41 protein-coding genes and 1 tRNA gene (2 of these 42 running past the window's edge) are annotated in these 57,671 nt (G+C 58.6%); 32 read left to right on the top strand and 10 right to left on the bottom strand.

Going from position 1 to position 57,671, the window contains the following annotated elements:
- Both ACQY5R_RS02225 and ACQY5R_RS02220 read right to left on the bottom strand, forming a co-directional pair.
- Positions 1–427, bottom strand: partial view of a 3'-5' exonuclease gene (locus tag ACQY5R_RS02225; protein ID WP_428603944.1) — the 5' portion only. Its footprint begins 305 nt before the window's first position; the window shows 427 of its 732 coding nt (coding positions 1–427); the start codon lies at positions 425–427; its stop codon lies beyond the left edge, outside the window.
- Between the two features lie 8 nt (positions 428–435).
- Positions 436–2,322, bottom strand: coding sequence for a putative nucleotidyltransferase substrate binding domain-containing protein (locus ACQY5R_RS02220; RefSeq protein WP_428603943.1), 1,887 nt, complete (start codon positions 2,320–2,322; stop codon positions 436–438).
- Between the two features lie 487 nt (positions 2,323–2,809).
- Between ACQY5R_RS02220 and folK the strand changes: the two genes are divergently transcribed.
- The 12 genes from folK (at position 2,810) to ACQY5R_RS02160 (ending at position 20,089) form a co-directional block, all read left to right on the top strand.
- The gene (gene folK / locus ACQY5R_RS02215; protein ID WP_428603942.1) at positions 2,810–3,373 is read left to right on the top strand and encodes a 2-amino-4-hydroxy-6-hydroxymethyldihydropteridine diphosphokinase; all 564 of its coding nucleotides are present in this window, start codon (positions 2,810–2,812) and stop codon (positions 3,371–3,373) included.
- A 34-nt stretch (positions 3,374–3,407) separates the two neighbouring features.
- The gene (locus tag ACQY5R_RS02210) at positions 3,408–5,081 is read left to right on the top strand and encodes an NAD(P)H-dependent oxidoreductase subunit E (protein ID WP_428603940.1); all 1,674 of its coding nucleotides are present in this window, start codon (positions 3,408–3,410) and stop codon (positions 5,079–5,081) included.
- 1 nt (position 5,082) lies between these two features.
- Positions 5,083–7,827: a formate dehydrogenase subunit alpha gene (gene fdhF / locus ACQY5R_RS02205; RefSeq protein ID WP_428603938.1), complete on the top strand. Its 2,745-nt coding sequence runs from the start codon at positions 5,083–5,085 to the stop codon at positions 7,825–7,827.
- A 242-nt stretch (positions 7,828–8,069) separates the two neighbouring features.
- Positions 8,070–9,761, top strand: a complete 1,692-nt coding sequence (locus ACQY5R_RS02200) for a formate--tetrahydrofolate ligase (protein ID WP_428603936.1) — start codon at positions 8,070–8,072, stop codon at positions 9,759–9,761.
- Positions 9,762–10,022: 261 nt separating this feature from the next.
- Entirely contained in the window at positions 10,023–10,508 is a 486-nt protein-coding gene (locus ACQY5R_RS02195) for a GFA family protein (protein ID WP_428603934.1), read from the top strand.
- Position 10,509: 1 nt separating this feature from the next.
- Entirely contained in the window at positions 10,510–11,931 is a 1,422-nt protein-coding gene (gene pabB / locus ACQY5R_RS02190) for an aminodeoxychorismate synthase component I (RefSeq protein ID WP_428603932.1), read from the top strand.
- 193 nt (positions 11,932–12,124) lie between these two features.
- A complete protein-coding gene (gene glyA / locus ACQY5R_RS02185; RefSeq protein WP_428603930.1) occupies positions 12,125–13,387 on the top strand; it encodes a serine hydroxymethyltransferase in 1,263 nt (420 codons plus the stop codon).
- A gap of 15 nt (positions 13,388–13,402) precedes the next feature.
- Positions 13,403–14,785, top strand: a complete 1,383-nt coding sequence (locus ACQY5R_RS02180) for an L-serine ammonia-lyase (RefSeq protein WP_428603928.1) — start codon at positions 13,403–13,405, stop codon at positions 14,783–14,785.
- 42 nt (positions 14,786–14,827) lie between these two features.
- Entirely contained in the window at positions 14,828–16,081 is a 1,254-nt protein-coding gene (locus ACQY5R_RS02175; RefSeq protein ID WP_428603926.1) for a sarcosine oxidase subunit beta family protein, read from the top strand.
- Positions 16,082–16,097: 16 nt separating this feature from the next.
- Complete coding sequence (locus ACQY5R_RS02170) at positions 16,098–16,391, top strand: sarcosine oxidase subunit delta family protein (protein ID WP_428603924.1); 294 nt, start codon at positions 16,098–16,100, stop codon at positions 16,389–16,391.
- 10 nt (positions 16,392–16,401) lie between these two features.
- The gene (locus ACQY5R_RS02165) at positions 16,402–19,428 is read left to right on the top strand and encodes a sarcosine oxidase subunit alpha (RefSeq protein ID WP_428603922.1); all 3,027 of its coding nucleotides are present in this window, start codon (positions 16,402–16,404) and stop codon (positions 19,426–19,428) included.
- Positions 19,421–20,089, top strand: a complete 669-nt coding sequence (locus ACQY5R_RS02160) for a sarcosine oxidase subunit gamma (protein ID WP_428603920.1) — start codon at positions 19,421–19,423, stop codon at positions 20,087–20,089. The genes ACQY5R_RS02165 and ACQY5R_RS02160 overlap by 8 nt, the downstream gene beginning before the upstream one ends.
- A gap of 59 nt (positions 20,090–20,148) precedes the next feature.
- On the opposite strand, the gene folD is transcribed toward ACQY5R_RS02160, so the two are convergent.
- Positions 20,149–21,042, bottom strand: a complete 894-nt coding sequence (gene folD / locus ACQY5R_RS02155) for a bifunctional methylenetetrahydrofolate dehydrogenase/methenyltetrahydrofolate cyclohydrolase FolD (RefSeq protein WP_428603918.1) — start codon at positions 21,040–21,042, stop codon at positions 20,149–20,151.
- A 281-nt stretch (positions 21,043–21,323) separates the two neighbouring features.
- Between folD and ACQY5R_RS02150 the strand changes: the two genes are divergently transcribed.
- The 6 genes from ACQY5R_RS02150 to ACQY5R_RS02125 are packed head-to-tail and all read left to right on the top strand — an operon-like array spanning position 21,324 to position 27,312.
- Positions 21,324–22,058 (top strand): corrinoid protein, encoded by a 735-nt coding sequence (locus ACQY5R_RS02150; RefSeq protein WP_428603916.1) that lies wholly within the window; start codon positions 21,324–21,326, stop codon positions 22,056–22,058.
- Positions 22,059–22,077: 19 nt separating this feature from the next.
- Positions 22,078–22,755, top strand: a complete 678-nt coding sequence (locus ACQY5R_RS02145; RefSeq protein ID WP_428603914.1) for a DUF1638 domain-containing protein — start codon at positions 22,078–22,080, stop codon at positions 22,753–22,755.
- 58 nt (positions 22,756–22,813) lie between these two features.
- The gene (locus tag ACQY5R_RS02140) at positions 22,814–23,326 is read left to right on the top strand and encodes a methylenetetrahydrofolate reductase C-terminal domain-containing protein (RefSeq protein WP_428603912.1); all 513 of its coding nucleotides are present in this window, start codon (positions 22,814–22,816) and stop codon (positions 23,324–23,326) included.
- Positions 23,323–24,339, top strand: a complete 1,017-nt coding sequence (locus ACQY5R_RS02135) for a methylenetetrahydrofolate reductase (protein WP_428603911.1) — start codon at positions 23,323–23,325, stop codon at positions 24,337–24,339. Before ACQY5R_RS02140 ends, ACQY5R_RS02135 begins: the two co-directional genes overlap by 4 nt.
- A gap of 2 nt (positions 24,340–24,341) precedes the next feature.
- On the top strand, positions 24,342–25,244 hold the full coding sequence (locus ACQY5R_RS02130; RefSeq protein WP_428603909.1) for a dihydropteroate synthase: 903 nt from the start codon (positions 24,342–24,344) through the stop codon (positions 25,242–25,244).
- A complete protein-coding gene (locus ACQY5R_RS02125) occupies positions 25,237–27,312 on the top strand; it encodes an ASKHA domain-containing protein (RefSeq protein ID WP_428603907.1) in 2,076 nt (691 codons plus the stop codon). Before ACQY5R_RS02130 ends, ACQY5R_RS02125 begins: the two co-directional genes overlap by 8 nt.
- 43 nt (positions 27,313–27,355) lie before the next feature.
- Here the strand turns inward: ACQY5R_RS02125 and ACQY5R_RS02120 are convergent, their stop codons facing one another.
- The 4 genes from ACQY5R_RS02120 to ACQY5R_RS02105 form a co-directional block, all read right to left on the bottom strand.
- Positions 27,356–28,342, bottom strand: a complete 987-nt coding sequence (locus ACQY5R_RS02120; RefSeq protein ID WP_428603905.1) for a GlxA family transcriptional regulator — start codon at positions 28,340–28,342, stop codon at positions 27,356–27,358.
- A 335-nt stretch (positions 28,343–28,677) separates the two neighbouring features.
- Positions 28,678–30,246, bottom strand: a complete 1,569-nt coding sequence (locus ACQY5R_RS02115) for a trimethylamine methyltransferase family protein (protein ID WP_428603903.1) — start codon at positions 30,244–30,246, stop codon at positions 28,678–28,680.
- A 186-nt stretch (positions 30,247–30,432) separates the two neighbouring features.
- Positions 30,433–31,350, bottom strand: coding sequence for a bifunctional 5,10-methylenetetrahydrofolate dehydrogenase/5,10-methenyltetrahydrofolate cyclohydrolase (locus ACQY5R_RS02110; protein WP_428603901.1), 918 nt, complete (start codon positions 31,348–31,350; stop codon positions 30,433–30,435).
- Between the two features lie 606 nt (positions 31,351–31,956).
- The gene (locus ACQY5R_RS02105) at positions 31,957–32,508 is read right to left on the bottom strand and encodes a 5-formyltetrahydrofolate cyclo-ligase (RefSeq protein ID WP_428603899.1); all 552 of its coding nucleotides are present in this window, start codon (positions 32,506–32,508) and stop codon (positions 31,957–31,959) included.
- A 309-nt stretch (positions 32,509–32,817) separates the two neighbouring features.
- Between ACQY5R_RS02105 and ACQY5R_RS02100 the strand changes: the two genes are divergently transcribed.
- The 6 genes from ACQY5R_RS02100 to tadA all read left to right on the top strand — a co-directional run bounded on the left by ACQY5R_RS02100 (position 32,818) and on the right by tadA (position 43,061).
- A complete protein-coding gene (locus ACQY5R_RS02100) occupies positions 32,818–35,331 on the top strand; it encodes a GcvT family protein (RefSeq protein WP_428603897.1) in 2,514 nt (837 codons plus the stop codon).
- Positions 35,332–35,432: 101 nt separating this feature from the next.
- Positions 35,433–36,182 carry an electron transfer flavoprotein subunit beta/FixA family protein gene (locus ACQY5R_RS02095; RefSeq protein ID WP_428603895.1) on the top strand — a complete coding sequence of 250 codons (750 nt, stop codon included), beginning with the start codon at positions 35,433–35,435 and terminating at the stop codon, positions 36,180–36,182.
- Between the two features lie 23 nt (positions 36,183–36,205).
- Positions 36,206–37,150 (top strand): electron transfer flavoprotein subunit alpha/FixB family protein, encoded by a 945-nt coding sequence (locus ACQY5R_RS02090; protein WP_428603893.1) that lies wholly within the window; start codon positions 36,206–36,208, stop codon positions 37,148–37,150.
- A gap of 910 nt (positions 37,151–38,060) precedes the next feature.
- Positions 38,061–40,817: a putative bifunctional diguanylate cyclase/phosphodiesterase gene (locus ACQY5R_RS02085; protein ID WP_428603891.1), complete on the top strand. Its 2,757-nt coding sequence runs from the start codon at positions 38,061–38,063 to the stop codon at positions 40,815–40,817.
- A 40-nt stretch (positions 40,818–40,857) separates the two neighbouring features.
- Positions 40,858–42,144: an ABC transporter substrate-binding protein gene (locus ACQY5R_RS02080; RefSeq protein ID WP_428603888.1), complete on the top strand. Its 1,287-nt coding sequence runs from the start codon at positions 40,858–40,860 to the stop codon at positions 42,142–42,144.
- 434 nt (positions 42,145–42,578) lie between these two features.
- Complete coding sequence (gene tadA, locus ACQY5R_RS02075) at positions 42,579–43,061, top strand: tRNA adenosine(34) deaminase TadA (protein WP_428603886.1); 483 nt, start codon at positions 42,579–42,581, stop codon at positions 43,059–43,061.
- Positions 43,062–43,069: 8 nt separating this feature from the next.
- Here tadA and mltF read toward each other — a convergent pair whose 3' ends face one another.
- Positions 43,070–44,458, bottom strand: a complete 1,389-nt coding sequence (gene mltF, locus ACQY5R_RS02070; protein WP_428603884.1) for a membrane-bound lytic murein transglycosylase MltF — start codon at positions 44,456–44,458, stop codon at positions 43,070–43,072.
- Positions 44,459–44,926: 468 nt separating this feature from the next.
- On the opposite strand from mltF, the gene ACQY5R_RS02065 reads away from it, so the two are divergent.
- The 4 genes from ACQY5R_RS02065 to ACQY5R_RS02050 all read left to right on the top strand — a co-directional run bounded on the left by ACQY5R_RS02065 (position 44,927) and on the right by ACQY5R_RS02050 (position 50,848).
- A tRNA-Ser gene (locus ACQY5R_RS02065) sits at positions 44,927–45,016 on the top strand.
- A 106-nt stretch (positions 45,017–45,122) separates the two neighbouring features.
- On the top strand, positions 45,123–46,565 hold the full coding sequence (locus ACQY5R_RS02060; protein ID WP_428603882.1) for a Wadjet anti-phage system protein JetA family protein: 1,443 nt from the start codon (positions 45,123–45,125) through the stop codon (positions 46,563–46,565).
- Positions 46,555–47,220: a DUF4194 domain-containing protein gene (locus ACQY5R_RS02055; protein WP_428603880.1), complete on the top strand. Its 666-nt coding sequence runs from the start codon at positions 46,555–46,557 to the stop codon at positions 47,218–47,220. The genes ACQY5R_RS02060 and ACQY5R_RS02055 overlap by 11 nt, the downstream gene beginning before the upstream one ends.
- Positions 47,210–50,848 (top strand): ATP-binding protein, encoded by a 3,639-nt coding sequence (locus ACQY5R_RS02050; protein ID WP_428603878.1) that lies wholly within the window; start codon positions 47,210–47,212, stop codon positions 50,846–50,848. Before ACQY5R_RS02055 ends, ACQY5R_RS02050 begins: the two co-directional genes overlap by 11 nt.
- A gap of 172 nt (positions 50,849–51,020) precedes the next feature.
- On the opposite strand, the gene ACQY5R_RS02045 is transcribed toward ACQY5R_RS02050, so the two are convergent.
- Positions 51,021–51,329, bottom strand: a complete 309-nt coding sequence (locus ACQY5R_RS02045) for a c-type cytochrome (RefSeq protein ID WP_428603876.1) — start codon at positions 51,327–51,329, stop codon at positions 51,021–51,023.
- Positions 51,330–51,488: 159 nt separating this feature from the next.
- Between ACQY5R_RS02045 and tsaA the strand changes: the two genes are divergently transcribed.
- A complete protein-coding gene (tsaA, locus tag ACQY5R_RS02040; RefSeq protein ID WP_428603874.1) occupies positions 51,489–52,199 on the top strand; it encodes a tRNA (N6-threonylcarbamoyladenosine(37)-N6)-methyltransferase TrmO in 711 nt (236 codons plus the stop codon).
- Here the strand turns inward: tsaA and ACQY5R_RS02035 are convergent.
- On the bottom strand, positions 52,196–53,041 hold the full coding sequence (locus ACQY5R_RS02035; RefSeq protein ID WP_428603872.1) for a DUF692 domain-containing protein: 846 nt from the start codon (positions 53,039–53,041) through the stop codon (positions 52,196–52,198). The genes tsaA and ACQY5R_RS02035 overlap by 4 nt on opposite strands.
- 166 nt (positions 53,042–53,207) lie before the next feature.
- Between ACQY5R_RS02035 and trxC the strand changes: the two genes are divergently transcribed.
- From trxC to carB, 3 genes are all read left to right on the top strand, one after another.
- Positions 53,208–53,633 carry a thioredoxin TrxC gene (gene trxC / locus ACQY5R_RS02030; protein ID WP_428603870.1) on the top strand — a complete coding sequence of 142 codons (426 nt, stop codon included), beginning with the start codon at positions 53,208–53,210 and terminating at the stop codon, positions 53,631–53,633.
- A gap of 111 nt (positions 53,634–53,744) precedes the next feature.
- A complete protein-coding gene (gene carA / locus ACQY5R_RS02025; protein ID WP_428603868.1) occupies positions 53,745–54,938 on the top strand; it encodes a glutamine-hydrolyzing carbamoyl-phosphate synthase small subunit in 1,194 nt (397 codons plus the stop codon).
- Between the two features lie 55 nt (positions 54,939–54,993).
- Positions 54,994–57,671, top strand: the 5' portion of a protein-coding gene (carB, locus tag ACQY5R_RS02020; protein WP_428603866.1) for a carbamoyl-phosphate synthase large subunit. 529 nt of this gene lie beyond the right edge of the window; 2,678 of the gene's 3,207 nt are visible here — the first part of the coding sequence; it begins with the start codon at positions 54,994–54,996; the stop codon falls past the right edge of the window.

Genomic DNA, 57,671 nt, shown 5'->3' with positions numbered 1-57,671 from the left:
GGCGGTAGTGCACAACCAGAATACGTCCCGTAATGGCCGTCAGCAGCGCTTCCAGTATCACTTCAAGGTCGGGAGCGGTGTTGATGTCTGTATGGGTGATCCCGTGGATCACCACCGACCCCTCGGTCAATGACTGCATGGGTTTTACCAGCCAGTGCGCCGATTCACGACAAAAGATCCGGTGCAGCGAAAAGGGCACCAAACCGATACTGACAATGTCGTCCACGGCGGCATTCATACCGGTGGTTTCAAAGTCCATCGCCACCAGCGGCGTATTGATCATCGCCGTATCGCCACTCACCACGCCTCCGGCATAGTACCGGTGCAGCCGGTGGTCCTGACATTGAATCGCCAGTTGATCAAAATACTCCGGCCAATCCTGCCGCAGCGTTTTCTTGAGTGCTGGGTTGTTTGGGGTGTCGGACATGGATCAGGCTACTTCATCGGGATATTGGAGTTGTAGCGGTACTTGAGAAAACTCTGTGCACTGCTGACCACCTGAAACGCCTCTTTCAGGTTTCGCCGATCAAAACTGGTCAAGTGTTTCGGGTGCACGTTATTGTCCACCGTCTCTCCCGACTCGATCTGCTTGGCCTGGTGTCGTATCCGGACGATGGAGATATACTCCAGCGCGTCACTCAAATCGGTCGCCTTACCGGCCGGCAGCAACCCGGTTTCGGTCACATCATCCAGACGTTCAAAAGAGTTGACTGACATCGAGCCGACGGCTAGCGCGTGTACGCGAATGACATCAGACAGCGGTGCGGTACCGCGCCGTTTCAGGTTCATGGAGTCTTTATGCTGACCATCCTTTTCCAACACGAACTCCTTGAAAAAACCCAGTGGAGGTGTCCGGTTGAGTGCGTTGCGGGCCATGCTGGCGAGGAACTTCCTGTTATTCTTTGACATGTGTGTGATAAAACGACGCAGTTCAGTGGCCCAACCGGTTCTCCCCCAAACCCCGTCCAGATCGAAAAAGATATTGCTGTTAAGCAGCGCCTGAGGGCTGGCTTCATCGATCCAATCCGAAAAATGCCGCTTCCAGCCGCTTAGGGTTTTGCGCCATTCCGGGTTGGTAGCCATTACCTCGCCGTCACAGTAGGTATAGCCGCACTCCGCCAGGCCATCACTGACGTATTTCGCCACCTGCGCAAAATAGTCGCCATGCTCCTTTTCACGATAGCTGTCATCCAGCACCATGGCGTTGTCCTGATCGGTGTAGATCAGCTGTTCATCACGCGCCATCGAGCCTAGAGCCAGAAAGCAGTAGTCCACCGGCGGCGGACCGAACCGCTCTTCAGCCAGTTCCAGCAGACGCTGCTTGAAACTGCGACCGATCACCGCCATGGCGCTGCCGATCATGTGCGAGTTCGCATCCTCTTTTACCATGCGCACAAACACCGCCGGTAGCTGCTTTGCATGGGCCTTAAGCTCTTCGACGCTGGACAATTTAAAGATACTGCGCACCAGCAGGATGCTGCTCTGGGATTCGTGCCGCATCAGATCAGACAGTGCCAGGACGCCCACCGGCTTCTGTCGCTGCACAATCGGCAGGTGGTGAATATTGTTTCTCAGCATCAACAACATGGCTTCAAATACGTAGGCGTTGTCATCCAGGGTGATGATCTGTTTTGACATGATCTGATCCACGCTGGAAGCCGGATCGACACCGCATGCCAGCACGCGCCCCCGCAGGTCCCGGTCGGTAATGATGCCGACCAGTCCCGGATCCTCGGCCTCGCGTTGGGTCTGGTTCAGCACCAGAACGGAAGAGACATGATTAGCGGTCATCACTTCGGCCGCTTCACGAATCGAAGCCTGGTTGGAAATGGTGACCAGTTCCCTGGGCATCAGCCCCTTTACCTTCACCGTAGTCAGGTCATTGTTATCGTGCTGTGCGGAGATCGCCTTGCGCAGCAGGGAGCTGCTATCGTTTTCGGACTCGAAGTAATCGGCAAAGGTTTCATAGCGATCGCAGTAGTCGCGAAACTGCTCGAACGGGATGCAATAGACCAGCGTGTCCTCAATCGCCTTCACCGGAAAACGAACCCGCTGATTCATCAGTAGACCCATCTGTCCAAATACATCCCCATCTGAAAGCCGGCTGTAGAGTTCCCCGGTACGTCGATAGGTTTCAACTGCGCCGCGCCTGATTACATAGAGATCCTGCAATGGCTCAGCAAAATTGAGTATGTCGTTGCCGGAACGGTAATAGGCCACTTCCACCTGCTGTGCCAGTTCTTGAAGCGCTTCTTGAGAGAGTTCATCGAAGGGGGGGTGTTTTTCAAGAAATCCGGCGATTTCTAGCTGTTCGGCATGCACGATAGTTATTCCAGTCTGAGAGCCGTTGATGGATGTTGTTATAGATTAGTCGCTAATTTGCCCGCATGACAGGCGGCACATCCATTGCCGCCGTGACCGTTCGGGATACGGTTGTCGACGATTGTCACCAGAGCGGCGGGCGAATTCAATCATCTGCCGCGATGCATAGGGCGATATGTCGCGTGGGGAACAAAAGAGGGCGGATAGGGTATCGGAAACCGGTCGACAGGTCACGCTACAGTATGCCGGTTTTCCTGCCGTCGCATCGAATCGGTATGCGGCTACCCGTGACAATCTTGGCGGTGTGACGGATGATTGCACCCTCAGGTCGCCGCCGCCAAGCAACTGGTCGCATTCAAGCTGTCTCCGGCTGTAGATACCCCGTTACCATCAAAACCGTCCAGGCGTCGGGTGTTGATCCCTGCTCGACGTGCTGGCTAGGTCACAGGCCCTCCTGTGGGTTCACTACACACAAGCGGAAGATAACATGCCCCGGGTCTACATCGGTGTTGGTAGTAACCATCAGCGCGCATACAACATCCAGTCCGCGGCGCGCGAGCTGGGTACCTGTTTCGGTGCGCTGACCCTCTCCTCGGTGTATGAGAGTCGAGCTGTGGGTAGTGCGCAGGGTCATTTCTATAATATGGTTATCGGTCTGAATACGACGTTACCGCTAATCGCCTTGCGGCAGCGCCTGCATCAAATCGAGCGGGCCTACGGACGTGTGCGTGGCGGGGCAGCGGGGGGGTGTTTTCCCCTCGATCTTGATCTGTTGTTGTATGGTGACTATGTTGGGCCGGTGAATGATCGGTTTGTTCCGCGGCCAGATATCGAGCAGTACGCCTTTGTACTCTGCCCGCTGGCGGAAATTGCCGGCGAGGTGCGTCACCCCCAGCGGGGAGAGCGTTATCGTACGTTATGGCAGCGCTTCGACAAGCGGCGACAGCCGTTACGGCGGGTGCCATTGGTACTGGAAGGTGTGGCATTGCAGCCGCAAGGGTCCCGTCCCCGCCGGGCAGGATTGACGCAGGTGGTGGGTGCCGCCGGTTAACCATTCAAACATGGGAGCACGACAGGTTTTAGATATGGGTAAGCAGCAACAGGGTAGACGTCACGGCGGTCGCCGAGGGCGCAGCGTTAAACCGGAGGCGAACGAACAGGTAGCCGAGCTGCTACGGGGAGAACGTCCGGCAAGGGATCGGTTGATCGAGTATCTGCACCGGATTCAGGACCGCTATGGGGCGCTGTCGGCGGATCACTTGGTGGCCCTGGCCGACCTGATGCAACTCTCGCCGGTGGAGGTGTACGAGGTGGCTACCTTCTACCACCATTTCGATGTGCTGAAGGAAGGCGAGACGCCGCCACCCCCCTTGACCGTGCGTGTGTGTGATTCGGTAAGTTGTGAGCTGGCGGGTGCGCGCGGGCTCATCGATGCCCTCAAAGAAGGGCTGGATTCTGCCCGGATGCGTATTCAAAAGGTCCCCTGTGTCGGGCGTTGCCAGGAGGCCCCGGTGGCAGTGGTGGGCACTCGACCGATAGCCCAGGCGACCCCTGAACGGGTTCTTGAGGCGGTTTCGCAGGGTGATGTTTCGGACACCGCGCCATCCCAGGCTATCGACTACAGTCGCTATGTACGGGAGCAGGGATATTCCCTGTTGAAGGCCTGTGTGGCGGGTGAGCGGGATCGCGAGTCGGTGATGCAGGTGATGGCGGATTCCGGCCTGCGCGGACTGGGCGGCGCCGGCTTTCCCGCCGGACGCAAGTGGCGCATCGTAAGTGGTTTCCCCGGCAAGCGCCTGCTGGCAGTGAATATCGACGAGGGTGAACCGGGCACTTTCAAGGATAGGCATTATCTGGAGCGTGACCCGCACCGCTTTCTGGAAGGCATGCTGATTGCCGCCTGGGCGGTGGGTTGTGAAGAGATCTACATCTATCTGCGTGATGAGTATGCCGGTTGCCGCCAACTGCTGGAGCGGGAGCTACAGCGCTTGCGGACGGAGCCACCCATAGCCCTGCCTGCGATTCATCTGCGCCGCGGTGCCGGCGCCTACATCTGCGGTGAAGAGTCGGCCATGATCGAATCCCTGGAGGGCAAGCGGGGTATGCCGCGGCAGCGTCCCCCCTACCTGGCCGAGGTGGGGCTGTTTGGGCGGCCCACGCTGGAGCACAACTTCGAAACCCTCTACTGGGTGCGTGACATCCTGGAGCGGGGCGCAGACTGGTTTGCCGGTCACGGTGTCAACGGTCGCAAGGGTCTGCGCTCGTTCTCGGTCAGCGGGCGGGTTAACCGGCCCGGGGTGCATCTGGCGCCGGCCGGCATCACCCTGCGACAACTGGTGGATGAATACTGCGGCGGTATGCTGCCGGGGCATAGGTTGAAGGCCTATTTCCCGGGTGGCGCGTCGGGCGGCATTCTACCGGCTGCCCTGGCCGATTTGCCGCTCGATTTCGATACGCTGCAGGCGCATGGCTGTTTCATCGGGTCGGCGGCGATCATCGTGCTCTCAGACCAGGACAGCGTGCGCAATGCGGCGCTGAACGCGATGCGCTTTTTTGCGCATGAGTCCTGCGGGCAATGTACCCCGTGCCGGGTCGGTACGCGTAAAGCTGTCGACCTGATGGAGGCGAAGCAGTGGGATCAGGGTCTGCTACATGAGTTGGCGCAGGTGATGGAAGATGCCTCGATCTGCGGTCTGGGTCAGGCTGCCCCCAATCCCCTGCGCAGTGTGTTGCGCTATTTTCCAGAGGAGATCGCCTGACATGAGTGCCTCCGACAAAGATAACGCTAACACGGTTTGTTTTACCCTCAACGGCGAGGCGCTGGAGGCGTATGCCGGTGAGTCGATCCTGCAGGCAGCGGAGCGGTATGGCGAGCGCATCCCCAGGCTCTGCTACAAATCCGGTCTGCGCGCCGAGGGCAACTGCCGTGCCTGCATGGTGGAGATCGAGGGCGAACGGGTGTTGGCCGCCTCCTGCTCGCGTACCCCGACCGAGGGGATGGTGGTGCACTCGCGCAATCCACGGGCGCGAACCGCCCAGAAGATGGTCTTGGAACTGCTGCAGTCGGATGTGGCAGAGCGCAAATATACCCTGAATTCGGAGCTTGACGAGTGGGCCGATCAGTTGCAGGTGGGTGAGCCCCGATTCGCTTCGCGGCGACAGCCGGAGCGGGATAACTCCCATCCGGCGATCGAGGTCAATATGGATGCCTGTATCCAGTGCACCCGCTGCCTGCGCGCCTGTCGTGAACTGCAGGTCAATGATGTGATCGGCTACGCCTTCCGCGGCGCTGAGTCAAAAATCGTGTTTGATCTGGATGATCCGATGGGTGTGAGTAGCTGTGTCGCCTGTGGCGAGTGCGTACAGGCCTGTCCTACCGGTGCACTGATGCCCTCCGGTGGCGTGGGACTTATCGCCCCGGATAAGGCGGTCGATTCCGTCTGCCCCTATTGTGGTGTGGGTTGCCTGATGACCTATCAGGTGAAGGATAACCGGATCCTGCAGGTGCAGGGGCGCGATGGTGACACCAATCGCGGTCGCCTGTGCGTGAAGGGACGTTTCGGCTTTGATTATGTCAGTCACCCGCATCGCCTGATGCGACCGCTGATCCGTAAACCGGGCGTACCCAAGTCGGTAGATGGAATTGGCGATCCCGCCGACTACCAGTCGGTATTTCGCGAGGCGAGCTGGGAGGAGGCGCTGGATGCCGCCGCCGAAGGTCTGCGGCGGATCCTGCAACAACAGGATGGCCGTGCCTTGGCCGGCTTCGGTTCGGCCAAGGGTAGTAACGAGGAGGCCTACCTGTTCCAGAAACTGGTGCGCACCGGCTTCGGCAGCAATAACGTGGATCACTGTACCCGGCTGTGCCACGCCTCGAGCGTCGCCGCCTTGCTGGAAGGCATCGGTTCGGGCGCGGTCTCCAATCCGTTTGCCGACGTCGCCGAGGCCGAGGTGATCATCGTCATCGGTTCCAACCCGGCCGCCAACCACCCGGTAGCCGCCAGTTTTATCAAGAACGCGGCTCAGTCGGGCAAGACCCTGATCATGATGGATCCGCGGGTCACGCCGGTGGCGCGTCACGCCGAGTATGTGTTGCAGTTTAATCCGGATACCGATGTCGCCCTGCTGAATGCGATGCTCCACACCATAATCGATGAGGACTTGGTGGATCGGGAGTTTGTCGAGGCGCGCACCGAGGGCTTCGAACAACTACAGGCGCAGGTGCACGAATTCACGCCTGAACGCATGGCGCCGATCTGCGGGATCGATGCGCAAACCATTCGCGAGGTGGCGCGCCGATACGCCACGGCCCGTAGTGCCATGATCCTGTGGGGCATGGGTGTCTCACAGCACGTGCACGGTACCGATAATGCGCGCTGCCTGATTGCACTTGCCCTGATTACCGGTCAGATCGGGCGACCCGGAACCGGTCTACATCCCCTGCGTGGGCAAAACAATGTCCAGGGCGCGTCGGATGTGGGACTGATTCCGATGGTGTTTCCTGACTATCAGCGGGTAGACAATGATCAGGCGCGGGCGCGTTTTGAGGCGTTGTGGCAGACCGCCTTGGATGACCGGCCGGGACTCACCGTGGTGGAGATCATGCACGCCGTTCTGGCGGGTGAGATCCGCGGCATGTACGTCATGGGAGAGAATCCGGCGATGTCCGATCCCAATCTGAATCATACGCGTAAGGCACTGGCCGCACTCGATCACCTGGTGGTGCAGGATCTGTTCGTGACCGAGACCGCCTGGTTTGCCGACGTGGTATTGCCGGCTTCGGCGTTCCCGGAAAAAAGCGGTACCTTCACCAACACCGATCGCCGCGTGCAGTTGGGACGTCAGGCACTGGAGCTGCCGGGCGAGGCGCGCCAGGATCTGTGGATCATCCAGGAGATTGCACGTCGTTTGGGACTGAATTGGAATTATCATGATGCTCAGCAAGTGTTTGAGGAGATGCGCCAGGCGATGCCGAGTATCGCCGGCATCACATGGGAGAGACTGCAGCAGGAGGACTCCGTTACCTTTCCTTGTCGACAAGAGGGCGACCCGGGTGAGCCGGTGATCTTCACCGATGATTTTCCAACCGTCAGCGGCAAGGGGCGACTGGTGCCTGTTCAGCTGATCAGCGCCGATGAGGTGCCGGATGATGAGTATCCCAAGGTATTGATCACCGGTCGCCAACTGGAGCACTGGCACACCGGCTCCATGACTCGGCGTTCCCAGGTTTTGGATGCCATCGAGCCGATCCCGGTGGTCACTATGCACCCGAACGAGTTGGCGCAAATCGATATCCGGGAGGGTGATCAGGTTCGGGTTAGTTCCCGGCGAGGCGAGTTGTTCGCCGCGGTGCGTGCCGATGCCGGATTGCGTTCGGGACAGGTGTTTATCGCCTTCTGCTATCATGAAGCAGCGGCCAACCTACTGACCAATGATGTGCTTGACCCCACCGGAAAAATTCCCGAGTTCAAATACTGTGCGGTGCGTGTAGAAGCGGTTGTTTGAACTTCGGCCTTTCCTGCACCCGACCTGTCGATGACAGGTCGGTTTTTTTTGCCCTGCTGCGGCGTGCTTTGTTTTCCTGTTTAAAACGACCTGTCCGGAGTGTCCGTCTCGGGTCACTTCGAATCCTGTTTTATGTCGTAAATAGACAGGCCAAAGTCGCCCCGCAGACGTTTTTATTCATCGCTTTGTTCCAACATTCCCTCACCAGCCAATGGTTATATTTTTGATGAGGACTTTCGACCATGCCTGCATCCCAGCACATTAATCCTAAGGAAGATATCGAAATCGCACGCGAATTTTCGATGCGGCCGATCAAAGAGATCGCTGCAAAACTCGATATCGAAGAGCAGGATCTGTTACCCCATGGCCACCACAAGGCGAAGGTCTCGTTGGACTACATCGAAAGCCTGAAGAGTCGCCCCAACGGTAAGTTGATACTGGTCGCCGGTATCAGCCCGACCCGTGCGGGCGAGGGTAAGACCACCACCACCGTCGGTCTGGGTGACGCCTTGACCCGTATCGGCAAGAAGGCTTCAATCTGTCTGCGTGAGCCGTCGCTTGGCCCCTGTTTTGGTATCAAAGGTGGCGCTGCCGGTGGTGGTTATGCGCAAGTGGTGCCGATGGAAGATATCAACCTGCATTTCACGGGTGACTTTCACGCCATCAGTGCCGCGCATAATCTGCTGTCTGCGATGCTCGACAACCACATCTACTGGGGTAACGAGTTGGGCATCGATGCGCGTCGTATCACCTGGCGACGGGTCGTGGATATGAACGATCGGGCGTTGCGTGAAATCACCAACAGCCTGGGTGATGTCATTAACGGCTTTCCGCGTACCGATGGTTTCGACATCACTGTGGCTTCCGAGGTGATGGCTATCTTCTGTCTGGCGCGTGACCTGGATGATCTGCAGGAGCGCCTGGGTAATATTATCGTCGGTTACACCCGGGAGCAGAAGCCGGTATTTGCGCGTGACCTGAATGCCCAGGGCGCTATGACTGCATTGTTGAAAGACGCTATTCAACCGAATTTGGTGCAGACCCTGGAAGGGACGCCGGCGTTTGTACACGGCGGGCCATTTGCCAATATTGCGCACGGTTGCAATTCGGTCCTGGCCACCACCACCGCTCTTAAGCTCTCCGATTATGTCGTGACGGAGGCTGGGTTTGGTGCCGATCTGGGTGCTGAGAAATTCTTCAATATCAAGATGCGTAAAGCGGGCTTGACGCCGGACGCCACCGTGGTGGTGGGTACCATTCGTGCGCTCAAGATGCACGGTGGTTGTTCGCTGGATGAATTGAAGTATGAACATCTGGATGCGTTGGATCAGGGCTTTGAAAATATTGCCCGTCATGTCAACAATGTGAAGAAGTTCGGTGTGCCGGTGGTGGTCGCCATCAATCGCTTTAGCGCCGATACGGAGGCAGAGATCGAATTGCTGCAGAAGAAGTGTGCCGAGATCGGTGTGCAGGCAATCATGTGCGATCACTGGGCGATGGGCGGCGAGGGTACTGAGGCGTTGGCGCGTGAAGTGGTGGCGATGATCGATCGTCAACCTACCGAATTCAGGCACCTGTACGATGATGCCATGCCGTTGTGGGACAAGGTGAAGACCGTGGCCACCGAGTTATACGGTGCGGAGGACATCATCGCCGATCAGAAAGTGCGTGATCAATTTGCCAAACTGCAGGAAGATTTTGGTGAACTGCCGGTGTGCATAGCCAAAACGCCCATGTCGTTCAGTACCGACCCGGATCTGCGTGGTGCCCCGACCGGTCATGTGGTGCCAATACGCGAAGTGAGGCTGTCTGCCGGTGCCGGTTTCGTGGTGGTGATCTGCGGCAATATCATGACCATGCCGGGATTGCCCCGGGTGCCGACGGCCGAGAAAATATTTGTTAACAAAGCCGGTCATATCGAAGGTCTTTTTTAATCGGAAAGTCCGAACCCATTGAAGCGGTGTCGCTTCCAGAAGTAGACGGCTGTTGTCGTCTACGGTCCTCCCTGGCCGGCTTTATGCCGGCCTTTTTTTTGCGGGAAAAGTCCATATTGCGAAGGCCTGGGACAAGCTGAAGTGCTGTGCTATGAAAAGCCGTCGCCTGAAGGTAACTGCGGGTCGTGAAAAGGCATGAGTGGTTGTCAGCTTTCGCTAAGCTGGAAATCAGAAACGACTGATCTGCACAGGAACAGGCTGATGACGAGTCAAGAAGAACAGCAAGTGAAAACGCCGATTCTGAAGGGCGGTTGTCTGTGTGGTTGTGTGGAGTATGAGGTTCATGGGCCGTTGCGGGATGTGGTGAACTGCTACTGCGATCAGTGTCGTAAGAGCAGCGGTAATTTTGTCTCCGCCACAGCGGCGCTCGATTCTCAGTTGAGTATACTGCGTGGCGACGGCCTGGCCTGGTACGGCAACAAGCTGGCGAAACGCGGTTTTTGTCGCGAGTGTGGTTCCAGTCTGTTCTGGTTGCCACACCCCGGGGACGGTCTGATCCGTATTATGGCCGGCTCCCTGCAGCGGGATACCGGGCTGCGGGTGGCGGCGCACATCTTTGTAGGCCAGCGCAGTGATTTCCAGGAGCTGTCCGGCAATGCGCCGCGGTTCGTCGATGGGAATCATCCGGTGGGTATGCCGGCTGAGGAACTCTCTGAGGGGCGGGTCGCCCATTGTGGAGGCGACTGAGATGAGCACACAACGTATGACACCGGGACATCGGCTCACCGAAATCCCCTATCATCCTGATAGCAGCCAACTGTTCGAGGTGGTGGCGGACCTGCCGTGGGCGATGTTTCTGGATAGCGGTCGCCCCGGCAGTCAACGGGGCCGTTACGATATCCTGGTTGCCGACCCCCGCGTTACCCTGATCACCCGGGGAGAGGAGACGGCGATCTGTGGCGAGGGCTTTGCCAGACGTTCACGCCGCCCGGCCCTGGAGTTGCTGCGGGAGTTGTTGGGTGAGACCTACGGCGACCATTCACCCCTGCCTTTCCGCGGTGGTGCGGTAGGCCTGTTCGGCTATGAATTATGCTGTGATCCAGTTAATCCGCACGCCGTTGACAGCACTGCCGGGCGCTTCCCGGACATGGCGGTCGGTATCTACGACTGGGCGCTGGTGAGTGATCATCAGACCCGTCGCTGCTGGCTTGCCAGCAGCCATTTGACACCGGCGTTGGCGCGTCAGTGGTCGCGGTTGGTGGCGCGTTTTACCCAACTTCCAGCGGTACGCGAGCGGGCGCCTTATCGGGCGCACGGGCCGGTTGAGAGCAACCTGGGACTGGCGGCCTATGCGGCGGCCTTTCGTCGCATCAAGCACTACCTGCGTGAAGGCGACTGCTACCAGGTGAACCTGACCCGTGAGTTTAACGTACCGGTTTCGGGTGATCCCTGGCTGGCTTACCAGCACCTTCGGGAAATCAGTCCGGCGCCGTTTTCCGCTTATCTCAAATTGCCCTGGGGTGAAGTACTGAGCGTCTCACCGGAGCGCTTTCTGCAGATCGCGCAAGGCGCGGTAGAAACCTCGCCGATCAAGGGGACCCGCCCCCGCAACGAACACCCACAGACCGATCGCCGGCTGGCCCGGGAGTTGGCCGAGAGTGAAAAAGACCGGGCGGAAAACCTGATGATCGTGGACCTGTTGCGTAATGATCTGGGCCGCTACTGCCAGCCCGGCAGCGTGCGTGTACCGCGTCTGTTCGAGGTGCAGAGCTTTTCCAATGTGCATCATCTGGTGACCACTATTCGTGCCGACCTGCCGCCGGCTGGCGACCCGCTGGCTCTGTTTGGCGGCGCCTTTCCCGGTGGCTCCATCACCGGTGCGCCCAAACGCCGTGCGATGCAAGTGATCCGTGAGTTGGAACCGCATCGGCGTGGCGTCTATTGCGGTAGCATCGGTTATCTGGGTTATGACGGTACCTTGGATACCAATATTGCCATTCGTACCCTACTGCAGCAGGACGGGGTGGCGCGCTTTTGGGCCGGCGGTGGTGTGGTGGCGGATTCACAGCTTGAGGCTGAGTACCAGGAGACCCTGGACAAAGCGGCCGGCATGTTGCGCCTGATGCAGGAGTCTGGTGCGTCGTTGCTGGGTACGCGCGACGCCGGGTGAGGGAGCTGCCCCGCCGTGTAGGACATGGTGGTGCGCCTCGGGGGTGTCGCAAATCCATACTATCAAGCCGCTGGCAGGCAACTGGCGATATCGGCAAGTTACTACTATGGGCTCTCTGAAAGCCCCCCGCGGTGTGGGGGTGATGACACCACCAGTACGGCGATGACCGTCTGGGAATGGAGGATGAGACCCGATGTTGAACAAGAGTGACCAGATTGCGCAGTTTGATCAGGTGCTGTGGAATGCGATCCAAAGCGAAGCCCAGCGTCAGGAGGGACATATCGAACTTATCGCCTCGGAAAACTACACCAGCACCCGGGTGATGGAGGCGCAGGGATCGTTGCTGACCAATAAGTACGCTGAGGGTTATCCGCAGAAACGTTACTACGGCGGCTGTGAACATGTGGATGTGGTGGAGCAGTTGGCTATTGATCGCGCCAAAGAGCTGTTCGGTGCCGACTACGCCAACGTGCAGCCGCACTCCGGTTCGCAGGCCAATGCCGCGGTCTACATGGCACTGCTGCAACCGGGAGATACGGTGCTGGGTATGAGTCTGGCCCACGGCGGACACTTGACCCACGGCGCCCACGTCAGCTTCTCCGGCAAGATCTACAATGCCGTGCAGTACGGTCTCGATCCGGAGAGCGGAGAGATCGACTACGATCAGGTACAGGCTCTGGCCGAAGAGCATCGACCAAAGATGATCGTTGCCGGTTTCTCCGCTTACTCCCAGGTGGTGGACTGGGCGCGCTTCCGGGAGATTGCCGATCAGGTGGGTGCTTATCTGTTTGTGGATATGGCGCATGTGGCCGGTCTGGTGGCGGCCGGGCTCTATCCCAATCCGCTGCCCTATGCCGATGTGGTGACCACCACCACCCACAAGACCCTGCGCGGTCCTCGAGGCGGCCTGATTCTGGCCCGGGCCAATCCGGAGCTGGAGAAGCGACTCAATGCCGCGGTCTTCCCCGGTGGCCAGGGTGGCCCCCTGATGCATGTGATTGCGGCCAAGGCGGTGGCCTTTAAAGAGGCGCTGGAACCGGCGTTCAAAACCTATCAGGCGCAAGTGTTAAAGAACGCCCAGGCGATGGCTAAGGTGTTGATCGAGCGCGGTTATGAGGTGGTCTCGGGCGGGACCCGCAACCACCTGTTCCTGCTCAGCCTGATCAAGCAGGGGCTGACCGGCAAGGAGGCGGACGCCGCCCTGGGACAGGCCTCAATTACGGTGAACAAGAACTCGGTACCGAACGACCCCCAGTCACCGTTCGTTACCTCCGGCCTGCGCATCGGTTCCCCGGTGGTTACCACCCGCGGTTTCGGCGAGGCGGAGTGCCGCGAGCTGAGTCACTGGATAGCGGATATCCTGGATGCCCTGCAGCAGGGTGATGCGGAACCGGTGATTGCCCAGGTACGGGAAAAAGTGGAGGCGCTCTGCGCCCGTTATCCGGTGTACCGTTAAGCGAGGATTGTGGTCATGGCGATCAGCCTGTTCGATATGTTGAAGATCGGAATCGGTCCCTCCAGTTCGCATACGGTAGGGCCGATGAAAGCGGCACAACGCTTTGCGAGTGCGCTCAACAGCGACGGGCTGCTGCCGCGGGTGGCACGGGTACAGTGCCGGCTTTACGGCTCCCTGGGTGCCACCGGCCGTGGTCACGGCTCCGGGCCGGCGGTGATGCTCGGTCTGGAAGGTTATCTGCCCGAGGCGGTGGATCCGGCAATGGTGCCGCGGCGGGCGCAGGCGATCTGTGAGCAGTCTCAGTTATGGCTACTTGAAAGCCAGGCGATCCAGTTCGACGAGGCGCGGGATCTCTGTTTTCTGGCGCACGAGGTGTTGCCTTACCACGCTAACGGACTCCGTTTCAGCGCCTGGGACCGGAGCGGCGAACTGCTGCGTGAGCGCACCTACTATTCGGTGGGGGGCGGTTTTGTGGTGGATGAGCAGGCCGCCGGGGCGGACCGCATTGTGGAAGACAACACCCCACTACCGTTTCCCTTCCACACTGCACGCGAGTTGCTGGAGATCTGCGTGGAGACCGGGCTCTCGATTGCCCAGGTAATGATGGCCAACGAACAGGCGTGGCGCAGCGAGGATGAAGTGCGTGCCGGTATTCTGGAAATCTGGAAGGTGATGCAGGAGTGCGTACAAAATGGCATCCGCAATGAAGGCATCCTGCCCGGTGGCCTGAACGTGAAGCGGCGTGCCCCGACTCTGTATCAGGAGCTCAAGAACCGCAATCGCATGGACATGATCACACCGTCGATGGGGGCCATGGATTGGGTCAATCTGTACGCCCTGGCGGTGAATGAAGAGAACGCGGCAGGCGGGCGTATGGTGACCGCGCCCACCAATGGCGCCGCCGGCATCATACCCGCAGTGCTGCACTACTATGTCAACTTCTGTCCCAACTCCGATCAGGAGGGGGTGATCAACTTCCTGCTGACCGCTTCGGCAATAGGCATCCTGTTTAAGGAGAACGCCTCCATCTCCGGTGCCGAGGTCGGCTGCCAGGGAGAGGTGGGTTCGGCTTGTGCCATGGCGGCGGCAGGGCTGGCGGAGGCGGCCGGAGGCACGCCGCAACAGGTGGAGAATGCGGCCGAGATCGGCATGGAGCATAACCTGGGGCTGACCTGTGATCCGGTGGGCGGCCTGGTGCAGGTGCCCTGCATTGAACGTAACGCGATGGCCTCGCTAAAGGCGATTAATGCCGCTACCCTGGCGGTACGCGGCAATGGGGAGCATTTCGTGTCACTGGATCGGGTGATCGCCACCATGAGCGCGACCGGCAGGGACATGCTGGACAAGTATAAAGAAACTTCCCGGGGCGGACTGGCTGTCAACGTTATCGAGTGTTGACCAGTCGGTTGTTGCTAACCGGGTGAGACTGAGGACGAGACTATGCAGAAATATTCCGGTTTCGGGCTGCTGAAACATGCGCTCAGCTATCACGAAAACTGGCAACGGGTGTGGCGCAATCCCACGCCCAAGACCCATTACGACGTGATCATTGTCGGCGGTGGCGGGCACGGGCTGGCCACTGCCTACTACTTGGCCAAGGAGCACGGGATCACCAATGTGGCGGTGATCGAGAAAGGCTACCTGGGTGGCGGTAACACGGCGCGAAACACCACCATTGTGCGCTCCAACTACCTGTGGGACGAGGCCGCCCATCTGTATGAGCACGCGATGAAACTGTGGGAGGGGTTGTCCCAGGACCTGAACTACAACGTCATGTTTTCCCAGCGCGGAGTGCTCAATCTGGGACACACGCTGCAAGATATGCGGGATATCCAGCGGCGGGTCAACGCCAATCGTTTGAACGGTATTGACGGTGAGGTGCTGGATGCCAAGCAGGTGCAGGAGATCGTGCCGATCATGGATTGCTCGGCCAATCGACGCTATCCGGTGATGGGCGCCTCCTGGCAACCCCGGGGTGGCGTGGCACGACACGATGCGGTGGCCTGGGGTTTCGCCCGGGCGGCCGACCGGCTCGGTGTGGACCTGATCCAGCAGTGTGAAGTGGTGGATATACAGGTTGAGGATGGCGCCGCGACCGCGGTGGTCACCAAGCAACACGGTACCATCAAGGGGAACCGAATCGGCTGTGTGGTAGCGGGGAACTCCGGCGTGCTGGCGAAGATGGCCGGCTTCCGTTTACCGCTGGAATCCCATCCGTTGCAGGCCCTGGTTTCGGAGCCGATCAAGCCGGTGCTGGACACGGTGGTGATGTCCAATCATGTACACGGCTACATCTCCCAGGCGGACAAGGGCGACCTGGTGATCGGTGCCGGCATCGACGGCTACAACGGCTACGGTCAGCGCGGCTCTTACCCGACCATCGAGCACACCGTGCAGGCGATTGTGGAGCTGTTCCCGATCTTCAGTCGGGTGCGCATGAATCGTCAGTGGGGCGGCATTGTCGACACCTGCCCGGATGCCTGTCCGATCATCTCCGATACGCCGGTGGAGAACCTGTTCTTCAACTGCGGCTGGGGCACCGGCGGCTTCAAGGCGACACCGGGTTCGGGACATGTGTTCGCCGCTACCCTGGCCAAGGGTGAGGCGCATGAACTGGCCAAGCCCTTCTCTATGTACCGCTTCTACGACGGTGCGTTGATTGACGAGCACGGCGCCGCTGGCGTGGCCCACTGAGCGAAGGAGTACCGACATGTTCCATATCTACTGCCCCTACTGCGAAGAGTATCGCGAAGAGGAGGAGTTCCACGCCAAGGGTCAGGCGCACATCGCCCGGCCGCTGGATCCGGACAACTGCAGCGACCGGGAGTGGGGTGAGTTCCTCTACTTCCGGGACAATCCGCGTGGGCTTCATCATGAGTTGTGGGTACACGCCACCGGTTGTCGCAAGTTCTTCAATATCACCCGCGACACCCAGACCTACGAAATCAAGGAGACCTACAAAATAGGGGTTCAGCCCTCGGTCTCCGCCAACCCGGATCAATGAGGCGCTGACAATGACACAAAAAAATCGTCTCCAGTCTGGCGGACGCATCGATCGCACCCGTCCTCTGCCGTTTGAGTACAACGGAAAAAAATATACCGGATTTGCCGGCGACACCCTGGCCTCGGCCCTGCTGGCCAATGGCGTCGACCTGGTCGGGCGCAGTTTCAAGTACAGCCGGCCGCGCGGCATCATCGCCGCCGGTGCCGATGAGCCGAACGCCATTATGCAATTGGGTGCCAGTGAGGCGACCCAGGTCCCTAATGTGCGAGCCACCCAGCAAGAGCTTTACGAGGGGCTGGTGGCGAACTCCACCAACGGTTGGCCAAGCACCGAATTCGACCTGATGAGTTACCTTGGCAAGGTCGGCGGGCGCATGATGCCGCCCGGGTTCTACTACAAGACCTTCATGTACCCGCAGTCGATGTGGGACACCTACGAGAAGTACATCCGCAAGGCGGCCGGGTTGGGACGCTCGCCACTGGAGAATGATCCGGACCGCTACGATCACCTCAATCAACATGCCGATGTGATGGTGGTGGGTGGCGGACCCAGCGGTCTCAGCGCGGCGTTGGCCGCCGCACAGAGTGGGGCGCGCGTGATCCTGGCCGACGAGCAGGCTGAGTTCGGTGGCATGCTGCTGCACAGTGACGAGCAGATCGATGGCGTACCGGCCGATCAGTGGGTGGCGGACAGGGTGCGTGAACTGGCGGGGATGGAGAATGTGTTGCTATTGCCCCGTTCCACGGTCAACGGCTACCACGATCACAATTTTCTGACGATTCATCAACGCCTCACCGACCACCTGCTGGATCGTGCACCCGAGGGGCAGGTGCGTCAACGCCTGCACCGGGTGCGCGCGAAATGGGTGGTACTCGCCAGCGGGGCCATCGAACGACCGCTGGTCTACGGCAATAATGATCGGCCGGGCTGTATGCTGGCCTCGGCGGTATCCACCTACATCAAACGCTATGCCGTGGTGCCGGGTCAAAGGCTGGTGCTGATGACCACCAACGACTACGGTTACCGTGCCGCGTTTGATTGGCAGGATGCGGGACACAGGGTTGAGGCGATTGTGGATACCCGCACCGATCCGGACGGTGAGGCCGTGAGCATGGCGCGGGATCGCGGCTTGAACCTGATCACCGGCGCCGCGGTAATCGAGGTACTGGGTGGTAACCGGGTATCAGGCGTGGTGATCGCGGATATCGATGAGAGCGGTGAGCGGGTGACCGGTAGACCGTATAGCCTGGCGTGCGACACCGTGGCCAGCGCAGGCGGCTGGAGTCCGGCGGTGCACCTCTCCTGCCATACCGGCAGTCGTCCGGAGTGGCGTGACGACATTGCCGCCTTCGTGCCGGGCAAAACGGTACAGCAACAGCTGGTGGCCGGCGCGGTAAACGGCAGCTACTCGCTGGCGGCCTGCCTTGAAGAAGGCGCTCGCCAGGGAGTCCAGGCGGCGATTAATGCGGGTTTCGAGCTGGATCTGGAGCAGCTCTCCATTCCCTCGACCAAGCGCGTCGAGGAGTGGCCGGCCATGCCGCTGTTTCACGTGCCCCACACCAAGCCGACCAGTCGTGCACCCAAGCAGTTTGTGGATTACCAGACCGATGTCACCGCGGCGGCGGTGGAGCTGGCTACGCGGGAAGGCTTCGAGTCGATCGAGCATGTGAAACGTTATACCGCGATGGGGTTTGGTACCGATCAGGGCAAGCTGGGCAATATCAACGGCATGGCGATCGCCGCCAAGTCGCTGAACAAGAGCATCCCTGAGACCGGTACCACCATCTTCCGGCCCAACTATACCCCGATCACCTTCGGCGCCATTGCTGGGCGTCACTGTAACGAACTGTTTGATCCGAAACGCTTCACCGCCATGCAGCGTTGGCACGAACAGCACGGCGCCAAATTTGAGGATGTGGGGCAGTGGAAGCGCGCCTGGTATTTCCCCAAGCCGGGCGAAAGCATGCAGCAGGCTCTGGATCGTGAGTGTCGGGCTACCCGTGAAAGCGTGGGCATACTGGATGCCTCGACCCTGGGCAAGATCGATGTCCAGGGCAAGGATGCACGCGAGTTCCTGGGCCGGGTGTACAGTAATGCCTGGGCCAAGCTGGGGGTCGGTAAGTGTCGCTACGGCCTGATGTGCGGTGAGGACGGCATGGTGTTTGATGACGGCGTCACCTCCTGTCTGGCGGAGGATCACTTCCTGATGACCACTACCACCGGCGGGGCGGCCCGCGTGTTGGAGTGGCTGGAGCTGTATCACCAGACCGAGTGGCCGGAGCTGGAGGTCTATTTCAACACCGTGACCGACCACTGGGCCACCATGTCGATCGCCGGTCCGCGCAGTCGTGAACTGCTGGCCGAGCTGACCGACGATATCGATCTGCAGCCGGGTGCGTTCAACTTCATGGAGTGGCGCAGCGGTACCGTGGCCGGCGTGCCGGCGCGGGTGTTCCGCATCTCCTTCACCGGTGAACTCTCCTTTGAGATCAATGTACAGGCCAATTACGGCCTGTATGTGTGGGAGAAGCTGTTTAAACACGGCGAAAAGTACAACCTGACCCCCTACGGTACGGAGACGATGCATATTTTGCGTGCCGAGAAGGGGTTCATCATCGCCGGTCAGGACACCGACGGTTCGGTGACCCCGCTCGATCTCGGGATGGGCTGGTGTGTGGCCAATCAAAAACCGTTCAGCTATATCGGCAAGCGTGGTATGGCGCGTGAAGATTGCGTAAAGACGCAGCGCAAGCAGCTGGTCGGTCTGAAGAGTCGTGATCCCCAGGTGGTGATACCCGAGGGTTCACAGGCGGTGGATGATCCCCATCAGCCGGTGCCGATGCGCATGTTGGGGCATGTCACCTCCAGCTACTACAGCGCCAACCTGGAGCGCAGTATCGCCATGGGTTTTGTTCGTGGGGGGCACGATCGGATGGGCGATACGGTCTACTATCCACAGGCTGACGGTAGCGTCATCGAAGCCGAGATCTGCAGCCCGATCTTCCTGGATCCGAAAGGGGAGCGCCAGAATGTCTGATGTAAAAACACCGCAAGTGGAAGCCAAGAAAAAACTGGACGTGGTCGTGATGGATCAGTTACCTGGACCGGAGCCGCGTGCCGAGAGTCCGTTGCAGCATGCCAACCTGAATAGCCTGGCCGATACCGCAGCCCAATCCGCCGGGGTGCAGTTGAGGGAGCTGAAGCTGCTGGGCCACCTGGTGTTGCGCGGGAGCCGGGAGAATGCCTCGTTTGTGAAAGGCGTTGAGCGGGTGGTTGGCGTGGCACTGCCGGAGACGCTGCAGAGTGTGGAGCAGGATACCCGCTCCCTGTTCTGGATTTCACCCGATGAGTGGTTACTGCTGCTGCCGGGTGAGGAGGCGTTCGGGGTGGAGCAGCAGTTGCGCGACGCGATTGACGGACACTATGCGGTGGTCAATGTCTCCGGCGGCCAGACCCTGATTGAGTTGTCCGGGGAGCAGGCCGTGTCGGTGTTGAAAAAGAGCACCGGCTACGATGTGGATGCGCGCACCTTTCCAGTGGGAAAGGTGGTTACTACCACCTTCGCCAAGACCCAGGCGATTATCCGGCGCAGTGCCGAAACCCGCTGGGAGCTGGTGGTACGGCGTAGCTTTGCCGACTACCTCTGGCACTGGCTGCAGGATGCCAGTGCGGAGTATGGGTTGAGCGTGCAACGCTGATCCAACCGTTCATTGCCCCCTGCGGTATGAACCCCATGCCGCAGGGGGGCGGCTGTCGTTCAATGCGCCAGTACTGCCCATTCAGGGGCGGACATACCCTGCTGACGCAAGGCGGCCAGCAGGGTGTTGAGCAGCAGGCAGGCGATCGTCATCGGCCCAACGCCGCCAGGCACCGGGGTGATGGCGCCGGCTACTTCCACAGCCTCGCGGAAGGCCACATCTCCCACCAGCGCTGTTTTACCGTCTTCTCCGTGCTGTCGATTGATGCCGACGTCGATCAGGGTGGCGCCGGGTTTGATCCAGCTGCCCCGAACCAGCTCCGGTTGTCCGGCGGCCACTACCAGGATATCTGCTTGTCGACATAACTCGGCCAGATTCTGGCTGCGGGAATGGGCGGTAGTGACGGTGCAGTGTTGACTCAACAGCAGATGGCTCATCGGACGCCCAACCAGATGTGAACGCCCGATCACCAATGCCTGTTTTCCGGACAGGTCGCCGAGTTCATTGCGTAGCAGCACCAAGCAGCCCAGCGGAGTACAGGGGACGATGTTCGGATTGCCATCGGCCAGCCGGGCTGTATTCACCGGATGAAGACCATCCACATCCTTGTCCGGGGCGATACGGCTCAGTACCGCAACCGCGTCGATGTGGTCTGGCAGCGGGAGCTGCACCAGGATGCCGTGTACCCGGGCATCACCGTTCAGTTGCTCGATCAGCCGCAGCAACTGCTGTTGAGTGGTCGATTGTGGCAGCTTGTGCTCGAACGCCTGCATGCCGCACTCCTCAGTCTGTCGGGCCTTGCTGTGCACATAGCTCGCGCTGGCCGGGTCTTCCCCCACCAGCACCATAGCCAGTCCTGGGGAGATGCCGGGGGAGTGCAGTGCGGCAACCTGTTGGGTGATCTGCGTGCGCAGGGTCTGGGCCGCTGTTTTTCCGTCAATGATATGTGCCATCTGTCGCCTCATTTGGGTTTGCCGCCGCCTGGTTACGGATGCCTCGCCTTTGCGCTGATAATGCGCCGTTCCGAGGCCCTAGATTAGGGCTACCGGCCGCCCTGTTTTGTCTCCCCGGCGACGGGCATTTTACCCATCGCGACGGTGGCTTTTTTTTGTGTCGCTTTTCGGCAATCACGTGTCGCAACCGGTGGCTGCAGCGGGCACGGCCTATCAATAATCTTGGAAACTGTAAGCCGTAACAGCTTGCGGCGGGTTTTATTAATCACGGAGATCTGCACATGTCCAATAACGAAGAGCTGTACGACGAGGAAGATCTGGACCTCTCGACGCTGCCCGATGATGAACTCGTGGAGCAGATGTATGACGATCTGTACAACGGTATGCACGCGGAGATCGCCGAAGGGACGCAGATACTCCTGGATCGAGGCTGGTCGGCGGAGAAGGTGCTGTCTGATGCGCTGGTGGCCGGTATGGGGATCGTGGGTGTGGATTTCCGTGACGGTATCCTGTTTGTTCCCGAGGTGCTCTCCGCCGCCAATGCGATGAAGAGCGGTATGGAGATCCTGCGCCCGATTCTGGCGGATACCGGGGCGGAGTCGGTCGGCAAGATGGTAATCGGCACCGTAAAGGGCGATATCCACGATATCGGCAAGAACCTGGTGGCGATGATGATGGAAGGTGCCGGCTTCGAGGTGATCGATATCGGTATCAACATCCCGGTTGAGACCTACCTGGAGGCCCTGGAAACTCACAAGCCGGACATCCTCGGCATGTCTGCCCTGTTGACCACCACCATGCCCTACATGAAGGTGGTGATCGACACCATGAAGGAGAAGGGTATCCGTGACGACTACATCGTGCTGGTCGGTGGCGCGCCGCTGAACGAGGAGTTTGGTGAGGCGGTCGGCGCCGACGGCTACTGTCGTGATGCGGCGGTTGCCGTGGACATGGCCAAGGAACTGGTGGCCCAGCGTCGTAGCGCTGCGGCAATAGGCCGGGCGGCGATCGCCTGACAACGCCGGATCGGATGTCATGCCGTCGGGCGACCCATCCTCCGTACTGGCCGTTACCGATCGCGTGGAGCGGCAGGCGGCGGATGCTGTCCCGGGTGCGGTAATCATCACCTGTTCGGCGTTGCTGCGGGAGATCCAGGCGCTGATCAAGGCCAACGGCTGGACCCATCTGGAAGTGGCCTCGATCAGCGCGGAACTGCATAACCGCCCGGAACGGATTCCGGATGCGGTGGAGAAGCTGATTGATGCAGCGAGGGCACAAGGACAGCTGGTGTTTGTGGCCTACGGTGACTGCGGTACCGGCGGTCGGCTGGATACCCTGCTCGAGCGGGAGGGCGTGGAGCGTATCCCGGGCGCCCACTGTTATCAGTTCTATAGTGGCAGTGAGCAGTTCAGGCAGTTTGAAGAGGCGGAGCTCGGCACCTTCTACCTGACCGATTTTCTGGTGCGGCACTTTGATCGCCTGGTGATACGCGGTCTGGGACTGGACCGGAAGCCGGAGTTAGAACCGTTGCTGTTCGGACACTATCGGAAGTTGCTGTATTTGGCGCAGAGTGAGGATGAGGAGCTGCAGCAGCGAGCGCAGGCCGCTGCGCAACGGCTCGGATTGAGCTACGCGTATCACTATACGGGCAGCGGTGAACTGGGTCGTTCGTTACAACGATTTAACCGGCAGTTGAGGGTCGGGCTAAGCTGATTGCCCCGCTTCGGCACAACTATCCACTGGGCATAGCCAACACAGGCTGGAGGTATCCGTGTATTCCGTTCGACTCTGGACCACGCGCCACGCGCGACTGTTCGAGATTATCTACAACGTCTTTGAACCGATGATCACCCAACTGCATCCGTTGTGGAGGAATCTGGGTTACGAGCGGGTGGAGAAACCGGTTGGCAAGATTGAGGCGCTGTGTAAGGGACTATTGTTCGACTGCCAGATGTGCGGTCAATGCAAGCTCAGTTCCACCGGTATGTCCTGCACCATGAATTGCCCCAAGAACCTGCGCAACGGCCCCTGTGGTGGTGTACGCGGCAACGGCAATTGCGAAATCTATCCGCAGCGCCGCTGCGTGTGGGTGGAGGCTTGGAACGGCAGCCGGCAAATGCGCAACGGGGATGCCATCCTCACCGTACAGAAGCCAGTCAATTTCAGCTATCAGGGTAGTTCATCCTGGTTGCGTGTGGTGCGTGGCATTGTGAAAAGTCGTGAAGCCTCGAAACTCAAGCCACAATCTGTCGAGGCGAAACAGGCCGCGGAGAATGCACAGTGATTTTTGAAGATGAACCACTTGATCCGTGGCACCCGCTGCCGATTCTGCCCGGTCACATATCGCCGGGTCGTCTGGAACGGGTACTGCGTGCCGGGTACTTTACCGTCACTTCCGAATTGGCACCGCCTGACTCGGCCGATCCGGAAGAGGTGTACGCGCGCGCGCGGATATTCGACGGCTATGTTGACGGCATGAACGCCACCGACGGTTCCGGCGCCAACTGCCACATGTCGAGCGTCGCCATGTGCGCCCTGCTTACCCGCGTCGGCTACTCGCCGGTAATGCAGATCTCCTGTCGCGACAAAAACCGTATCGCCATTCAGGGCGATGTGCTGGGTGCCGCCGCGATGGGGGTCTCCAATGTCCTGTGCCTCAGTGGCGATGGGGTGCAGTCGGGGGATCATCCGGATGCCAAGCCGGTGTTCGACCTGGACAGTATGTCGCTGCTGGAGACCGTGCGTGGGATGCGCGACGAGTGCCAATTCCTTAGCGGTCGTACGATCACCGCACCGCCGCGGGTATTCCTTGGCGCCGCGGAGAACCCGTTTGCTCCGCCGTATGATTTTCGTGCGCTGCGGGTGGCCAAGAAGGTGAATGCCGGCGCGCAGTTTATCCAGACCCAGTACTGCTACGACATCCCGCGTTTCAAGACCTTTATGGCGCAGCTGCGCGATATGGGCGTCCTGGAACGCTGTTACATCTTGCCCGGGGTTGGGCCGCTGGCTTCGGCCAGGGCGGCGGAGTGGATTCGCACCAACGTTCCGGGGATTCACATCCCGGATGAGGTGATCAAACGGCTGGCCGGTGCCGAGAAGCAGAAACAGGAAGGCAAGCAGTTGTGCATCGAGTTGATTCAGGAACTGCGGGAGATCGAAGGCGTCAGTGGTGTCCATGTGATGGCCTACCGTCAAGAAGAGACGGTGGCCGAGATTATCGATCGCTCCGGCGTGCTGCAGGGGCGTCAGCCCTGGTACCCGGGACGTGGCCATGAATTACAGAAGGAGAGTGCATAACAATGACCGATACTATCGTCAGCTCGGCCACCAAAGAGGTGGTGCTGGGGTTCGAGCGCCCATTTGTCATCATCGGAGAACGTATCAATCCAACCGGGCGTAAGATCCTGGCGGCGGAGATGAAGGAGGGGGACTACAGCCGAGTGGAAGCCGATGCGCGTGCGCAGATTGAGGCCGGAGCCCACATGCTGGATGTGAATGCCGGCATCCCGCTGGCCGATGAGCCGAGGATCCTCGCCGAGGTGATCCAACTGGTACAGTCGATCACCGATACCCCGCTGTGCATTGACTCGTCGATCATCGCTGCGCTGCAGGCCGGGCTGGAAGTGTACCAGGGTAAGGCGCTGGTCAATTCGGTAACCGGTGAAGATGAGCAGATGGAGCAGGTGTTGCCGCTGGTCAAAAAGTATGGCGCCGCCGTAGTGGCGATCTCCAACGACGAGACCGGCATTTCGCAGGATCCGAATGTGCGTTTTGACGTGGCGAAGAAGATTGTTGAGCGTGCGGCCGATTACGGCATCCCCGCCTGCGATGTGGTGGTGGATCCGCTGGTGATGCCGGTGGGTGCTGTGAACACCGCCGGCAAGCAGGCACTGCAGCTGATTCACCGCCTGCGCACCGAACTGAAGGTGAACACCACCTGCGGTGCCTCCAATATCAGCTTCGGTTTGCCCAATCGTGACGGCGTCAACGGCGCATTTCTCAGCATGGCGATCCATGCCGGCATGACTTCGGCGATCGCCAATCCAATGCATAAGGAGGTGATCAACGCCACCCTGGGTGCGGATGTGATGATGGGACGTGATCCGGACTGCATGAATTGGATCAAGCGTTTCCGCGAGCCAGCCGCTGAGGGTGATACCGCCGGGCGTGGCCGCCGGCCGAGTCGTCGCCGTCGTGCCTGAGAAAGCCATCGTCGTCTTTACCCCCTCCGGCCTGCGGGGTGAATTCCCCGTGGGCACCACGGTGCTGCAGGCAGCGCAGCAACTGGGAGTGGATCTGGAGACAGTCTGCGGCGGTCACGGGGTGTGCGGGACCTGCCGGATTACGCACGCCGTCGGCGCCTTTTCCAAACACGGTATCGAGTCACGTGAAGCGCATCTCTCACCGCCCTCGGAGACGGAGATGTTCGAATATGAGGAGGTACTGGAAGCGGGACTGAGACTGGGATGTTGCGCGCAGATACGCGGTGACCTGGTGATCGATATCCCCTCCGACAGCCAGACCCATCAGCAGCACGTGGTCAAGCAGGCGGCCGATTGCCACATCAATCACGACCCGGCGGTCAAGCTTTATAGCACCTGGGTGGCGCTGCCGGATCTTCGGGAGCCGGCCTCCGATATCACCCGCCTGCAGCAGGCGCTGGCGGTGGATTACCATTTTTCCGATCTGGCGTTTGACTTCAGTCTGCTGGAGACGCTGCAATCGGTATTGAACGTGGTTCAGGACAAGCGGGCTGACGGTTCATCATCGATGGTGCAGGTAACGGTGGCCATCTACTATCCGATGCAGGGGCAGCCGCGAATGATCGCCGTCTGGCCGGGGCAGAAGAGTGATGCCTACGGTCTGGCCGTGGATCTGGGTTCCACCACCATTGCCGCCCATCTGTGTGATCTGCACAACGGCCAGGTGGTGGCTACCGCTTCCATGATGAATCCGCAGATCCGCTTCGGTGAAGACCTGATGAGCCGGGTCTCCTACGTGATGATGAACGAAGGCGGCGCGCGAGAGATGACCCGGCAGGTGCGGCAGGCATTCAACGAGTTGGCGCGGCAGGCGGCGTCGCAGGCCGGCATTCAGGTGGTGGATATCCTGGAGTTGAGCGTGGTGTGCAATCCCATCATGCATCATCTGTTACTGGGCATCGACCCCACCCCGCTGGGTTCGGCGCCGTTTAATCTAGCGGTGGATCAGGCGCTGGCGTTGCACGCGGATCAGCTGGAGCTGAATCTGCACCCCGCAGCGCGTCTGTTCGTATTGCCCTGTTTGGCCGGACATATCGGTGCGGATACTGCCGGGGTGATCCTGGCTGAGAGACCGGATCTGGCGGAAGAGATGACCCTGTTGGTGGATGTGGGTACCAATGCGGAGATCGTGCTGGGAAATCGTCACCGCCTGATGGCTGCCTCCAGTCCCACGGGGCCGGCGTTTGAGGGGGCACAGATCAGTTGCGGACAGCGTGCAGCCACCGGCGCGGTGGAACGGGTACGCATCGACCGGGAAACGCTGGAACCCCGTTTTAAGGTGATTGGTTGCGAACTGTGGTCGGATGAGCCCGGATTCGAGGCGGCGACGGCCAATATCAGTGTCAGCGGAGTCTGCGGTTCGGGGATTATTGAGCTGATCGCCGAACTGTTCCTGGCTGGTGTGATCGACGCCGACGGCGTGATAGATCCGGCGATGGCACAGAAGAGTGAACGGGTGGTGCAGGATGGTCGCACCTTTGCCTATGACCTGCACCACGGTAGTAAACGTCTACGTCTGACTCAGAATGATGTCCGTGCCATTCAGCTGGCGAAAGCGGCTTTGTATGCCGGGATCAGGTTGCTGATGGACCGCATGGGCGTTGAGCGGGTGGAGCGGATCGGCCTGGCCGGTGCCTTCGGTTCGCATATCGATGTGAAGTACGCCATGATCCTGGGCCTGATCCCGGACTGCGAGCTGACCCAGGTGGGTTCGGTGGGTAATGCCGCCGGCACCGGTGCACGTATCGCCCTGCTCAACCGGGACTCCCGTATGCGTATCGAGCAGGTGCTGCGGGCGGTGGAGAAGGTGGAGACCGCCATGGAGCCCCGCTTCCAGGAACACTTCGTCTCGGCCATGGGATTGCCCCATAGTCGGGATCAGTTCGTTCAACTGCAACAGGTAGTGGCCCTGCCTGAGAAGAAGGTTCAAGCCAGCGGTCGCAATGACAGGCGTGAACAACGCGGGCGGGAGCGTCGGCGGCGTCAGCAGACGATCAATTACCACTGAGTGACGACGATATGGCTTGACGGCTGGTAGAAAACCCGCTGCCTCATGGGCGCGGGTTTTCTACTTTGTGCCGGCGGCGCTCTTCGCGCGGTGGGATGCCGAAATAATCCCGGTAGCATTTGCTGAAGTGGGGGGCGGATACGAAACCGCAGGCCATCGCTACATCCACGATCGGTTTGTCGGTCTGCAGTAGCATCAGACGGGCCTGCCTGAGTCGCAGGTCCATGTAGTATCGGGTGGGCACGCAGTTGAGATACTTCTGGAACAGCCGCTCCAGTTGGCGGCGTGAGACGCCGACCAGCGAGGAGAGTTCGTCCAGGGTAATCGGCTCTTCGACATTCGCCTCCATCAGCGAGACCGCCTCGGTCAGTTTAGGCTGGCTGGTACCCAGCTTCAGGTGCAGTGGTGTGCGCTGTCGGTCGTGCTTGTCACGTACCCGGCTGAGCATGAACTGCTCCGAGATATTGGAGGAGAGGGTACTGCCGCAGGTCTCATTGATCAGTTGCAGCATCATGTCCATGGGTGCGGTGCCACCGGCACAGGTGTAGCGATCCCGGTCGATCTCATAGAGTTCGTCGGTCAGCTGCAGGCGCGGAAACTCGTCACGCGTACTGGCCAGGTTTTCCCAGTGAATGGTGGCACGGTAGTTCTCCATCAACCCCGACTTAGCCAGCAGATAGGTACCGGTGCAAAGTGCCCCCAGGTCCACGTGTTGCCGCGATAACTTATTCAGGAAACTGGCCAGGGGTTTGGAATAGTTGTCCGCCACGTTGATGCCGGAACAGACAAACAGCATATCCAGTTTCGGCAGATCAGCCGCTGCGTAGTCGGGCTGAATCATTATCCCGTTACTGGCCTGCACCGGTTCGCCGTCCAGCGTTACCGTGAGCCACTCGTAGAGTTTTTGCTGGGACAATTGATTGGCCATACGCAGCGGCTCGATAGCCGATGTGAAGGCGATCATGGAGTAGTTTGGGACGACCAAAAAACCGAGCCGCAACGGATTGTCTGGTTTGATTGGGGCGGTCATTGGGCATAACCCTGTAGTTAACATGCGTATAGAATTATTACAGAAAATAGACGAAAACGTATAGTAAAAAATGCATAAAATTTGCAGTTTTTTTAATGATTTACCAGATTTTTATGGCGTTTTGCTCGAGTCGCTGATGCCGCCGACAAAGTGATGCCTGACAGGCTGAGGAGGAGGGATTTTTATGCGCAGAAAAAACGGGCGCAGCGGTGCAACCTGGGCTGATAGTGCCGTTAATTTTTGACCACAAATGACAACGCCGCAAAGGCTCTAAAGCCCTTGCGGCGAGTGAAGTAAGCCCATATTGTCCGGGGGGACGAGAGGGCTACAGGCTGTTACACGTTGGAATCAGGAAACGATTCTTTACGTCGCGCTATGTAATCACAGAGTGCCTCGTCGACTGCCGGGTCCAGTGCCGGCGTCTGGTAATCGGCCAGCATCTGCTTCCAGCGTTGATTGGCGCGTTGCACCTGATCCTTGCCACCCTCGGATACCCACTGCTCAAAACTGTTGTTATCAGCCAACGGTGAGCGGTAGAAGGCGGTCTTGAAGTTGGCTTGGGTATGGCTGCAGCCCAGGAAGTGGTTGCCCGGTCCCACCTCACGGATGGCGTCAAGCGCTTGACCGTTTTCACTCAGGTCGACGCCTTTCAGCATGACCTCCATCATGCCCGCCTGGTCCGCATCCATGACGAACTTCTCGTAACCCATGGTCAGTCCGCCCTCTAGCCAGCCGGTGGTGTGCAGCACAAAGTTGACCCCGGCGAGCGCGGTTGGCAGCAGGGTGTTGACCGATTCGTAAGCCGCTTGGGCATCCGCGAGTTTGGAGGCGCTAAGGCTGCCGCCGGAACGGAAAGGTACACCCAGGCGTCGTGCCAGGGCGGCCATGATATAGAGCACCAGGGCCGGCTCCGGAGTGCCGAAGGTGGGCGCTCCAGACTGCATGGAGATGGAGCTGGCGAAGCTGCCCAGTACTACCGGCGCGCCGGGATTGACCAACTGAACAAAGGCCATCCCCGCCAAGGCTTCGGCTAGCGTCTGAGCCGCGGTGCCGGCGACGGTCACCGGCGACATGGCTCCGGCAAGGATAAACGGGGTGATGATGCAGGCCTGGTTGTTGCGTGCATAGACCTTGGCTGCACCCAGCATGGTGGCGTCAAAGGTCATCGGTGAGTTGGCGTTGATCAGGCTGGTGGTGACGGTTTTCGGGCGGCCGCTCTCCGGGTCGATGTAGTCATCGCCGAACAGGATCTTTACCATCTCAATGGTATCCTCGGCCCGCTCCGGTGCAGTGACCGAGCCCATAAAGCATTTGTCGGAATACTTGATGTGGCTGTAGATCATGTCGAAGTGGCGCTTGTTTACCGGCAGATCCACCGGCTCGCAAATGGTCCCGCCGGAGATATGCAGACTGGGTGACAGATAGGTCAGCTTGATCAGATTCTCGAAGTCCTGCAGTGTGGCATAGCGACGACCCTGATCCTGATCGTAGACGAAGGGGGAGCCGTAGCCGGGGGCGAAAGCGGTGTGCTTACCGCCGATGCGCACGCTGCGTTCGGGATTGCGCGCGTGGTGCGTATATTCCCGGGGTGCCGAGGTCTGGATGATTTGACGGCACATTCCACGCGGAAATCTCACCCGTTCGCCATCCACTTCGGCACCGGCATCCTTCCAGATCTGCAGCGCCTCCGGGTCATCGCGGAACTCGATACCGATCTCCTCCAGCAGGGTGTCGGCGTTGGACTCGATCAGGCTCAGCCCCTCTTCATCCAGCACCTCGTAATAGGGGATGTTACGCGTGATATAGGGCACGATCGGGGCGCTGGTCTCTGCGGCGGCGCGGCGCGCGGCACTGCCGCCGCGGCGGCTGCGCCGGGTGGGTGCGGATGCATCAGGTTGGCTCATGCTGTCGACTCCGTTGTGGTCCGAAAACCGGTCCATTTGTGGGTTTATAAACAATGCCTTAGACGGCACTGACGGTCGTTCATGGGGCTAATGGTGCGCCCACCGGCGAGCGCGGTCTGACTCGTGAGCGACCTGCATCTGTTTGCCTGCGTCAAGTGTCGACAGCCGGCCGCAAACCGCGTCGGGTCACACCGCCATCGGTTTGCCGAATTCCGCTTCGTAGTGCTGGCGTTGGCGACGGGCCGCGACCAGGGTATTGCGCATCAGGGTCGCCACCGTTACCGGGCCGACGCCACCCGGAACGGGTGTGATCCAGCCGGCGATCGGGCGGCAGGAGTCGTAATCCACATCGCCCACGATGCAGGTTTCGCCACTTTCGGTCTGGATCTGATTGATACCGATGTCGATCACCGCCGCCCCGGGTTTGATCATGTCGCCGGTGATCAACCCTGGTTTGCCAACCGCGACAAATACCGCATCCGCCTGCCGGGAGTGCACTGCGAGGTTACGGGTCATGTGGTGACACACGGTGACCGTGCAGCCCTCTGACATCAGCAGGAAGGCGATCGGCTTACCGACGATCTCGGAATGGCCCACCAGGGTCACCTCCAGCCCTTGCAGTTTGAGGCCGGTGCGTTTCAGCAGCTCCACCGAGGCGGCGGCGGTGCAAGGCGCCAGATCGAGCTGGTTGTAGACGATGTTGCCGATGGAGGTCGGATGCATGCCCTCCACATCCTTCAGCGGGTGAATCGCGGATTGCAGCTTTTTGATCGCCAGATGGTTGGGTACCGGACGCTGGATGATGATACCGGTGACACTGGGGTCTGCATTCATGGCCGCCAGCCCGGCGTGCAACTCGGTGTCGGAGACTTCGGCAGAAAAGTTGCGCTCTTCAAAAGCGATGCCGGCGCGTTCGGCGGTGCGCTTCTGATTGCGCACATAGACTTCAACGGCGCTGGTGTCGCCAACGGTGATCGAGATCAGCTTCGGTTTCCAACCGTGCGATTTGAGCGACTCCAACTGGTCGCGTACATCGGCCAGGATCTCGTCGGCGACGGCTCTTCCGTTCAGATCTTTGTGTTCATGCGTGGCGGCTACTTGCACGAAGGTATCCTCACTAGTTGGTTATTCCCGGTAAGCAGGAGGGGATAGTACCCAACCCGCTTCGTCGTCCCTGTGCTCACAACGACATCTTTCTTCGACCAAGTGACGCTTGTCGCTATTGGTACAGGGATTCGTTTCTGGTGAAGGGTGGGGCGCTCAGGGACAACTTAACCGGACACGGCGACCAATACTTTTGGATCCACAGACAAATCCATGGCTGTTCATTTGCCTGCCGTTATCGCCAACCACATGATATTTTGGAAGAACACGTGGGCTGGGAATACGAAGGCCACTATTCTGTTCTCTCGGCAAGACGCAAAGAGCGCCAAGGATGACAGGGTAAAGAATCGGCCAGAAGGCGAGTCTCCCGCAGGCAGCCTTACCTCCCCTTAACCGCCACTCCAGACATCCTGCCCCGTGGTATTGGTTGTTCCTTGTGTGCCGCGCCCCTCCGCGATCTGTTAGATAGCTTGGTGTGCTTGGCGAGAGGATATTTGTCTTTTTACGCCTATGAATTCCGCTGAAGAGCTATAGATTTTTACGAATTCGGGATCGTTCCATCTGCGATCTCGGGCGGCGGTCGCGGCACGGTGACCGCCCCGTTGATTAGGCGTAGATGCGCGCGTCGGTGACGATCTGGTCCATCCGGATGTCGTGCGGTTCGCTGGGGATCGATTCCCTCACCTGGAAGTCATAGGCAATGGCTACTTTGCGTCCGCGGCTCCGGGCCAGGAAACGGTCATAAAAACCGCCCCCGTAACCGATACGGTTCAAGTCGTGATCGAACACCAGGCCGGGCACCAGAATCAGGTCGCAATCCTCCTCGCGGAGTGGCAACGACGGTTTCGGTTCCAGCAGTTTGAAGGCGGTCCGCTCCTCCAACTGGTCGAAGCTGGTGATCGGGTAGTTGTCGAGCTTGTTATTTTTCAGATCGGTGCGCGGCATCACCACCTCGATATCGCGTTGCCACAGCTCCTCGATCAGTTCGAGCGTGTTCACTTCGTTATTGATGGCGTAGTAGAGGTGTACGCTTTTGACGCCGTCCAGGAAACCGCCGTCCAACAGGCGCTGCTTGACCGCCCGGCTGCGCGCCTGATAGGTCGGTGCGTCGAGCGCCTTGCGCTGTCTGAAGATCTCCTGCCGCAGGCTTTTTTTCATGTTTTGCTCTCTGATTTTGCGTCGGTGCTTTGATGGTTGCACAGGATCCTATCTGGATAGCGATCGCCGGCATTGCTTGTTTGCGACCTGACGATACGCGATTACGGCATCTCCCGAGCCCCGGTTCTGTCTGCTCCCCGCGGCCCCGGAGTGGGTGGCGCAAATTGATACCTAACAGTCGCAAACGAGGCAGTCGGAGCGCTTGGGCGCTGGCTAAACTGCTTTGGAAATACCGCCGTTGCGCTGGGCTTATTGTGGCCCGTGGGCGGGTTCAATTCGCACAGCAGGACACTGGGAGCAAAGAATACAATGAAATCTAGCGCACGTGTTGTAGTGATAGGTGGTGGCGTTGTCGGCGCCGGCACGCTCTACCATCTGGCCAAGAAGGGTTGGTCCGATGTGGTGATGATCGAGCGTAAGGAGCTTACCTCAGGCTCAACATGGCACGCGGCGGGTCTGCTGCCTCTGTTCAATATGAGCTACTCGGTCGGCAAGTTGCACCAGTATTCGGTCGATTTTTACCAGGAGCTGGAGCAGGAGACCGGGCAGAGTGTGGGCTTCAGCCAGGTCAGCAATATCCGTCTCGCCAACTGCGACTACCGCATGGATGAGTACAAATACTACTCCGGTGTAGCCAAGACCGTGGGTGTGGATGTGAAGTTTCTCACCCCTGAAGAGGTCAAGGAGATCTGGCCGCTGTGCAACACCGAAGGTCTGGTGGGCGCCATTCAACATCCGGAGGACGGCTATATCCAGCCGGCGGACTTGACCCAGGCACTGGCCAAGGGTGCGCGTGAGCGAGGGGCCGAAATCTATCGCTACACCACGGTCACCGGCATCGAGCAGCAGGCCGACGGACGTTGGCTGGTGAAGACCGACAAGGGTGACATCGATTGTGAGCACGTGGTCTCCTGCACCGGCAGTTTTGCGCGCAAGACCGGCCAAATGGTGGGTCTGGATATCCCGGTGATCCCGGTGGAGCATCAGTTTATCGTCACCGAGCCCCACCCGGAGATCCAGGCGCGCCATCAGCAGGGCCTGCCGGAGATGGGCGTGCTGCGTGAGTCGGACGCCGGTTACTACCTGCGGGAAGAGGGCGGCGGTCTGCTGTTGGGTCCCTATGAGAAGGGTGCCCCCTGCTGTTACGTGGACGGTCCCGCGGACGACTGTGAATACGAGCTGTTCAACGAGGACCTGGACCGCTTGATGCCGCACGTGGAGGCCTGTATGTACCGGGTGCCGGCGTTTGGTGAGGTGGGGGTAAAGACCGTCTACAACGGCGCCATCGCCTACACCCCGGACGGCAATCCGATCGTCGGCCCGGCACCGGGTTTGAAAAACTTCTGGCTCAATGAAGGCCACAGCTTCGGTATCACCGCCGCCGGCGGTGCCGGTTGGCAGCTTGCGGAGTGGATCGTGGACGGTGAACCGACCGTGGACATGATGGGTGTGGATCCGCGTCGTTTCGGTCCCTACGCTTCGCGGGGTTACCTGCGCAACAAGAACGAAGAGGCTTACTCCAACGTCTTCACTACGCATTATCCGGACGAGGAGCGGTCGGCGGCACGTCCGCTGAAGACCAGTCCCTGTTACGATCGCATGAAGGCGCTCGGCGCGGTATTCGGCAGCGTCTACGGCTGGGAACGTCCCAACTGGTTTGCACCCAAGGGGTATCAGTTGAGCGAGGACGATCTGGCCAAGGCCGATGTGCTGCTGAACGACAACCACTCCAAGCCTCTGGAGGATGGCCGTGTGGTGGAGAAAAACTCCTTCCGCCGTTCCAACTACTTTGAGTTTGTGGGTCAGGAGTGCCAGCACGTCAGCAGCAAGGTGGGCTTATTGGATATGTCCGCCTTCGCCAAGTGCCTGGTATCCGGTCCCGGTGCCGAGGCGTGGCTGGAATCCCTGTTTGCCAACCGCATCCCGAAAAGCATCGGGCGTATCGGTCTGTGTCACATGCTGTCCATGAACGGCGGCGTACGCGCCGAGTTCACCGTCTACAAGACCGGTCCGCAGCACTACTATCTGGTTTCTGCCGGCGCGTTTGAGAACCATGATCACGACTACCTGAAAAAGCTGAAGCCGAACGACGGCAGTGTCAACCTGCAACCGATCACCACCCAGCAGGGTGTGCTGGTACTGGCCGGACCGCGTTCCCGCGAGGTACTGCAGAAGCTGACCGATACCGACCTCTCCAATAAGGCGTTTCCCTGGTTGACCGGTCAGTTCATCAATGTCGGCTATGCCCAGGCCCATGCGTTGCGGGTCAACTTTGTCGGCGAGTTGGGCTGGGAGCTGCACCATCCGATCGAGATGCAGAACTACATCTTTGATCAGCTGATGGCGGCCGGCGCTGAGTTTGATATCAAGCCGTTCGGTATTCGCGCCATGGACTCCATGCGTATTGAGAAATCCTATCGCCTGATTCCGCGCGAGATGTCGATTGAATACTCGGCCCTGGAGTCGGGTCTGGACCGCTTCGTGCGCCTGGACAAGGAGTGCGACTTTATCGGCAAGCAGGCGCTGGCGGATTGGCAGGAGCGTGGCTTCAAGAACGCCTTTGTCACCCTGGAAGTGCGCGGTGTGACCGATGCGGATGCGCGCGGTTCCGAGGCCATCTACAAAGATGGTGAAGTGGTAGGGCGTGCCACCTCCGGCGGTTACGGCTGGCGTGTAGGTAAGTCTTTGGCCCTGGGGCTGGTGCAACCGGCGCTGGCGGAGATCGGTACCGAGTTGCAGATCGAGATCCTGGGCGAGTTGTACAACGCCACGGTGATCGAGGAGTCGCCGTTCGATCCCGAGAACAAGTGCCTGCGTGCATGAACTGATCCCCGGGACAGCGTGACTGTTCCGGGGCAGCCTAACCCCAGTCATTGTGATCATATCCGGCGTCTAGATGGCACCGGCCAGTGGAGCATAGCGTGATGAAAGTGCTAGTTGGAGTGAAGCGGGTACTGGACCCGCAGGTAAAGGCCCGGGTCAAGGCAGACGGCTCGGCTGTCGATTTGACCAACGCCAAGATGTCGATGAACCCGTTCGATGAAAACGCCGTGGAAGAGGCGATTCGACTCAAAGAGGCGGGCCAGGTGGAAGAGATTGTGACCCTCTCTATCGGGCCGGAAAAGGCACAGGAGACGCTGCGTCAGTCGCTGGCCATGGGGGCGGACCGGGCCATCCATGTCGTCACCGAGCAGGTGTTGGAACCGCTCGCCGTGGCCAAGGTGTTTCAGCATCTGGTGGCCCAGGAGCAGCCTGGCCTGGTGTTGGTGGGCAAGCAGGCGATCGATGACGACTGCAACCAGACCGGCCAGATGCTGGCGGCACTGCTGGGCTGGGCACAGAGCACCTTTACTTCAAAACTGAAGCTGGAGGGTGAGACCGCCACGACGCTGCGTGAAATCGATGGTGGTCTGGACCGCATCAGCGTGCGCATGCCGGCGGTGGTGACGGTGGATCTGCGGCTCAACGAGCCACGTTACGCCACCCTGCCCAATGTGATGAAGGCAAAAAAGAAGCCGTTGCAGAAGATTGTCCTGGATGAGTTGGGTCTCGACGTGGCGCCACGCCTTGTCACCCTGGAAGTGATGGAGCCGGAGGCCCGCTCGGCCGGTGTGCTGGTGGACAGCGTGGAGCAGCTGGTGGACAAACTGAGAAATGAGGCGCGGGTCATCTGATCCGGTGTGACGAGGAATAAGCGATGAGTGTTTTAATTATTGCCGAGCATGACAATCAGACCCTGGCGCCGGCTACCCTGAACGCCGTGACCGCCGCACAGCAGATCGCCGAATATACCGACGGTGTCGTGGATATCCTGGTGGCCGGTCAGGGGTGTGACGGAGTGGCCCAGGCCGCCGCACAGATTCCCGGTATCGCCCGGATTCGACTGGTGGATAGCGAGACCCAGGCTCACCATCTGGCGGAGAATCTGGCCGCCCAGGTGGTGGCGCTGGCCGGCGAGTACAGCCACGTACTGGCGCCTGCCACCACCTTCGGCAAAAATTTCCTGCCGCGGGCGGCAGCGTTACTGGATGTGTCCCAGATCTCCGATATTAGCGCGGTAGTGGATGCGGAGACCTTTATCCGTCCCATCTTCGCCGGCAATGCCCTGGCCAAGGTACGTTCATCCGATACCTGTAAGCTGATTACGGTGCGCACCACCAAGTTTGAGGCGAGTGCCCAAGAGGGTGGCAGTGCCGCTGTGGAGTCGGTCGATGCCGGCGAAGAGTGCGGTCTCTCCAGCTTTGTCGATCGCCAGTTGTCGCAATCCGAGCGACCCGAACTGACCTCGGCGCGTATTGTTATTTCCGGCGGTCGCGGGATGCAGGATGGCGCCAACTTCCAGCTGCTGGATGCGGTAGCCGACAAACTCGATGCCGCCGTGGGCGCTTCGCGGGCAGCGGTGGATGCCGGCTATGTACCGAACGACTTCCAGGTGGGACAAACCGGTAAGGTGGTGGCGCCGGATCTGTACATCGCGGTCGGTATCTCCGGGGCTATCCAGCATCTGGCCGGGATGAAGGACAGCAAGGTGATCGTGGCAATCAACAAGGACAGCGAGGCGCCGATCTTCCAGGTGGCCGACTACGGATTGGTGGGTGACCTGTTTGAGGCACTGCCGGCGATGAAAGAGGCGCTGGGGTAAGCCACATTTCTGAAGGGCAGATAAAAATCCGGCTTAGTGCCGGATTTTTTGTTGATTGAAACTGGAGTTTCCCGATTTCGAAACAGGTAAATGATATCCCCTCTTTTTTTGTGTGAATTAAGATCCTGTGGCTTTGCCAGAGGATCTTCGCTTATCGTGATAGCGGCGGTCGAGAAAAGCAGTAACTCCTTGGCGCCGCTGCTTATTTTTTGTGTCTCTTGCAGGATAGTGCTTGTCTGCTTTCGCGGCATGCAGAACGGCGGGTGGTTGCGGTACAAGGAGTGATTCCTGGAATGCCGCCCAAAAGTAGATCCCGCCTGTATTGAACGCAAGATTTCCTACCTGAATATTGTTGGCACGGAATGTAGCCTGGGGCTTGGCTGCGCGACAGCATTTAATCGACGATTTTTCTGGAAGATAGTAAAGAGGTGCTGAATGGAACCCGGAGGGTGCTATTGTGTCTGGATCATGCCTCTTCCCGGCACGCAAGGAGTGCCAGGAGTGTCGCTTTGATAATCATTATTGTTGCCCTCGGATGGCCGACTAGGGCATGGCTATTACCGGCTTGCTGAGAGGCTTGCCACGCAGGGCGCTTAGTTCTCGACGTGCTAAGATTATAAAAGGCATTAACACCTTTCCTATCTGGATAGCCGCCTCGGTGGGTTGCTAGCGGTTTGGAGCGGAACAACAATCGTCCTGTATTAAGGGGTCTCCATTGAACAGATGGTTTCAGATGTTGGCAGGACGCCTTCGTTTTAAAGTACTCTCCGCTACCTTAGGGGCCGTGCTGATAATCAGTATCTGCGCTTGGGTGGCAATTAGTTATAGCAACATCGTAACAACCTCCGTCGCCAACACCACTCAGATCTATCTGCCCCTGCTTACAAAGGCCATTAACGCTTCAAACTCCATGCACAGTCTAACCGGCCGGGCACGTGAACTCCTGCAGGCATGCAGAGTGGCCGACGGTTCCCACCGAATACTGCTGAACGGCTCGATGGACAAAGACATCGAGACCATCGAAGATCTGGCAACTTTTTTACACAACATGGACGTTACCTACGAAGTGAAGGTGAGATCCGCCAAAGATGAACTCTTGCGCGCCTTCAAAAGCCTGCTCAGCAGTTGTGATACACAGACAAGCCTGCAGATCGAATTCCAGTCGCAGCAATATCGCGCACAAGAGGCTATCGCGGCACTAAGCAATCTCATAGAACGGCTACCTTCGCAACTTTCAACTCGCTCTCTGCCACCCGTCGATAAGAGCGCCTTGAGTAAATCTGATTCCTCCGTAGTGGATAACGACACAGCCTTAATGCGGTTGGCGTTGATTAGGGCCAAACTTAGCGAACTCGGAAACATACTGAAGCACACACATTCCACCCAACTCATCGAGGGCGATAAGCAGGTTGTCCAGCTGAATGAGTCCCTACTTAAGACTCTCTCATCCGAATTTAAAAATATGGCGCCGAATTTGCCCGATAAGGATCTTGGGCTTCTTTATGTTGAGATTGATCGACAATTGGACCAGTTGACGCATGCCATTTTGAGCCCTATTGGTATACATGATATCTGGAAACGGACGAGTCTGTTTTACTCCGGAAGCAGTATCACTCGAATGGCGACGAATCGTGCCGATATAGCGCTGGCGTCAGCGCTTGGCGGACTGGAAAAGGAGGCTCGCACACGCTACCAACAGGCTCTGGATAAGACCCACACCACCATAGACGAAGCCAAATGGCTCATCATCGGCGTGAACACAGCTATGGCAGTCGTACTCTTGGGATTGGGCTTGCTATTCGCTGCAGGACTGGCAAGTCCGATAGAGAGCCTGAAAGCCTTTGTTCTCCAGTTACGGGGTAAAGAGTTGTCGCAGCAGGTGCCAGTTCAACTGATGGCCAGAATGGATGAGGTTGGAGAGCTGGCTCGAAGCTTTAATGTATTGCTGGCCGACCTGAAGGATGCCCGTCGACGCCTGCTGTCGGAATCGAAAGCTAAGATTAGAACCCAGTACGAGCGTCTTTATGCCGCCATCGAGAATATCCCGCAGGGTCTATGCCTTATCGATGCAGACAATCGACTGTTGATGAGCAATACCAAGTTTATGACACTGTATGACTTGACCTCCGGAGATGTATGCGAGGGTACGCCGCTAAAACAGATTATGCAGACCTGTATCGCCAAAGGTGCGCAAGAGGTACGACATGACGGTGAAGGTGATTATGCTGAGAGCTACACCGCCTTTTCTAACAAGCCGCTGGTATTGAACTTCCGTAACGAGCGCACAATACTGGTTCGTACCGCGCGCACGCCGGAAGGAGGTATGGTGTCGGTCCATGAGGACATCACCGAAAGGCGTCGCCAGGAGCAGCAGATAGCCCACCTAGCTTACCACGATACGCTCACCGGACTACCGAACCGCCGGTTGTTTCGGGATTCTATAGGCTCGCTGTTAAATGATGTGACACAGAAGCGGGAAGTAGCCCTCCTGTTTATGGATCTGGACCTGTTCAAAACGGTCAACGATACCCTGGGCCACCAGGTGGGCGATCAGTTACTGGTTGTAGTGGCCGAACGACTTCAATCCTGCCTGCGAGGTTCCGACCGGGTTGCCCGTGTAGGCGGTGATGAGTTTGCTATTTTACTCACCAGTGAATCGAGTACCGAGGCGGTAATCCGGCTCTCCCGTCGCATCATTGACAAGATTGGTCAGCCCTTTGATATCAACGGTCATATGATCGTAGTCGGAATATCCATTGGAATCGCTATTAGTCCCCGAGACGGACATGATCCAGACCGGCTGATGAAATGTGCGGATCTGGCGCTGTATCGAGCCAAAGGAAAAGGGCGCAATGTCTACTGCTTCTACGAAGCAGAGATGGGCGCCCTCGTTCAGGCACGCCGAACTCTGGAGATGGAGCTCAGAAAGGCGATGGAAGCGGAAGATCTGGAATTGGCGTATCAACCCCAGGTGGATATTTCCACTGGAAATATCCAGGGTTTCGAGGCGCTCATACGTTGGCGCCACAGTGAACGCGGTTTTATCTCGCCGGAAGAGTTTATACCCATTGCGGAGGAAACCGGTTTAATTACCACCATCGGCCGCTGGGTATTGATGCAGGCCTGCCTGGAATCACGTCACTGGCCGGAAAATTTACAGGTAGGGGTCAACGTGTCACCGGTTCAGTTTCGTGCCAATACATTGATCGCCGATATTGAAGCCGCTCTTGCCGTTTCAGGCCTCCCTCCCCATCGTCTCGAACTGGAGATTACCGAGGGGATATTAATGCAAGATACGGAGGCAAATCTTGACACACTTGCCGCCTTGAGAAGTATGGGTGTCCATATCGCAATGGATGACTTTGGGACCGGCTACTCCAGCCTCGGTTATATACGAAAATTCCACTTTGACCGGGTTAAAATCGATAAGTCTTTTATCCATGATGTACTCAATTCAAAGGACAGTCAGGCGGTGGTGCAAGCGGTGTGTGGCCTCTGTACGACCCTGGGGATTGAGTCCGTGGCCGAAGGGGTAGAGAGTGTGCAGCAACTGGAGTTTCTCCGCAGTGAAGGTTGTACCCAGGCCCAGGGCTACTATATTGCAAGGCCCATGCCTGCCGAGGCGGCGCGTGAGATGATCGCCTCTAATATGACGGTGTACAAATGACATCAGCTGTCTATTTGGATTGTAACGGAGGCCAAATACAATGATATCCAGTAGCCTTAGTCGTCGCAGATTCCTCGGTCTGGCTGCCGGCGTAGCCGGCAGCCTCTGTTGCCCCAGACTGTGGGCTGAGAATTCCCGGATAAAATTTATCTGGTGGGGCAGCCAGGATCGCGCTGTCCTGACCCATAAAGCGCTTGCCGCTTTTACGGCGACTACAGGTATTGACATCGATACCGAATCCCTGGATTGGCTCGATTACTGGCAGCGCTTCGTGTCGCTGATTGCCGCGCGTCAAACGCCAGACCTGATACAGATGGATTACCGCTATCTGAAGCTATACGCCGATAATGGAATCTTATTACCGCTTAACAAATACTTGGGGAATCGACTCGACATCGAATCCTTCGGCCAACACAATATCGATTCTTGCAGTGTCGACGGCGTGCTTTACGGTGTGAACCTCGGCATCAATTCCACGGCCGCTATCATCGATCGAGAGGGCTGGGATTCAGCCGGTGTTGAGCCACCTACGCTCGGCACAACCTGGGAGGCATTCAGCGATAAATGCAAAGCCTTTGTCAAAGGCAACAAGCAGCCAAACCTATATGCGACGCCAGATGCCAGTGGCATAGAGATAGTGTTTGAAGCCTGGCTCAGACAAAGGGGCAAAGGCCTCTACACACCCGAGGGAACACTCAATTTTGATAGCGGAGACGCAGTAGAATGGTTCACCTATTGGAAAAATATCCGAGCCTTCGGCGGTTGTGTACCGGCCGATATTCAGGTGCTGGCCAAACACACCATTGATACCTCTGTGCTGATCCTGGGTTATGCGGCGACAGACTTTGCCCACTCAAATATGCTGCTCGCCTATCAGAAAAACATGCAAAAGCCACTCGACATTACCGCCTTTCCTACAACCTCAGCGGGTGCTCAACCGGGACAATATTACAAACCCTCGCAGATGCTGTCCGTCTCTGCCCAATCAAAAGCAGCGGAGCTGGCGGTGGATCTGGCAAATTTTCTGGTGGTGTCACCCAAGGCGGTGAGAATTCTTGGGGTTGACCGGGGAATACCTGCCTCTCCGGCCGTACGCAAGTTGCTGTTGCGGCAACTCAATGCGGTGGATCAAAAGATAGTTAATTATATTAATGACTTGGCTCCATTTGCCGGACCGTTGCCGCCTCTTCCGCCACATGGCGCTGGCGAAGTCGCCATTCTACTTCAGAACATCGGGCATGAAATCGCTTTTAATCGGCTCACACCAAAACGAGGGGGCGAGAAATTGATTCGAGAAGCAACAGCGATTCTATTGAGTTCAACATAGACGTTTGCTCCCTGAATTCATGCGCGAATCGGCACCGATCTCTCTCGGTTGTATGCTTCACCTCGAACAGTAGTTTTACCACTTTAGCGGGGGTTTCCCGGCAGATTCGACCTCAATGATTCCAAATGGGGGCTGGTTCGGTCGTTATCCCGGCATTAGCCGATCGATCTGTATAAAGCATTTTCTTGGATCAACTCACGTCCATTCATGTGCCACAGTCCTTCACCGAAATTTTGCCAGTTGAGCCATGAATGCCCATCTGGGTCGTGCATAACCAAAGTTAACTTCTGCTTGTTTGGCTATATGGGTAAGATATAGTCATATATCTTCACGAAATTATTGACAGTGGTATTTTTCATGGCATTGACTGAGCACGCCAAGTCTGAGCGGTGGCGCTTAAACGTTTTACCAAGCTTGTTGGTTATCGAATGGGCATGAGCGAAATCGATCAGACAGTTGCTGTGGATGCTGAGGAAGAAGCGTTCATGCGGCACGCCATTACCCTGGCCCGTCGTGCTGAGGCCGAGGGGGAGGTACCGGTCGGGGCGGTATTGGTGGCCAACGGTAAGGTAGTTGGTGAAGGTTGGAATCGGCCGATTATCAGCCATGATCCCACTGCCCATGCCGAAATTATGGCGTTGCGGGATGCCGGACAGCGGTTGCAGAATTACCGCCTACCCGGTACCACGCTTTACGTGACGTTGGAGCCCTGTCCCATGTGTGCCGGCGCCATTGTCCATTCCCGTGTCAACCGGGTTGTGTTTGGCGCTACGGATCCCAAGGGAGGTGCGGCCGGCACGGTTTTCCGACTACTGCCGTCTGATCAACGGTTCAACCATTACGTGCAGGCCCAAGGTGGTTTGCTGGCGGAGGAATGCGCCGAGTTGTTGCGTACCTTTTTTCGCTCTCGTCGCTAGAGGTCTGTCTACAGTGCCAGCGGCACTGTACTGATCACTGCCTGGATAACCTGTTTTTTCTGTTTACGGTTGTGCCACACCAGCAGGTCGTAGTAACTGCGAATGTTGTCCACATAGTGAACCGGCTCCTTGCCGCGTGCAAAACCGTGCTTGACGGTTTTGTAGTATTTCTTCTGGGCTAGTAGGGGCAAACTCTGTTTTACGTCCGACCATTTGTCCGGATCGCCCCCGTTGCGCTGGGTGAGGATGCGGGCATCTTCCAGGTGACCGTATCCGACGTTGTAACCGGCCAGTGCCATCCAGGTTCGGTCCGGCTCCTGAATACGTTCGGGTAATTTCTTCTCCACCCGGCGCAGATATTGGGCACCGCCGCTGATGCTTTGGGCGGTGTCGGTGCGGTCTGCGACGCCCATCTGTTTGGCGGTTGCGGAGGTTAACATCATGATCCCCTTAACCCCGGTGGGGGAGACCGCCTCCGGATTCCAGTGGGACTCTTGATAGCCGATGGCGGCGAGTAATTGCCAATCCATGTCGTTCGCTTCCGCTGCCTGTTTGAACTGGGCAATCAGCGGCGGCAGGCGTTGCACCATATGCCGGGCAAAGGTTCGATTATCGACAAAATCCAGTTTCTCCACATAGCCGTAGTAGCGCTCAAGCAGTTGCTCCAGAGAACCGTCCTCTTTGATCCGCTTGATAAACGCCTTGGCTGCTTTATACAGGCTGTTGTCCTCGGCGTGGGGAAAGGCCCATGCCACCGGCATCTCGTCACCCAGATTAAAAGCGACTTTCAGTTCCGGATGAAAGCGCCGGCTCAGCGCCACTTCATTGGAATTGGCGATGGTATAATCGATCAGCTCTTCGTAGACCAGGTTCAGTAATTCGGTGCTTTCTACCGAGCGTTGGGCCGTCCAGTTCAGCTCCGGGTATTGCACAGCCAGTTTCTTGAGTTTCGCATCATGGCTGCTACCTGCCATCACTTCCAGGACACCGTCAACGGTATCGGTAATTTTTTTGGGGCGCTGTTTTCCGCTTTTATAAACCAGTTGGGCGGTGACGGTTTGATATTCGGGGGTAAACCTAACCGCCAGTTCCCGGTCGTTGGTCACGGTTAGGCCAGCGGCGGCAAAATGGGCTTCACCACGTGCGATAGCCGGAAGGATCTCGTCAAAACTCTCCGGGATCACATACTTCACCTCGACACCCAGTTCGGCGGCAAACTGTTCAACCAGTTCATACTCCAAACCCTGGATTTTATCCTTCTCCCGGATATAGGTGGCGGGGTTATTGCGGGTGATCACAATCAGTTGCCCCTCCTCCTTGATCCGTTCGATCAGAGGCTTAGGGATGCTGCAGCTGGTGAGCAGCAGGCTCAGTATCAGGATCCAGAGAGTACGCATGCCTTGCAGGATACCTTTAAATACCTCGGTAAGGTTAACGACCGGCTCAATAGGTGTACAATCGACCGCCTATTTTAGAGCAGGTTTCGGCAGATCGCGAAGACGGCGCTAGATGATTGTTTTATAAATATTTTTATGGTTGTCGATTAAGTGTCTGGGAGTAATAATAATCGTTTTGCTGTCAATGGCGCTGGAGTTGGTTAGAATAGCCGCCGACAATGACGCGCTGGAGTAGCTGGGGACTTATTTCAACGCCCGTAGCGTGCCCCGAAGTCATGGGCTTGACTCGGCGGCGCAGGGCGCCGTTGTTCAGCCGCACAGAATTGGAGAGGTGCCAGAGTGGCCGAAAAAATCGCCGGGAGCGATTTTTAGCGCCCGCAGGGCGCCCCGAAGGGCGGAGGGCAGGAAGCCCGAAGTCATGGGCTTGACTCGACGGCGCAGAGCGCCGTTGTTCAGCCACACAGAATTGGAGAGGTGCCAGAGTGGCCGAATGGGCTTGACTCGAAATCAAGTGACCCCTTGCGGGGTCCGTGGGTTCGACTCCCACCCTCTCCGCCAATTAACCAAGGGCGGTGCGTCCAGGTCCATAAAACGAGAGCCAAGAGTGAAGACGCACCCGCCTACGGTAACTTTCTTAATCATCCAGATCGCAGGGATCCACTAAGTGTTCTTCACTGAAGGACGGGAACACTTTTTCAGACCACTCAATGGCAAGTATCGGGGCCAGGTGGTGGACTGCCTCCGCACCTTCTATGCTCGTCTCTACGGTTCCCTGGCCGATTACAGCCGCAGTTTCAACCGTGATCAGGTGATCGAGATTCTGGAGGAGGCGATCGCTCGCAGCCCGGTGCTGGATGAGGACGAGTCCGAACGCTTTCAGGTGCCTGCTCGCTCCCAGCGCGAGCAGGCAAACTGGATCCTCAACCAGTTACTGGAGTACGACTGGTTGGAACGCCAGATGGACGAGGCGACCATGCAGAGCACCTACGCCTTTACCCGCCACGGTCGCCTGTTTACCCAGCCGATGGTGGAGGCGTCCGGCGGCCGCTTCCGTACCCGCCACCGTAATACCCGCAATACCCGCAACGCGCTGCAGTCGTTCCTGGATAAGGGCGAGGTATATGACCTATTGGATGCCTTCGAGTATTCGGAACGGATTATCTCCGATTTCTCCGATGTGATCGCCGAGCTGGATGAGCGCAAGCGCCAACTGGTCAAGGAGGTGGAGGCCCAGCAAGTGGTGCAGCGTGCCTCGGATGAATTTTTCGATTTTATGGAGAAACGCTTCATGCCGGATCTGTCGATCCGGCTGTCGGCCGATTCGGTAGAGAAATACCGCGACGAGATCGGCGAGTTGATTGGCAAGGCGCGGCGCAAGCGGCGTGAGTTCAAGGCGCAGGCGGAGCGGGAGTTGCGCCGGGCGGCGCCGGAGTTGATCGAAACGATCAACCGCTCGGTCTACCTGCTGATTCTCGATGGTATTGAGACCCGCATGCACAACGCCGCCTCCATCATGCTGCCGGCCCTGCGCCAGGCGCTGAACGGCTTTACCCGCCGTGCCGATATCATCATGCGCCAGCTCAGCTATACCGGGGCGTCTGCCCAGAACCGGCTGTTTTCACTGTGCGAGCGGTTACGCCAGGCTCCAGAATTGGAGCAGGAGCAGGCGCTCTCGGAGATGGGGCGGGCGTTATCGGTGATCGACATGGGCTTTGTCGATAGCGACACTGTCCGACTGCATCAGCTGCGTCGTCCGCGGCGGGTGAATACCGCTGTGGAAGCGGAGGCTGGAGATGACCGGGCCTCACGCAAGGCGCTGTTTGTGCAGACGGCGGTGGATCTGGCATTCACTTTCAACAGTCAAGGTCAGCGCGAATACCTGATTAAGGCGCTGTGTGACGGGCACCGGATCAGGAGCCAGCAACTGCCGATCCGGGATGCGCGGGAACTGTTGATGAGTGCCCATGTGATCGAGGTGGGAGCCCTGGGTAGCGGCGAGTTCGGCTTCCGGGTCGAACCGACTGATAACCGGGTCGAAACCGATTATTTTCACGCCAGTGATGAATTTACCATTGAACTGATCGAACGAGAGATGAATGCTGACTGATGCACTGATGGAGGCGCTGGAAGCGGCGGGGGTGACGCTGCAGGAGTTCCGCGAACTGACCCTGCGGCTGCTCAATTACGGGGTACTGTGCCGTGCCGAGAGCCAGACCGAGCAGCAGCTCTATGATCGCTATCTGCGGATCGAGACGTTGGTCGGGGAGTATCTTGACCTGATCGGCGTCGGCCTGTTCCATGACCGGCGTTTCGCCTATCTGCGGCTCTATCCACCTGGTGCCAGCGTGCCGGGCATGGACGATGCGCCGGAGGGTGCGTTTGGCGGCGGATTGCGGGCGCGGCTACGCCAGGACGAGGTGGCGCTGCTGCTGGTGTTGCGGCTGCAGTACGACAAGGCGTTGCGGGAGGGGCAGTTGGATGAGCAGGGGTATGTGCTGGAGTCGGTGGAATCCCTGGCCATCGCCATGCGCAATTTGTTGGGCCGTTCGTTGCCCGACAAGATCGTCGAACGCAAACGGGTGTTCAACCGGTTGCGCCAACTGCGGCTGATCGAATATCGGCAGGATGAGGAGGTGGAGAGCGGCGAGGCGTGGATCCGCGTGCACCCGATGATCGTCACCTTCGTCACCGATGAGGCGCTTGCCGCATTGGATGAGGCGTTACCGGCACCCGAAGAGACCGAGGCGGAAGATGTTTCTTAAACAGTTTGTCTATATCAACTGGGGCAATATTCCCAATCTGGAATTCGATTTCGGTCCGGTCAATCTCTTCTCCGGCGGCAACGGCTCCGGCAAGACCACGGCGGCGGATGCTATCCAGACGGTGATGACCGCGGCCCATGAAAACTTGTTCCAGTACAACCCGGGCCAAGACGAGACCACCCAACGCGGGCGCGGCGGCAAGCGGGTGCGCACCCTGGCCTCCTATATATTGGGTTGTGACGATGGCAGCTATGCCCGGCTTGACCCCACCGACGGCTATCTGGCGGCGGTGTTCCACCCCACCCAGGGGGAGAGTGGCGAACCCTTCACCGCGGTGATTGCGGTGCGTGCCTGGCTGGATAGCGCCGGCAGCAATCAAGTGGCCCGCCAGGACGACGCCCAGTTTTTTATCATCAGTGGCGAAACGCTTGAGCTGTCCCACTTTGTGCGTAGCGACAGTGCCGGTCGTTACGTGGTGCCGCTGCCGGCGTTGCAGACCCTGCTGATCAGTGAGTTCGGTAAGCGCCGGGTAGAGAAATACGAAACCAAGAAAGCTTATCTGCGTCGCCTCTATGGCGCCCTGCGCGGTAAATCGGATGCGGTCACCGAAGCCGAGGCGATCGGTGCGGCGCGCGCCTTCTCCCGTTTCATGTCCTATAAGCCGATCAAAGGGATCAACCGCTTTGTGGCGGATGAGATCCTGGAGCAAAAGGACCTGGGCGAGGCGGTGCGTTCGGTCTCCAGCCAGCTTAAGACCATTCACCACATGGAGCGGGATGCGGCCAATCTGCTGGCGTCGATGGAGACCCTTCGCCGGGCGGGCGATCAGGCACAGCACTATATCGAGCAGTGGAGCGAGCTGAACGTACTCGACTACACCTTGGCCCAGGCCGAATACCAGACCCGCCAGGCCGATTATCTGAGTGGCAAGCGGCAGCAGCAGGCCGAGCGTCAACGGTTACAGGAGACGGAGCAAACCCTGGCCCAGCTCGAACAACAAACGGAACGGGTGCATGATCAGCGGATCAATCTGGAGGCGCAGCGACAAGGTGTTCAGGCGCTACGCCAGAAAGATGAGCTGGAGAAGCAGCGCCGTCAGCTCGACGTGCGACTGGTACAGCAGACCCAGGCCATACTGGCCCAGGACCAATGGGTTAGCGAAAATATTCAGGCCAGCCGGGATATCGTCGAGGCGCTGTGCGATGTCGCACTAGTGGATGACGAATCCGGGATTGCCGGGGCGGAGGCGGAAGCGTTGGCGCGGGAGGTGGTTGCCAGTTACCGCCAGGTGGTTCAGGAACTGCATAATCTGGTGCAGCGGGACTTTTCCGGCGCTATGCCGGCGTTGGTCGCGGAACTGGATCAGGTACGGGCACTGCAGCAGACCCACAATCGTTGGCACGCCTTCTGGCGAGCGGGCGAGGCGGGGGAGTCGCCGAAGGAGCGACTGGCGGCACAACGGCACGGCTGTCACGCGCGTTATCAGCAGTTGGCGGAGCAGCGGCGCCAGAAACAACAAGAGATTGAACGGCTGAACGCCAATCAGGCCAATTATCCCGCCTACGTGGAACGGGCGTTGAAGGCGATCCGTCAACACTGTCCGGCGGCCGATCCCCGGGTGCTTTGTGATCACGTGGAGGTGAAGGACCCGCGCTGGCAGGCGGCTATTGAGGGTTATCTGGGGGGCGCACGCTTCTCCATCCTGGTTGAGGCGGAGTATGAGGCGGAGGCCATTGCTGTCGTCCGTCGGTTGCCGGGCCGGGACAATCGGGCGCGGGTGATCCAGGGGGAGAAGGCGGCCAAGGATGCCGCGCGCAGCAGCCTCGATTCCCAATCGATTATCCATGTGCTGGATTTCAGTCACGCCGTGGCCCGAGCCTACCTCACGGCCAGCTTTGGCAGCGTGGTCAGGGTGGCGTCGGCCGAGGCGTTGCGCAAAACCCGTCGTGGCATCACCGAGGACGGTATGGGTTCCGGCAGCTACAGCATGTGGCGCTGTGATCTGCCGGACAGCGATCTGGTGTTTGGTGCGGCGGCCCGCGAGCGGGCTTTGCAGGCCAAGCTGCAGGAGCTCTCCACCCTGGAAGTGGAGTGGAACCGGGCCAATGACCGCCTGCAGCAGATCGGCCACCTGCTACAGGCGGTGGATCGGTTGCGGGAGGTCGGCTATGCCGACAATCTGCACGCCATTATCGAGACCCACCGGGAGATCGGCCAGGCCGATGGACTGCTGGCTCAGCTGGATCTGACCGAACACCAAGATCTGGAGGCGCAGCTGCAGGTGCTGAAGTCCGAGCAGCGGGAGCTGGAGACGAAAAAGGGCGCCCTGCATGAACAGCGGGGCGAGATCCGCAAGGGACTGGAGAGTGTCGAAAAGCAGTTGCGGGCATTGAGTGATCTGCAGGAGCAGAACCGGGAGCAACTGGATGCGTGTGAAGCGGCGCTGCAAACCCTGGCGGCGACCTGGCCGGACTTCGATGCCGAAGTGCGTCTACAGGCGGCGGATGAAGCGGCGCGGGATCTGGATATCGCTACGGCGCGCCATTTTCGTCATGAGCTGGAAAAAGGACTGCAACAGGCGCAGCGCAAGGTGGAGGATGAGGTCAAGGCACACAACCAGCACTGTCGCCCGGCGGATACCGTCATCCATCCCGATTTCAACGGTGAGTATGATGCCGCGCTGTTCCGCTCCATCTGCCAACTGCAGCGGGAGATCGATCGGGTCTACAACATCCTGAAAAACAATATCCTGGTGGAGAAGCACCAACAGCTCAACGAGTTGAAGGGGGCGTTTAACAACGCCTTTGTGGCTCACCTGTGTCACACCATCCACCAGGCGCTGAACGACGGCAAGCGCCAGATCGAACAGTTGAACCGGGAGCTGCAGCACCACCGCTTCGGCGCCGACCGGGAGACCTTCCGTTTCGACAGCGACTGGATACCGGAGTACCGGGACTATGCCCGCTTCTTCCAGGAGGTGGTGAAGAATCCGCTGCTGGGCGACGAGACCACCCTGTTCGAGGTGGAACTGTCGGACAAGTCCCGCAAGGTGCTCGACGAGCTGATGGCCATGCTGCTGGATGAGGATGAACAGCGGGCGATGCGTGATCTGGAGCGGATTGCCGACTATCGCAACTACCGCCGCTACGAAATCTACAAGGAGGTGGAGGGCAAACCGCCGATCCCGCTCAGCGAGTACGGCACTGGCTCCGGCGGCCAGTTGGAAACCCCGGCCTACATCATCCGTTCCGCCGCCATCACCTCCGCTTTCCGCTTCGCCGAGGGCAACACCCATCTGCGCATGGTGCTGGTGGACGAGGCGTTCTCCAAGATGGACGAGACCCGCTCCCGGGAGGTGATCAACTACCTCACCGGCAGCCTTGGCCTGCAACTGCTGTTCATCATGCCCACCAGTAAGTGCGGTCCCTACATGGATCTGATCAGCCACGAATTTGTCTTCGCCAAGGTACCGAGCGGGACGCTGCGCGGACAGCTCAACACCCGGGTACTGGTGGATCGCAAGCAGTGCAACCAGGAACGCATCAAGGCGCTCTGGGCCAACCATCGACGCAACGTCTATCATCAGGCGGAGCTGGATTTCATGCAGGAGTTCGCCACGGCGGAGTGATCGCAGTTCGTGGATGGACGGGTTCGGTGTTGTGTGGGGTCGTGCAGTAACGTGGGGATAAGGTCGCCTGTACAGGTACGCCTTTGGCAAAAGCCGCGCCGGTCCCTTGCACCCCGGCCTCTACCGGGGTGACGGTAATAAGGGTATTTAAAAAGCTAGCGGGTTCGAAACATCAGTGGGTCAACATCCAGGCTACCACTTTTTTGATGTTCTCCATGGGAGCCGGACTGGGTGGCATCGCTGTCTCGCCCCATTTACCGCCAGGACTGCCAGCTTTGACCGTATTGGCCAAGGTATCGACGATGCCCTCCTGACCGGCATATTTTTTGGCGATATCCTGGAACGAGGGGCCGACCAGTTTGGCGTCTGCCTTGTGACAGCCCAGGCAGCCCGACATCATGGCTGTCTGTTGGTCAGCTTGGGCCATGACTCCAGTAGTGAGTAGCAGTAGGGTGAAAGCGGTTTTTGCTGTTTTGTTCATAGCGATTCCCATTGGATAGTGGCTTCATCAAGATAAAAGGTATGACGGCACAGAATGATAAAACTTAATATATGCAGGTGAATTATTTGTTCTGGAAACAGGATGGTAGGGCGGGCATTCATCTGATCTGAGACGCTTTGGAAAATTATGGGGAAGGCTATGGCGTATACATTTGAACCGATCGGTGTTATCCGTTCCCCCTACAAGGAGAAATTCGGCATTCCGCGCCAGCCCGGGCTGATTCCTGAAGCCCGGGGTGAGCTGGTGTTCTGTTCCCCTTACAACCGGCCGGAGGCGGTAATCGGCCTGGAGGGTTATTCACACGTCTGGCTGCAGTTTGTGTTTCATCAGGCCCTGCGCGATGAGTGGCAGCCGATGGTGCGGCCGCCCCGACTCGGCGGCAATAAGCGGGTGGGCGTATTCGCCAGTCGTGCTCCTTTCCGGCCCAATCCGCTAGGGCTGTCGGTGGTACGGTTGGATGGCGTGCGCAGCGCCGACGGTGAGGTGGTCCTCGAACTCTCCGGTATCGATCTGCTGGATGGTACGCCGGTGTTGGATGTGAAGCCCTATGTGGGTTATGTGGATAGTATTCCCGAGGCCAGCTCGGGGTTTGCGCCGGTGGCGCCGGCGGCCAAGTTTGGCGTGCGCTTTTCCGATCTGGCTGAGGCTCAGCTACTGGCCCATTTTGAACCGGAACAGTTACGCCTGTTTATTACCCATCTGCTTGAAATGGACCCGAGGCCCGCTTACACGGGTGAAGCCGAGCCCGATCGGGTTTACGGCATGCGGCTGTATGATTTCGATCTGCGCTGGCGCATAAGCGGGCAGGTCATTGAGGTGCTTGAGCTGGCCCCCGTGGGGGTCGATTAGCCGGCATCCAGATGACGGTCGACTGCCTGGCGGATTTTCCTGATATCGCACAGCAGTTCTTGCAGGGTCGGGATGGTATCTTCCCGCTCAATGATGGTGGTGACGCGACCGAAGCGGTTTAGGATTTCCGTGTAGAGCCGCCAGATCGGGTCGATGATATGGGGTGTGTCGGTACAATCATCCCCCGGGGTGGGCTGAAAGCTGATGTCCGGCAGATGAACCTGCTGTACCCGCTCTTGTGGCAACCGGTCGATGTAGTCCGGGACGCTGAACCCCGGGCCCAGATTGCCGGATAGCAGATTGCCGATATCGATCAGTATCAGGGAATCGGAACGTTCCGCCACTTGACGGATAAATTCGGCTTCCGGTATGTCTTGCGGGTTGTCCTGCTCTACCGGCACATTTTCCAGCAGTATGCGGCGACCAAGAAAGGTCTGTACCTGTTCGATGCGTGTTGCTACGTGTTCCAGGGTCTCTTCCGAATAAGGCAGGGGCAAGAGTTGCCCCTGCTCGTCGTCCGCCCCATTCCAGCACAAGTGGTCGGAAATCCATATCGGCTCGATTCGATCGATCAGGCGTTTAAGATCATCCAGATAGCCCTGATCCAGCGGCCAGGGGCTGCCGATAGCCAGAGAGAGTCCGTGCAGGACGACCGGATAGCGTGCACAGAGCGCATCCAGTTGGCGCAAGCCGGCTTCATCCGCCGCCAGATAATTTTCCGTGATGATTTCAATGCAATCGAGTTCGGGCTGGTCACGCAGAATAGTGTCCAGGTACTCGGTGCGCAGGCGCAGTCCGAAACCGAGAGAGGGGAGTGGATCAATTTTTATTGTCGATGTCATAACGCTTAAACCATCACCTGATTGGGTTGACAATACCCCGCCTGTCGGCAGCAGGGCAAGAGGGGACAGGTGCGTGTAGGTCAACGCTCGTTCATTAGCACCTTCTTGAAAACTGATATTGCAGTACCCAATTGGTTCTCAAAGACTTTTTGAGCGGGAGAGTGTGATGTCGCATATTGTGTGTCCCCATTGCCAGGGGGTTAATCGGGTTCCTGATCAGCGCCTGGGTGAGGCGCCAAAGTGTGGCAAGTGTCGCAAGGCTTTATTCAACGCCAAACCGATCAGTCTGGATGACGCCGGCTTTGAACGTTTCGCCAGCCGTGGCGATTTGCCGCTGCTGGTTGATTTCTGGGCGCCCTGGTGCGGGCCTTGCCGTATGATGGCGCCGGCTTTCGAGCAGGCTGCACGCCAACTGGAACCCCGGGTTCAACTGATTAAAATAAACACGGAAGAACACCAGGCGGTGGCGGCCCGCTTCGGCATTCGAAGTATTCCCACCTTAGTCCTGCTGCGGGGCGGCTCGGAGATCGCCCGCGTTTCCGGGGCCATGGATGCCTCCAATCTGGTTTCCTGGACGGTAAAGCATCTGTGATTTTTGCCGGGTGTTGCATGGACAGCGATACCCGGATTCAAGTAGAATTCACCCGGTCGGCGGCTTTGCGGTTCAGCCTGGTCGCTCCCAGAAAATCCTAATCTTTGCGGGATGGCTCCCTTGAGACTGTCCCGTTTGGCATGCCTGAAGGGGACTGGTTTCTTGAGTAAGCCCGCAATATTGGTCTTGGAAGATGGAACAGTCTTCCGTGGTGAGTCCATCGGAGCCGATGGCCAAACGATCGGCGAGGTGGTGTTCAATACCGCCATTACCGGTTATCAGGAGATTCTCACCGATCCCTCCTACTGTAAACAGATTGTCACCCTGACCTATCCCCATATTGGCAATACCGGTACCAATGATGAAGATGAAGAGTCCGGCGATATCTATTCCGCGGGTCTGATTATTCGTGAACTGCCGCTGCTGGCCAGTAATTGGCGTAGTCAGCGCCCACTGGATCAGTACCTGCGGGATAAAGGTGTCATCGCTATCGCCGGTATCGATACCCGCAAGTTGACCCGCATCCTGCGCGAGAAGGGTGCCCAGGCCGGCTGCATTGTGGCCGGTGATCAGCCGGACGAGGCGGCCGCCCTGGATGCCGCCCGGTCGTTTCCGGGACTCAAGGGCATGGACTTGGCCAAAGAGGTCACTACCCATACCCCTTACGAGTGGGTACAGGGTACCTGGAGTCTGGAAGGGGGGCTGCCGGAGTCGCCGGGGCAGGTAGAAGAGACCCTGCCGACCCATGTGGTGGCCTACGATTACGGTATCAAGCGTAATATCCTGCGCATGCTGGTGGATCGCGGCTGCCGGGTCACGGTGGTACCGGCCCAAACGCCGGCCAGCCAGGTACTGGAACTCAAGCCGGATGGGGTCTTTCTGTCCAACGGACCAGGCGATCCGGAGCCCTGTGATTACGCCATCGAAGCGATCAAGACGATTGTGGATACCGGTATGCCGGTGTTTGGCATCTGCCTTGGACATCAGCTGCTGGCCCTGGCCAGTGGCGCTAAAACCGTCAAAATGAAGTTTGGTCATCACGGCGCCAACCACCCGGTGCAGAACCTGCAGGACAAGGTGGTGATGATCTCCAGCCAGAATCATGGCTTCGCGGTGGACGAACAGAGCCTGCCGCCCACATTGCAAGCCACTTACCGCTCCCTGTTCGATGATTCATTGCAGGGCATCCATCGCACCGACCGACCGGCGTTCGGTTTTCAGGGGCATCCGGAAGCCAGTCCGGGTCCCCATGATGTGGCGCCGGTGTTCGACCACTTTATCGAGTTAATGCAAGCCGCGGAATAGTGCGGGTTAGTCGACAACTGAAACAAGCAAATTACTGCGGATTTGAAAGCAACCAATGCCAAAAAGAACAGACATTGAAAGCGTACTGATTATCGGTGCCGGCCCGATCGTGATCGGCCAGGCGTGCGAGTTTGACTACTCGGGAGCCCAGGCCTGCAAGGCGCTACGCGAGGAGGGCTACCGGGTTATCCTGGTCAACTCCAACCCGGCTACCATCATGACCGATCCCGACAGCGCCGATGCGGTTTATATCGAACCGATTACTTGGCGTACGGTGGCACGGATCATCGAGAAGGAGCGCCCCGATGTGCTGCTGCCCACCATGGGCGGTCAGACCGCGTTGAACTGCGCCCTGGATCTGGTGCGGGAAGGGGTGCTGGAAGAGTATGGGGTAGAGATGGTCGGCGCCTCCCGTGAGGCGATCGATAAGGCTGAAGACCGGGATCTGTTCCGCCAGGCGATGCAGAAAATAGGCCTGGACATGCCGCGCGCGGCGGTGGCCCACAGCATGGAAGAGGCGCTGCAGGTGCAGGCGCAGATCGGTTTCCCCACCATCATCCGGCCCTCCTTTACCATGGGTGGTTCCGGTGGCGGTATTGCCTACAACCGGGAAGAGTTCGTGGAGATTTGCGAACGGGGACTGGATCTGTCGCCGACCCGTGAGCTGCTGATCGAAGAGTCGGTGCTGGGCTGGAAAGAGTACGAGATGGAGGTGGTGCGCGACCACAAGGATAACTGCATCATCATCTGCTCGATTGAGAACCTGGACCCGATGGGGGTGCACACCGGTGACTCCATCACCGTGGCGCCGGCCCAGACGCTGACCGATAAAGAGTATCAAATTATGCGCAACGCCTCGCTGGCGGTTTTGCGTGAAATCGGCGTGGACACCGGCGGATCCAACGTGCAGTTCGCCATCAACCCGGAAGATGGGCGCATGATCATCATCGAGATGAATCCGCGTGTCTCCCGCTCCTCCGCCCTGGCTTCCAAAGCGACCGGTTTCCCGATCGCCAAGATCGCCGCCAAGCTGGCAGTTGGTTATACCCTGGATGAGTTGAGGAATGAGATTACCGGTGGTGCCACCCCGGCCTCCTTTGAGCCGACCATCGATTACGTAGTCACCAAGATTCCCCGTTTCGCCTTCGAGAAGTTCCCGGCGGCACCGGATCGTCTCACCACCCAGATGAAATCGGTGGGTGAGGTAATGGCGATCGGTCGCACCTTCCAGGAGTCGTTGCAGAAGGCGTTGCGCGGTCTGGAGACCGGCAAGAGCGGTCTGGACGCGGTGGTGGATTTGGAGTCTGAAGAGCTTAAAACCATCCTGCGTCATGAGTTGCGTGAGCCGGGTGCGGAGCGTCTCTGGTACGTGGCCGATGCCTTCCGCTCCGGTATGTCACGGGATGATATCTTCGATGTGACCAAGATCGACCCCTGGTTCCTGGTGCAGATCGAGGAGCTGGTGAAGATTGAAGATGAGGTCCGTGCTGGCGGCCTGTCGGCGCTGGATGGCGAGCGCCTGCGTTATTTGAAGCGCAAAGGATTTTCCGATGAGCGGCTGGCGATACTGGTCGGTGTGAAACAGGATCAGATTCGCGAAGCGCGCTGGAAAGCCGGGGTGCGTCCGGTATTCAAACGTGTGGATACCTGTGCCGCCGAGTTCTCCACCAGCACCGCCTATATGTACTCCACCTATGAGGAGGAGTGTGAGGCGATGCCGACGGATAAGAAAAAGATCATGGTGTTGGGTGGCGGCCCGAACCGGATCGGTCAGGGTATCGAATTCGATTACTGTTGTGTGCACGCCGCTTTCGCCATGCGTGAAGACGGCTACGAGACCATTATGGTCAACTGCAATCCCGAGACGGTCTCCACCGATTACGATACCTCGGACCGGCTCTATTTCGAACCCCTGACCCTGGAAGATGTGCTCGAGGTGATCGAGGTCGAAAAGCCGATGGGCGTGATCGTGCAGTACGGCGGGCAAACTCCACTCAAACTGGCCCGTGCACTGGAAGCGGCCGGTGCCGCCATCATCGGCACCTCACCCGATTCGATTGACCTGGCCGAGGATCGTGAGCGGTTTCAGCAGCTGGTGGAAAAACTGGAACTGAAACAGCCACCCAACCGTACCGCTACCGAGGCCGAGCAGGCCGTGGTGCTGGCCGAGCAGGTGGGTTACCCGCTGGTGGTGCGCCCCTCCTATGTATTGGGCGGACGGGCAATGGAGATCGTACATGATGAGGATGACCTGCGGCGCTATATGCGCGAGGCGGTAAGCGTCTCCAATGATTCGCCGGTGCTGCTTGATCGTTTCCTGAACGACGCGATCGAGGTGGATATCGATGCCATCTGCGACGGCACCGACGTAGTAATTGGCGGCATCATGGAGCATATTGAAGAGGCCGGTGTGCACTCCGGCGACTCTGCCTGCTCACTGCCGCCTTATACCCTGTCGGCAGCGATCCAGGACCGTATGCGCGAGCAGATTCGCCGCATGGCGCTGGAGCTGAAGGTGGTGGGTTTGATGAATACCCAGTTCGCCATCAAGGACAATGAGATCTATCTGCTGGAAGTGAACCCGCGCGCTTCGCGCACCGTACCGTTCGTCTCCAAGGCGACCGGGGTGCAGTTGGCCAAGATTGCGGCCCGCTGTATGGCCGGTGTCTCTCTCAAGGAGCAGGGTTTCACCAAAGAGGTGATTCCGGAAAACTATTTCGTCAAAGAGGCGAT

The sequence above is a fragment of the Sedimenticola sp. genome, from assembly GCF_050289425.1.
Classification (GTDB): domain Bacteria; phylum Pseudomonadota; class Gammaproteobacteria; order Chromatiales; family Chromatiaceae; genus Sedimenticola.
Note: the sequence above shows the minus strand (reverse complement) of the source record. Positions and strands in the feature narration are given on the sequence as shown.

Excerpts from the sequence above, each read along its gene's own strand:
- folK (WP_428603942.1), top strand. The coding sequence starts at position 2,810 with ATGCCCCGGGTCTACATCGGTGTTGGTAGTAACCATCAGCGCGCATAC.
- ACQY5R_RS02210 (WP_428603940.1), top strand. The coding sequence starts at position 3,408 with ATGGGTAAGCAGCAACAGGGTAGACGTCACGGCGGTCGCCGAGGGCGC.
- fdhF (WP_428603938.1), top strand. The coding sequence starts at position 5,083 with ATGAGTGCCTCCGACAAAGATAACGCTAACACGGTTTGTTTTACCCTC.
- ACQY5R_RS02200 (WP_428603936.1), top strand. The coding sequence starts at position 8,070 with ATGCCTGCATCCCAGCACATTAATCCTAAGGAAGATATCGAAATCGCA.
- ACQY5R_RS02195 (WP_428603934.1), top strand. The coding sequence starts at position 10,023 with ATGACGAGTCAAGAAGAACAGCAAGTGAAAACGCCGATTCTGAAGGGC.
- pabB (WP_428603932.1), top strand. The coding sequence starts at position 10,510 with ATGAGCACACAACGTATGACACCGGGACATCGGCTCACCGAAATCCCC.
- glyA (WP_428603930.1), top strand. The coding sequence starts at position 12,125 with ATGTTGAACAAGAGTGACCAGATTGCGCAGTTTGATCAGGTGCTGTGG.
- ACQY5R_RS02180 (WP_428603928.1), top strand. The coding sequence starts at position 13,403 with ATGGCGATCAGCCTGTTCGATATGTTGAAGATCGGAATCGGTCCCTCC.
- ACQY5R_RS02175 (WP_428603926.1), top strand. The coding sequence starts at position 14,828 with ATGCAGAAATATTCCGGTTTCGGGCTGCTGAAACATGCGCTCAGCTAT.
- ACQY5R_RS02170 (WP_428603924.1), top strand. The coding sequence starts at position 16,098 with ATGTTCCATATCTACTGCCCCTACTGCGAAGAGTATCGCGAAGAGGAG.
- ACQY5R_RS02165 (WP_428603922.1), top strand. The coding sequence starts at position 16,402 with ATGACACAAAAAAATCGTCTCCAGTCTGGCGGACGCATCGATCGCACC.
- ACQY5R_RS02160 (WP_428603920.1), top strand. The coding sequence starts at position 19,421 with ATGTCTGATGTAAAAACACCGCAAGTGGAAGCCAAGAAAAAACTGGAC.
- folD (WP_428603918.1), bottom strand. The coding sequence starts at position 21,042 with ATGGCACATATCATTGACGGAAAAACAGCGGCCCAGACCCTGCGCACG.
- ACQY5R_RS02150 (WP_428603916.1), top strand. The coding sequence starts at position 21,324 with ATGTCCAATAACGAAGAGCTGTACGACGAGGAAGATCTGGACCTCTCG.
- ACQY5R_RS02145 (WP_428603914.1), top strand. The coding sequence starts at position 22,078 with ATGCCGTCGGGCGACCCATCCTCCGTACTGGCCGTTACCGATCGCGTG.
- ACQY5R_RS02130 (WP_428603909.1), top strand. The coding sequence starts at position 24,342 with ATGACCGATACTATCGTCAGCTCGGCCACCAAAGAGGTGGTGCTGGGG.
- ACQY5R_RS02120 (WP_428603905.1), bottom strand. The coding sequence starts at position 28,342 with ATGACCGCCCCAATCAAACCAGACAATCCGTTGCGGCTCGGTTTTTTG.
- ACQY5R_RS02115 (WP_428603903.1), bottom strand. The coding sequence starts at position 30,246 with ATGAGCCAACCTGATGCATCCGCACCCACCCGGCGCAGCCGCCGCGGC.
- ACQY5R_RS02105 (WP_428603899.1), bottom strand. The coding sequence starts at position 32,508 with ATGAAAAAAAGCCTGCGGCAGGAGATCTTCAGACAGCGCAAGGCGCTC.
- ACQY5R_RS02100 (WP_428603897.1), top strand. The coding sequence starts at position 32,818 with ATGAAATCTAGCGCACGTGTTGTAGTGATAGGTGGTGGCGTTGTCGGC.
- ACQY5R_RS02095 (WP_428603895.1), top strand. The coding sequence starts at position 35,433 with ATGAAAGTGCTAGTTGGAGTGAAGCGGGTACTGGACCCGCAGGTAAAG.
- ACQY5R_RS02090 (WP_428603893.1), top strand. The coding sequence starts at position 36,206 with ATGAGTGTTTTAATTATTGCCGAGCATGACAATCAGACCCTGGCGCCG.
- ACQY5R_RS02085 (WP_428603891.1), top strand. The coding sequence starts at position 38,061 with ATGCACAGTCTAACCGGCCGGGCACGTGAACTCCTGCAGGCATGCAGA.
- ACQY5R_RS02080 (WP_428603888.1), top strand. The coding sequence starts at position 40,858 with ATGATATCCAGTAGCCTTAGTCGTCGCAGATTCCTCGGTCTGGCTGCC.
- tadA (WP_428603886.1), top strand. The coding sequence starts at position 42,579 with ATGAGCGAAATCGATCAGACAGTTGCTGTGGATGCTGAGGAAGAAGCG.
- mltF (WP_428603884.1), bottom strand. The coding sequence starts at position 44,458 with ATGCGTACTCTCTGGATCCTGATACTGAGCCTGCTGCTCACCAGCTGC.
- ACQY5R_RS02055 (WP_428603880.1), top strand. The coding sequence starts at position 46,555 with ATGCTGACTGATGCACTGATGGAGGCGCTGGAAGCGGCGGGGGTGACG.
- ACQY5R_RS02050 (WP_428603878.1), top strand. The coding sequence starts at position 47,210 with ATGTTTCTTAAACAGTTTGTCTATATCAACTGGGGCAATATTCCCAAT.
- ACQY5R_RS02045 (WP_428603876.1), bottom strand. The coding sequence starts at position 51,329 with ATGAACAAAACAGCAAAAACCGCTTTCACCCTACTGCTACTCACTACT.
- tsaA (WP_428603874.1), top strand. The coding sequence starts at position 51,489 with ATGGCGTATACATTTGAACCGATCGGTGTTATCCGTTCCCCCTACAAG.
- ACQY5R_RS02035 (WP_428603872.1), bottom strand. The coding sequence starts at position 53,041 with ATGACATCGACAATAAAAATTGATCCACTCCCCTCTCTCGGTTTCGGA.
- trxC (WP_428603870.1), top strand. The coding sequence starts at position 53,208 with ATGTCGCATATTGTGTGTCCCCATTGCCAGGGGGTTAATCGGGTTCCT.
- carA (WP_428603868.1), top strand. The coding sequence starts at position 53,745 with ATGGCTCCCTTGAGACTGTCCCGTTTGGCATGCCTGAAGGGGACTGGT.